This is a genomic window from Rhodothermus profundi, from assembly GCF_900142415.1.
Classification (GTDB): domain Bacteria; phylum Bacteroidota; class Rhodothermia; order Rhodothermales; family Rhodothermaceae; genus Rhodothermus; species Rhodothermus profundi.
On the sequence record NZ_FRAU01000008.1, the window covers coordinates 3,013 to 60,683 of the forward strand.

At 59.4% G+C, this 57,671-nt stretch carries 42 protein-coding genes and 1 CRISPR repeat array (1 of these 43 running past the window's edge); of the genes, 30 read left to right on the plus strand and 12 right to left on the minus strand.

Features of this window, described 5'->3' with window-relative positions; all coding sequences use genetic code 11:
• The first annotated feature begins 4 nt into the window (after positions 1-4).
• A CRISPR array of direct repeats spans positions 5-970; the repeat unit is 30 nt; unit sequence CTTTTAATCGCACCTATTTGGTATTGAAAG.
• Positions 971-1,591: 621 nt separating this feature from the next.
• Entirely contained in the window at positions 1,592-2,005 is a 414-nt protein-coding gene (locus BUA15_RS11065; RefSeq protein WP_072716059.1) for a peptidase associated/transthyretin-like domain-containing protein, read from the plus strand.
• Between the two features lie 529 nt (positions 2,006-2,534).
• Here BUA15_RS11065 and BUA15_RS11070 read toward each other — a convergent pair.
• From BUA15_RS11070 to argH, 4 genes are all read right to left on the minus strand, one after another.
• Positions 2,535-4,526, minus strand: coding sequence for a GWxTD domain-containing protein (locus BUA15_RS11070; protein WP_072716060.1), 1,992 nt, complete (start codon positions 4,524-4,526; stop codon positions 2,535-2,537).
• A 127-nt stretch (positions 4,527-4,653) separates the two neighbouring features.
• Entirely contained in the window at positions 4,654-6,330 is a 1,677-nt protein-coding gene (locus BUA15_RS11075; protein ID WP_072716061.1) for a RagB/SusD family nutrient uptake outer membrane protein, read from the minus strand.
• Between the two features lie 86 nt (positions 6,331-6,416).
• Positions 6,417-9,584 carry a SusC/RagA family TonB-linked outer membrane protein gene (locus BUA15_RS11080; RefSeq protein WP_084660585.1) on the minus strand — a complete coding sequence of 1,056 codons (3,168 nt, stop codon included), beginning with the start codon at positions 9,582-9,584 and terminating at the stop codon, positions 6,417-6,419.
• Between the two features lie 382 nt (positions 9,585-9,966).
• Positions 9,967-11,289: an argininosuccinate lyase gene (argH, locus tag BUA15_RS11085; RefSeq protein ID WP_072716063.1), complete on the minus strand. Its 1,323-nt coding sequence runs from the start codon at positions 11,287-11,289 to the stop codon at positions 9,967-9,969.
• A 141-nt stretch (positions 11,290-11,430) separates the two neighbouring features.
• On the opposite strand from argH, the gene BUA15_RS11090 reads away from it, so the two are divergent.
• Positions 11,431-13,350: a HAMP domain-containing methyl-accepting chemotaxis protein gene (locus tag BUA15_RS11090; protein WP_245772021.1), complete on the plus strand. Its 1,920-nt coding sequence runs from the start codon at positions 11,431-11,433 to the stop codon at positions 13,348-13,350.
• 133 nt (positions 13,351-13,483) lie between these two features.
• Here BUA15_RS11090 and BUA15_RS11095 read toward each other — a convergent pair whose 3' ends face one another.
• Complete coding sequence (locus BUA15_RS11095; RefSeq protein WP_072716065.1) at positions 13,484-14,584, minus strand: M20/M25/M40 family metallo-hydrolase; 1,101 nt, start codon at positions 14,582-14,584, stop codon at positions 13,484-13,486.
• Between the two features lie 76 nt (positions 14,585-14,660).
• Between BUA15_RS11095 and BUA15_RS11100 the strand changes: the two genes are divergently transcribed.
• From BUA15_RS11100 to BUA15_RS11115, 4 genes are all read left to right on the plus strand, one after another.
• On the plus strand, positions 14,661-15,728 hold the full coding sequence (locus tag BUA15_RS11100; protein ID WP_072716066.1) for an RluA family pseudouridine synthase: 1,068 nt from the start codon (positions 14,661-14,663) through the stop codon (positions 15,726-15,728).
• A 68-nt stretch (positions 15,729-15,796) separates the two neighbouring features.
• Positions 15,797-16,360 carry a PTS sugar transporter subunit IIA gene (locus BUA15_RS11105; RefSeq protein WP_084660586.1) on the plus strand — a complete coding sequence of 188 codons (564 nt, stop codon included), beginning with the start codon at positions 15,797-15,799 and terminating at the stop codon, positions 16,358-16,360.
• Positions 16,357-17,667, plus strand: coding sequence for a histidine--tRNA ligase (hisS, locus tag BUA15_RS11110; protein ID WP_072716067.1), 1,311 nt, complete (start codon positions 16,357-16,359; stop codon positions 17,665-17,667). The genes BUA15_RS11105 and hisS overlap by 4 nt, the downstream gene beginning before the upstream one ends.
• Positions 17,668-17,682: 15 nt before the next feature.
• Positions 17,683-18,603, plus strand: coding sequence for a prolipoprotein diacylglyceryl transferase (locus BUA15_RS11115; RefSeq protein ID WP_072716068.1), 921 nt, complete (start codon positions 17,683-17,685; stop codon positions 18,601-18,603).
• Here the strand turns inward: BUA15_RS11115 and BUA15_RS11120 are convergent.
• A complete protein-coding gene (locus tag BUA15_RS11120; protein WP_072716069.1) occupies positions 18,600-19,232 on the minus strand; it encodes a 2OG-Fe(II) oxygenase in 633 nt (210 codons plus the stop codon). The two genes, BUA15_RS11115 and BUA15_RS11120, sit on opposite strands and share 4 nt — an antisense overlap.
• Positions 19,233-19,365: 133 nt before the next feature.
• On the opposite strand from BUA15_RS11120, the gene BUA15_RS11125 reads away from it, so the two are divergent.
• Positions 19,366-20,304: a calcium/sodium antiporter gene (locus tag BUA15_RS11125; protein ID WP_072716070.1), complete on the plus strand. Its 939-nt coding sequence runs from the start codon at positions 19,366-19,368 to the stop codon at positions 20,302-20,304.
• A gap of 303 nt (positions 20,305-20,607) precedes the next feature.
• Here the strand turns inward: BUA15_RS11125 and BUA15_RS11130 are convergent, their stop codons facing one another.
• Positions 20,608-21,273 (minus strand): RNA polymerase sigma factor, encoded by a 666-nt coding sequence (locus BUA15_RS11130; protein WP_072716071.1) that lies wholly within the window; start codon positions 21,271-21,273, stop codon positions 20,608-20,610.
• Between the two features lie 248 nt (positions 21,274-21,521).
• Here BUA15_RS11130 and BUA15_RS11135 point away from each other — a divergent pair, with 248 nt between their 5' ends.
• From BUA15_RS11135 to BUA15_RS11145, 3 genes are all read left to right on the plus strand, one after another.
• Positions 21,522-22,511: an isoaspartyl peptidase/L-asparaginase family protein gene (locus BUA15_RS11135; RefSeq protein WP_272482046.1), complete on the plus strand. Its 990-nt coding sequence runs from the start codon at positions 21,522-21,524 to the stop codon at positions 22,509-22,511.
• Positions 22,512-22,626: 115 nt separating this feature from the next.
• A complete protein-coding gene (locus BUA15_RS11140) occupies positions 22,627-23,142 on the plus strand; it encodes a hypothetical protein (RefSeq protein ID WP_072716072.1) in 516 nt (171 codons plus the stop codon).
• Positions 23,143-23,256: 114 nt separating this feature from the next.
• Entirely contained in the window at positions 23,257-23,820 is a 564-nt protein-coding gene (locus BUA15_RS11145; RefSeq protein ID WP_072716073.1) for a superoxide dismutase family protein, read from the plus strand.
• A gap of 163 nt (positions 23,821-23,983) precedes the next feature.
• Here the strand turns inward: BUA15_RS11145 and mdh are convergent, their stop codons facing one another.
• On the minus strand, positions 23,984-24,922 hold the full coding sequence (mdh, locus tag BUA15_RS11150; RefSeq protein WP_072716074.1) for a malate dehydrogenase: 939 nt from the start codon (positions 24,920-24,922) through the stop codon (positions 23,984-23,986).
• 129 nt (positions 24,923-25,051) lie between these two features.
• Between mdh and BUA15_RS11155 the strand changes: the two genes are divergently transcribed.
• The 11 genes from BUA15_RS11155 to BUA15_RS11205 all read left to right on the plus strand — a co-directional run bounded on the left by BUA15_RS11155 (position 25,052) and on the right by BUA15_RS11205 (position 40,887).
• Positions 25,052-26,032, plus strand: a complete 981-nt coding sequence (locus BUA15_RS11155) for an NAD(P)H-quinone oxidoreductase (protein ID WP_072716075.1) — start codon at positions 25,052-25,054, stop codon at positions 26,030-26,032.
• A 95-nt stretch (positions 26,033-26,127) separates the two neighbouring features.
• Complete coding sequence (locus BUA15_RS11160) at positions 26,128-27,684, plus strand: FAD-dependent oxidoreductase (protein ID WP_072716076.1); 1,557 nt, start codon at positions 26,128-26,130, stop codon at positions 27,682-27,684.
• Between the two features lie 133 nt (positions 27,685-27,817).
• A complete protein-coding gene (locus BUA15_RS11165) occupies positions 27,818-31,045 on the plus strand; it encodes a SusC/RagA family TonB-linked outer membrane protein (protein WP_218587580.1) in 3,228 nt (1,075 codons plus the stop codon).
• Positions 31,046-31,062: 17 nt separating this feature from the next.
• The gene (locus tag BUA15_RS11170) at positions 31,063-32,379 is read left to right on the plus strand and encodes a RagB/SusD family nutrient uptake outer membrane protein (RefSeq protein ID WP_072716078.1); all 1,317 of its coding nucleotides are present in this window, start codon (positions 31,063-31,065) and stop codon (positions 32,377-32,379) included.
• A 102-nt stretch (positions 32,380-32,481) separates the two neighbouring features.
• Complete coding sequence (locus BUA15_RS11175) at positions 32,482-32,943, plus strand: hypothetical protein (protein ID WP_072716079.1); 462 nt, start codon at positions 32,482-32,484, stop codon at positions 32,941-32,943.
• 66 nt (positions 32,944-33,009) lie between these two features.
• Entirely contained in the window at positions 33,010-34,371 is a 1,362-nt protein-coding gene (rsmB, locus tag BUA15_RS11180; protein WP_072716080.1) for a 16S rRNA (cytosine(967)-C(5))-methyltransferase RsmB, read from the plus strand.
• Positions 34,372-34,374: 3 nt separating this feature from the next.
• Positions 34,375-34,926 carry a hypothetical protein gene (locus tag BUA15_RS11185; RefSeq protein WP_245772022.1) on the plus strand — a complete coding sequence of 184 codons (552 nt, stop codon included), beginning with the start codon at positions 34,375-34,377 and terminating at the stop codon, positions 34,924-34,926.
• A gap of 100 nt (positions 34,927-35,026) precedes the next feature.
• Complete coding sequence (locus tag BUA15_RS11190; RefSeq protein WP_072716081.1) at positions 35,027-35,656, plus strand: superoxide dismutase; 630 nt, start codon at positions 35,027-35,029, stop codon at positions 35,654-35,656.
• A gap of 64 nt (positions 35,657-35,720) precedes the next feature.
• Positions 35,721-36,350 carry a 4'-phosphopantetheinyl transferase family protein gene (locus BUA15_RS11195; RefSeq protein ID WP_245772023.1) on the plus strand — a complete coding sequence of 210 codons (630 nt, stop codon included), beginning with the start codon at positions 35,721-35,723 and terminating at the stop codon, positions 36,348-36,350.
• Between the two features lie 76 nt (positions 36,351-36,426).
• Entirely contained in the window at positions 36,427-37,323 is an 897-nt protein-coding gene (locus BUA15_RS11200) for a 1,4-dihydroxy-2-naphthoyl-CoA synthase (RefSeq protein ID WP_072716082.1), read from the plus strand.
• A gap of 111 nt (positions 37,324-37,434) precedes the next feature.
• Complete coding sequence (locus tag BUA15_RS11205; RefSeq protein ID WP_072716148.1) at positions 37,435-40,887, plus strand: methylmalonyl-CoA mutase family protein; 3,453 nt, start codon at positions 37,435-37,437, stop codon at positions 40,885-40,887.
• A gap of 23 nt (positions 40,888-40,910) precedes the next feature.
• On the opposite strand, the gene purE is transcribed toward BUA15_RS11205, so the two are convergent.
• The 3 genes from purE to BUA15_RS11220 form a co-directional block, all read right to left on the minus strand.
• Positions 40,911-41,420 carry a 5-(carboxyamino)imidazole ribonucleotide mutase gene (gene purE / locus BUA15_RS11210; RefSeq protein ID WP_072716083.1) on the minus strand — a complete coding sequence of 170 codons (510 nt, stop codon included), beginning with the start codon at positions 41,418-41,420 and terminating at the stop codon, positions 40,911-40,913.
• A 17-nt stretch (positions 41,421-41,437) separates the two neighbouring features.
• Positions 41,438-42,625, minus strand: coding sequence for a 5-(carboxyamino)imidazole ribonucleotide synthase (gene purK, locus BUA15_RS11215; RefSeq protein WP_245772024.1), 1,188 nt, complete (start codon positions 42,623-42,625; stop codon positions 41,438-41,440).
• A gap of 212 nt (positions 42,626-42,837) precedes the next feature.
• Positions 42,838-44,505: a dipeptidyl-peptidase 3 family protein gene (locus BUA15_RS11220; protein WP_072716085.1), complete on the minus strand. Its 1,668-nt coding sequence runs from the start codon at positions 44,503-44,505 to the stop codon at positions 42,838-42,840.
• A 292-nt stretch (positions 44,506-44,797) separates the two neighbouring features.
• Here BUA15_RS11220 and BUA15_RS11225 point away from each other — a divergent pair, with 292 nt between their 5' ends.
• Together BUA15_RS11225 and BUA15_RS11230 are read left to right on the plus strand one after the other, a co-directional pair.
• Entirely contained in the window at positions 44,798-46,318 is a 1,521-nt protein-coding gene (locus BUA15_RS11225; protein WP_178139416.1) for a hypothetical protein, read from the plus strand.
• Positions 46,319-46,320: 2 nt separating this feature from the next.
• Entirely contained in the window at positions 46,321-46,830 is a 510-nt protein-coding gene (locus BUA15_RS11230; RefSeq protein WP_072716087.1) for a hypothetical protein, read from the plus strand.
• A gap of 9 nt (positions 46,831-46,839) precedes the next feature.
• Here BUA15_RS11230 and BUA15_RS11235 read toward each other — a convergent pair whose 3' ends face one another.
• Complete coding sequence (locus tag BUA15_RS11235; RefSeq protein WP_072716088.1) at positions 46,840-48,027, minus strand: carbohydrate porin; 1,188 nt, start codon at positions 48,025-48,027, stop codon at positions 46,840-46,842.
• Positions 48,028-48,536: 509 nt separating this feature from the next.
• Here BUA15_RS11235 and BUA15_RS11240 point away from each other — a divergent pair.
• From BUA15_RS11240 to BUA15_RS11270, 7 genes are all read left to right on the plus strand, one after another.
• On the plus strand, positions 48,537-49,463 hold the full coding sequence (locus BUA15_RS11240; protein WP_072716089.1) for an ATP-binding cassette domain-containing protein: 927 nt from the start codon (positions 48,537-48,539) through the stop codon (positions 49,461-49,463).
• A 13-nt stretch (positions 49,464-49,476) separates the two neighbouring features.
• Positions 49,477-50,184: an ABC transporter permease gene (locus tag BUA15_RS11245; protein WP_072716090.1), complete on the plus strand. Its 708-nt coding sequence runs from the start codon at positions 49,477-49,479 to the stop codon at positions 50,182-50,184.
• Positions 50,185-50,187: 3 nt separating this feature from the next.
• The gene (locus tag BUA15_RS11250) at positions 50,188-51,717 is read left to right on the plus strand and encodes a GldG family protein (protein ID WP_072716091.1); all 1,530 of its coding nucleotides are present in this window, start codon (positions 50,188-50,190) and stop codon (positions 51,715-51,717) included.
• A gap of 19 nt (positions 51,718-51,736) precedes the next feature.
• Positions 51,737-52,654: a DUF4340 domain-containing protein gene (locus tag BUA15_RS11255; protein WP_072716092.1), complete on the plus strand. Its 918-nt coding sequence runs from the start codon at positions 51,737-51,739 to the stop codon at positions 52,652-52,654.
• Between the two features lie 87 nt (positions 52,655-52,741).
• Positions 52,742-55,342, plus strand: a complete 2,601-nt coding sequence (locus BUA15_RS11260) for an amylo-alpha-1,6-glucosidase (RefSeq protein WP_072716093.1) — start codon at positions 52,742-52,744, stop codon at positions 55,340-55,342.
• Between the two features lie 164 nt (positions 55,343-55,506).
• Positions 55,507-55,959, plus strand: coding sequence for a TonB-dependent receptor plug domain-containing protein (locus BUA15_RS11265; protein ID WP_072716094.1), 453 nt, complete (start codon positions 55,507-55,509; stop codon positions 55,957-55,959).
• Positions 55,960-56,163: 204 nt separating this feature from the next.
• Positions 56,164-57,671: the 5' end (the start) of a SusC/RagA family TonB-linked outer membrane protein gene (locus BUA15_RS11270; protein WP_072716095.1), read on the plus strand. It continues 1,552 nt past the right edge of the window; 1,508 of the gene's 3,060 nt are visible here — the first part of the coding sequence; it begins with the start codon at positions 56,164-56,166; its stop codon lies beyond the right edge, outside the window.

The window sequence follows — 57,671 nt, forward strand, 5'->3', positions numbered from 1 at the left end:
TGAACTTTTAATCGCACCTATTTGGTATTGAAAGATGGCTAATGCGCGAACCAGCGACACAGCGCACCTGCCTTTTAATCGCACCTATTTGGTATTGAAAGCCTTCGTGCCAATTCACGTTCTTTTCACCACTTCGCAACTTTTAATCGCACCTATTTGGTATTGAAAGACGTGAATTCTGGCTGAACGATAATAGGCGCTACGGCTTTTAATCGCACCTATTTGGTATTGAAAGCCTTCGTGCCAATTCACGTTCTTTTCACCACTTCGCAACTTTTAATCGCACCTATTTGGTATTGAAAGACGTGAATTCTGGCTGAACGATAATAGGCGCTACGGCTTTTAATCGCACCTATTTGGTATTGAAAGCTTTTCAAAATCCGCCAAAATGTCTACAAGTTTATAGACTTTTAATCGCACCTATTTGGTATTGAAAGGATGGGCTTCCAGTCGCGGCCGTAAAGGACGGTGCCCTTTTAATCGCACCTATTTGGTATTGAAAGCCACGGGCGGAAAATCGGCGAAGAAATCGAATACGACTTTTAATCGCACCTATTTGGTATTGAAAGTGCGCCCAGGCTGCGCACGCGTCTCTGTGTGCCTTCCTTTTAATCGCACCTATTTGGTATTGAAAGGAGGGCGTCTCATCGCTTAATCGTAATATTGCGATGAACTTTTAATCGCACCTATTTGGTATTGAAAGGATTGCGTGCGGCGGCAGACTTAAAACCGGAAAACGACTTTTAATCGCACCTATTTGGTATTGAAAGAGACAAAGCGCATGGTGGTAGGCGCTTTGAGCTCGGGGCTTTTAATCGCACCTATTTGGTATTGAAACAGGCTGCTGCCTCGAAGATTGCCTCGATGTGTTTTTCTTTTAATCGCACCTATTTGGTATTGAAACGGGGATGTTCCGGCTTATGGTCGCGTAAGTGGCGATCTTTTAATCGCACCTATTTGGTATTGAAAGGCGTGACGGACGATGTGAAGCGCTTGAGGAACACGAGTTTTTTGGTATTGAAACGAGCTCATGCATGAAGGGCGATAGTCCGTTGCACAGGGTTTAATCGCACTTATTTGGTGCCGAAATTTGTAGAACCTTAACAGGGAGGTGCACGCTGTAACAGTTCTCGTAAAAACGACTAAAACTCAGGCCGTACAGCCCATACACTGTAACTGCTTCTGCCACCGCCTGCTGCGAAGCCTCCTCCAGACAATTACCGCTCCCTGAAAATCCAGCAGTACGTCCGGACAAGAAATCAAACGGACTCTCAAACAGGTGGGCCAGCAGTTGCTCGGCTGGTCCCAAGAGATCAACCCCACTATACTTCCCTGACCACTTCGCATTCTTGCAGTGTAATGCAACGAATCAACCCGCCTGATATCTTTAATAATGAGGCCAGCAGTACTAAGGCTAACGGGCGACCACAATCCAGATCAAACCGACTGCTTTAAAATGAAGCCGGCTAAAGACCAGTGTGTTCTGCGCGTCTCTGGACCGGTTATCCTCCAGTAATTTTGTTGAAACATGTATGCTACCCGGGGGTTTTTGCCTGTAAACAGGGGTAAAGCAACGTACTAATTCAGGGCTATGAAGCGCTTCTGGGGATGGATGCTGGCCGCTGCCCTCCTGATAGCCGGGTGCGACTTTCTGGGACTGGGCTCTAAAACCATTGAGGTAGATGGCCAGGTGCTGGAGCTCCGCTCAGGGGAGCCAATCCCGGATATCGCGGTGGGCATCTATGGCCGCAATGGGTGCGTAAGGCTGGGCGATCCGACCTGTAGCACGCGATTGGAGCTCACGTTTACCGACCAGGAAGGGCGCTTCAAACTCCGACATGAACCTACCGGTGAATTCACGTTTCTGTTTGTCTTTGTCAATCCCGATGATATGCGCAATTTCGAGTATAGCCAGGAAGTAGAGCTCTTAGAAGAAGGGAAGCGGATTCGGCGCACGTATCTGCTGGCCAAACGAGATACCAGCAGCACAGGCGGACAGGAATAGTCCAGAAAACAAATAGCCCGGGCAGATTAAAAAAGGGAAAATCTGCATAAGTCGGAAGGTTAGCTCATCAACCATCTTGATCAGCCGCTCCGCTCTCAGGCCCTAGCCGGAGGCCTGAGGCAGGGGAGGAGCCGTCGGGGACCAGCTCTCGTAGTCGGAATAACCGGCAAAAAAGCGCAGAGCAATAGCAGCAGGATGACGGACAGGTACCTCGCCGGTCGGTATTCAACAGCAAAGCGGCACTTTTGAGCATGCAGTAGAGACGTCGAGGGAGGGCGTAATCAGCGGAAGCGTAACGGTGGTCGGGTAAGCAACAGACCACCTTTGCCAAAGAAGGAAAGTCCCGGGAATGAGTCTATGGTGCGGTGGCAAGGTCTGCACGCGGTCAAATTTACGTCAATCCCCAGAAAGTCTGACTTCGGCGCGGAAGGGGAAACCTCTGAGAGGCTGAAGAAATAACCCGACTGCCCGCCGCGGAACGTTTCGTACCTGACCTTTCTCCGAGGGAAAGGATGCTCGGCCAGACACTTCAAGAAATAAGATTAAAGCTGATCTCCCGCGCCACCTGCTGACCGCTCTGCTGGTCCGTAACCGTTACGCGCACCCGAATATGCCCGCGCTCTGGTATCTGTTGTAGATCAACTTCAATGTATTCCTGCGCCGTCCGACTCTGGCCAGTGTATTCCGTACGGGCGGCCACTACCGTTTCGTCACGCCCGCCTTTTTCGCGGATGACGGCATACTCCACCGTGTAATGGGTACGGTCGTCCGGGCCAAATTGCAGATGATAGACTTCAAACCGAAGGCCCAGTTTAGTCTCAGAGGTTATGGCCAGGAAAGGATAGCGAACGAGGCTGTCCGGGTTTTCCGGAAAAACGCCTCGCAGCACGGGCACCAGATCACTCATCTCGAGCTGGGCCGGGTCGGCACTCAGCGCCTGCAGGGTGTCTATCCGGAAAGTGCCCATCTTGAAGCGCGGCCCTAACTGGTACTGGCCATCGCCCAGCGGCTCGGTGGCGTACACGTCCCACTGTAGGGCCACGTGGAAGATGGGAGCAGCTCCCTGCAGAGTAACCGTCTGGATGGAGAGGGTGGGATCGGTAGAAGAAAGGGTATAGCGTTGCCGCTGAAAGTCGCCCAGCTGATAATCAGCCGTGCGCGTCATGGCATACAGGTCGATCAGATAATGCCCACTGTCCGCATAGCCCTGCTCCCGCAAGATGCGACGCCCCTGACTGCCCGGCGATACCGCCACGGGATTATGCCCCCAGAAAACTTCGATCCGCGTTTTGCCAGTGGTCTGGTCCAGAAAACGAGCCACGCGGGCTTCTACGGGCATGTTCTCCACGTTGTCATAGGCAGCTGCCGAGAAAACAGCCGGGGCGATCCGGTCACGCTGAGCCGCTGAAATCTGCTCCTGCCGCTTGAAATGCATGCGGCGCATCATGACAAAGTTATCCGGATTGGCCCGGCCCGTAATGCCCGTGATCATGTTATCTACTTCAATGCTCTGCTTGACAAAGTCGGGATGCAGCAGGGCCAGTTGTCCGTAAATGATCTGCCAGGTCTCCAGCAGGGCTGCCCAGCGATACTGGAAATAGGAGGAGTGGAGCAGGCTCTGGGGAACCAGGTCCGACGGCAGGCCAATCTGGTAGTAGCCGTCTTTCTCTACAAACAGGTAGTAAAGGAGCGGGTCGATGTGGCGGTACGACCAGAACTCATTGGGATTTAGATCCAGGCCGCTGCGATAGGGGGACATGGTGCTCTTATTAATCCCCCGGTCCTGCATGTGAATCTTCGAAGTGAACTTCGGCGGGCCAAGCCGCACGTACACAATGCCACGGTCGTCCAGACGCGAACGCCGACGATTGGTGGCATAGTGCTTTTCAGCATAAATAACACGCTGGAGATGCTCAATCAGGCGTTCGTTCTGGGGCGTTGAGATAACGGGATCCTGAGCCTGCCACCAGACCACCAGCTTTTCGCCCATGCCCGAGACGGCCGGCTTACGTCGGTCGGGACGGACCTGGTCGCGCAACGAAGGGGGTAAGAGAAATTCCATCTGGGCAACATGGCGGTCGACTACTTTGCGCGCTTCTGCATTCAGCGTAGGTGTGTCAAGGCTTCGCAGCAGTTCCAGGTAGGCCCATGAAGCCCGCAAGTACTGGGTCTCATAATCTTCTTCAAAGACGGTATGAATGTACGCGTCGGCCGCCAGCGGATCAAAGCGATTGCTACGATGCAGAGCACTCAGTCCCTGACTCCATACTGCAAGCGCTTCATCTTCGCGATCGGCTTTCTTGAGGGCAAGGCCCAGCCAATATGCCACAGAGTAGCCCTGATCATCTACATAGGCCGGATCCTGGCGAAAGACGCGGTACAGAAGCGGAACAGCTTGTTGGTATCGTCCCTTTCGCGCCAGCGAAGTGCCCTGCACGTAAAGCGCCTCCAGTGAATCCGTCTGCGCCTGGGTCGGGGAGGGTAGCATCAGCAACCCGATCAGTACCAGCGACCAGCCCATTGCCCGTTCGTTTCTTCCAGGTTAGGGATTTTTGAAGTTGAACCGAAGGATCGAATGTTGGGTCCCGATGCCAGATAAGAAAAGGGGGGCCCGAGGCCCCCCTTTTCTATAAAAGATGATGGTGTGATTACTGCGTGTCGACCATCGACAGGAATTCCTGCACCGAGACCGGGCGCCCGAACGTGTTCAAGTGTTCACGCAGGGCGTTCACCCATTCGGTCAGGAGCTCGCGGTCGTTGTTCCAGTCGGGCGCCTTCTTCATTTCGCCAGCCGCGCCACCGAAGGTGTAAATCGGCTGCTGCAGCACTTCCAACTCAGCACCGGGCACCGGGAAGTGGCGCAGCGTTCCCGGCTTGTGCTGGAAGATGCCCGGCTTGGACGGATCGTTGTCGTAGTGCGCCGGTCCCGGATAGTCGAAACGGCGCCGGTCGCAGAAGCCGATGCCTGCGGCCGTCCAGCCGATTTCGATGCGGCGCTCATACATGAGCGCTTCCAGCAGCTCCTGATCCGACTCGCTGCCCGTCAGCGCGGGAAGCCCACCGTTGTTCACACGGGTCTTGTTGATCAACTGCGCCGCACGGGCCTTGTCGCCACCTGTCCGGATCAGGGCTTCGGCGATCATCAGGTCATTTTCCGTCTCGGTGGCGTAGCGCATGGGCCCGAGGAAGTCCAGGTGGCCTTCCCGAATGTGGCGCCAGCGGCTGAAGTGGTAAGTACCACGGTTAGCGCGGAAGGGCGAGCCGGATTCATAGACGAAGTACGCCGTGGCGCCTCCTTTGCTGGGAATACGCGCGTCGGCAGGAGATACCTCATCCAGCCGAGCCTCAAAGGGCGCCGGCGTCCGATCCTGCAACGGCGTAGCCAGCCACTGCTGGAGGGCAGGCAGCAGGTTGGGGTCCATGCCCAGCAGCTCGAGGTCTGCCTGCGACCAGCCCGGACGCTGCATGTACGCCTTGATCAGGTCCCACCACTGGTCCTGGTCACCCTGGGGCGCGAAGTCCCAGCCCGAGATGCCCTGCTCGGCATGAGCCAGCACGGCATTCCAGTCGGTCTGGGCATTCTCCTGCGGCGTGCGGGCCGACAGCATCATGGTCCGGGCCACCATCGTGTGGGCCAACTGGGCGACCTTTTCCCCGTCCAGATCAAGGCCATTGAAATAGTTGTCCGGGAAGGGGACGGCCATGTTCTGGGCAAGCTGTGCCGCCTCTAGAAGCGCAGCAATCGCTGCCGCCGCGACATCTTTATAATTGGAGTTTGCAGGAAACTCCAGGGTCGCCACATCCGTGTTTTCGTCCACGATGAAGGCCCGGTCGTAGAACAGCGACAGCGAGCTCAAGCAGAGGCCCTGCAGCAGCTTGGCCGCCGTCCGCACCATCTGTGTTTCTTCCGGGCTGTTGATAATTAGCCCCTCGTCCAGCCGCCGCAGCACGTCGTTGGCGATGGAAAGGGCTGAATACAACCGCTGCCAGGGCCTCAGGTGCGTGGAGGCATACCGATAGGTGGAGTTATTGTTGAGCGCTACCCGGGGCTCCGAGGACAGGTCCTTCATGGAGAAGTTACCCCAGGAGGAAGTCGTCTGGTCAGCCATCGTAATCAGGGCCGGTCCCATGCCCGGGTAGCCCTGGTTGGCCTGCCACCACGTCAGGAAGCCACCGGCCAGGATGTTTTTGACGTCCTCCGGGGTGGCCAGCACGCGCTCAGCGTCTGGCTCGTTCAGGTTCTGCACGCTCAGATCCGCACAGCCCCAGAGGAAGGCGGTGAGCACCGGCACCGCCAGAATCCAGCGCAATCTCTGCTTAATCATATCGCTTCAACCGTTTTGATTCTCAAGGTTGTTTGCCTGGAAGGTGAACAGGGTACCGGGCAGGCCGCCCGGTACCCTGGCTTCCATCAGAATACCAACTGGACGGTGAACGTGAAGGAGCGGAACAGCGGATAGCCGTAGCTGTCACCACCGAACACGGTCGGGTCAGCCGTACCGTTTACATCGACATTACGGGCCGATTCCGGATCGTATCCCTTGTAGCCCGTAAAGGTCAGCAGGTTACGGCCGGTTACGCCCACCCGGAGCTGCTGCAGCGACGGCATAAAGGCCGCCAGCGCCCGCCGGCCCAGCGTGTAGGTGAGCGACACTTCCCGCAGTTTCACAAAGCCACCGTCCTCGACGAAGTAGTTGTTCGTGGCGTTGACGTTGTAGAGCGTAGCGTAGTAGCCCCACGGCTTCTTGACCTTCTTGCCCCGCTGATCCACATCGCCCCCGCGGAGCTCACGCAGCACCCACTGCCGCGTATTGTTGTAGACGTCGCCACCCTTCTGCCACTGCACCAGCGCATACAGGTTGAAGTTCTTGTAGCGCAGGTTGGTGGCGAAGCCCATGTTGAAGTCGGGGTTGGAGTCCCCGATCTTGCGCAGGACCGGGTTCCCGGAGGCCGGATCCAGCACCTTGATGGGCTTTTCGTCCGGCGTGCCGTAGGCGCTCTTCAGCACCACAAACCCATCTTCGTTGACCATGAAGTCGTCCAGCGACATGCCCGCATAGGGTGTGGCCGCACCTGGATCGAGCATGGGAGCGATGTCGTCCAGGCTGCGGGCAAAGTACTCGCCGTAGATAATGCCGAAGGTTTCGTTCGGTGCGATGTAGTAGAACCCGGTGCGGTAGGGGGGTACGAACAGCTCGGTGATCTTCTGGCGCGTGCGGTCGAAGGTGATGTCCAGCGTCCAGCTGAAGTCGTCCCGCTGGGCCAGGATCGTGTTAAGCTGCATCTCGAAGGTGTTGCCTTCGAGCGTACCGGCATTGCGCCACTGGAAGCGATAGCCGGTAGCAGCCGGCAGCGGGACCAGCAGGATCTGGTCTTCGGTCTTGTTCAGCGCATAGCTGGCCTGGAAGGAGTACCGATCCAGGAAGTCGATGTTGACGCCGTATTCGATGGCCGTCGACTTAGCCGGCCGGAGGAGCCGGTTCCCCAGCGTGTTCTTCACCGGGTTGCCCGAGACGATCGAGAAGGTCTCGTACTGAGCCGAGAATCCCGGCCGCAATCCGGCTGTACCGATCGAAGCCCGCAGGCGGAATTCGTTGATGCCCGGCACGTTGAAGAACGGCTCTTCGCCCAGGCGCCAGGCCACCGAGGCGCGGTAGTAGGTGGCCCAGCGGGCATCCGGCCCGAAGAGCGAGGACCCGTCGCGCCGGATCATCACGTCCCCGATGTAGCGATCCTTGAAGTCGAAGGTCAGGATCGCGAAGTAGTTTTCCGAGCGGATGTCGGCAATGTAGGAGTCGATCGTCTTGTCACCGACCGTCGCGCCCAGGTCTTCCACGCCGCTGACGGCAAACTCACGGCCCGTGACGCTGAACTGCTCGGTGCGTTCATCCTCGTACAGGTAGCTCAATTTGAGTTTTGTATTCAGGTCGCCGAAGCTGTACGAGAGCAGGGCCGTGAGGCTGGTGTTGATGGCGCGATTGTCCTGGTTGAAACGATACAACCGCCCTTTGAAGTCCGCCGGGTTGTCGCTCAGGTAGCCCCGCGGGAAGAGGTCTTTCCAGTAAGTCTGCTGCCGGTCCAGGCCGACAAGCCCTTCCAGCATGAGCCAGCGGAACGGCCGCCAGTTCGTCTTGAAGCTGGCCAACTGGCGCACGACCCGGCGCTTCCGGTCGCGGTTAGCCAGCTCATAGAGCGGGTTCAGCTCCAGCGACAGGCCATAGACCCAGGCTGCATCCCAGTTGTATTTCGAGCCGTCCTCTTCATTGGGCGCTTCCAGGTTCACGTTCGGCGGCATGAACAGCAGCCCGTAGAAGGGCGAACCCGGGCCTTCCACCACGTCGTCCCGCTCCGACTGGCCGTACATCATGCTCGCCGAGAAGTCCAGGTTGTTCAGCACCCGGTGGTCCAGGTTGATGCGGAAGTTCTGACGCGTGTAGCCCGTTACTTCCCGCAGAATCCCTCCTTCGCGCGTGTTGCTGAAGGAGGCCATGAAGTTGGTCTTCTGCGTATTCTGGGCCACCGAGATGTAGTTGTTGAAGGTCGGATTCGAAGTGAAGAAGTCCCGCTGCGGGTCGCTAATGTTGCAGTAGAGCTCTTCCGTAATGGTACCATCGGGCTGCTTGACCGGCTGCTCAATGCACGGCCAGGGGTTGTCCGCAATCCCATCCGGATCCAGCACCGGGTTGTCGCCCGGCGACAGCGGATTGCCATCCTGATCGACGAAGCGCAGCTTTCCGTTGACTTCGGCCACCAGATAGGGGTGGCTTTCGGCCATGTCGATGAAACGATAGGGCGACGAGATCCCGAAGTCGTTCCGGATGGTCACCTGCGTGCGGCCCGCCGCTACGTTCGTGCCGCGCTTGGTGAAGATGCGGATAACCCCGTTAGCGGCGCGGGAACCCCAGATGGAGGCTGCGGCCGCATCTTTGATCACTTCAATCGACTCGATGTCGTCGGCATTCAGGTCGGCCAGCGAACCCTCCATAATGACGCCGTCCACAATGATAAGCGGCTCCTGATCGCCTCGAATGGCCGTCGCACTCCGCAGTCGAATCGATGGATCTCGCCCGGGCTCACCCGTAGGCCGCACTACAACCGCGGCGGCCACCTTGGCCTGCAGCGCCGTGCCCGGATCGGGGGCAATCACCTGCTGCAGCTTCTCGGTGTCGACGCGGTCAACGGTGAAAGACAGCTTCTTACGAGGCGTTTCGGCAGCCACACCGGTGACCACCACCTCTTCGAGGCGCAGCAGGTCGGGCTCCAGCGTGAAGTCGAAGGTATGGCGCCCTGGCGTCAGCTCAAACTGCTGCTCTGCCGGCTTGTACCCCACGAAGCGAGCTACCAGCGTGACGGTCTGCCCCCGCACCAGATCGGCCGGTACGGTAAACGAATAATTTCCATCGATATCGGTAGCGCTTCCGATTGTCAGCTCCGTAATTGAGACGTTAGCGCCAGGAAGTGGCTCGCCTCTTTCGTCGGTGACTCTGCCCTGAATGATGGCTTCCTGCGCCCAGACAACACCAGGCAGCAGAAATCCTGTCAGAGCAAGGGTCAGCAAACGTTGAAACCACCTTCTCATAGGTCTCCGCGGTTTGCATGAAGGTTATTTTTATAGAACAGAAAAATTTTAGGGATGCTGTAACGGTTTTGTCAAGCCTACGTAGAAAAAAGGATTGGTTTTTCAGGGGCGTGCGCACAAAAAAGAACGCCAATGGTCAAAGGAAGGGGCTGTGTGGTCATATCAAGGGATTGAACTGTTGCAACAACCAATTGTAACCGCTTAACGCGCATGCAACCTCAAAAGAACTAACGGTTTGTTCGTAGCGGATAACCAGCTCAAAAAAGGCCTTCCGGAACGAACAGCGCGTAAGCGCTCTGCCAGCGGGACATTGTGCGTGGGTTCTGCGCAGGCTACGGTTAATAAGGCAATCTCTTTTCAAAAATGGAGGTAGCTATATCATTCAGGTGTCGGACTGCTCTGAGCGTTCCAGCCACGATCGAAACGTCTGAAGCTGTTGCCGCAGGAGATCCGGTCGTCCGCGTCCCGGATAGCCGTCCACATGGTACGCTTTTAAGACCGTCTGGGGGTCCGGATGGGGGAGCTGGTCAAGAGCGGCTGCTGCCTGCCGGTAGGCTTCGCGAAAGGGGACCCCATCGGCTACGCGCCGCAGCGCCTCAGCAGTTGCCAGCAAAGACGGCGTGCAGGCCGCCTGCATCCGGTCGCGCCGAAAGCGCAGGCCGGGCAGGAGTTGCACCATGGCCATGAGCAGGTCATGGGCGCTTAGCATGCAGCGTATCGTCGCTTCTTTGGTAAGCTGCAGGTCGCGGTGGTAGCCCGAAGGAAGATTGGCCGGAAGCGTTAGCAGCACGTTCAGCTCGGCCAGCAACCGGTGATACCCTGCACGCACCAGCTCCAGCACATCCGGATTTTGCTTCTGGGGCATGATGCTGCTCCCGGTGCAGAATTCCGGGGGAAGCTCCACAAAGCCGAACTCTTGGGTGTTGAACAGCACCAGGTCCGATGCCATGCGGTTGAGCGTAGCGCTCACCTGCACGAGCGCGTGAACGGCATGGAGTTCCAGTTTGCCGCGCGAGAGCTGAACGGCCGTCACGTGAAGCTGCACCGTGCGAAAGCCCAGCCGCTGGGCTACTTCTTCACGGGGCAGAGACAGGAACGGGACGCCGTAACCGGCCGCACTGCCCAGCGGCGAGACGTTTACCTGCTCGAAGGCATGCTGCAGGGCCGCCAGATCGCTCAGCAGCAGTTCGGCATAGCCCAGGGCCCAGAGGCCTGCGGTCGAGGGCATGGCCTGCTGCAAATGGGTGTAGCCTGGCATCAGGGCGTCGTTGTACCGGGCGCCCAGCTCGCAGAGTTGTTCGATCAGGCGGGCTACCTGGCGGCCTGCTTTGCGCAGCCCATCCTTTAAAAACAGACGAAGGGCCGCCAGGACCTGATCGTTGCGCGAGCGGCCGGTATGGATCTTCTTGCCCACATCCCCCAGGCGCTTGGTCAGGAAGGTTTCAATAACCGTGTGGGCATCTTCGTCTTCCGGGCGCACGACGACCCGGCCCGCCTGCACTTCAGCTTGCAACGCATCCAGAGCTTCCGAAATGGCCTGGAATTCTTCGTCCGACAGAATTCCAGTTCGGACAAGCCCGGCAGCATGGGCACGGGTTCCCTCAATATCATAGGGCAGCAGCAGCGTATCCCAGCGGTAGTCTTCGCCTACGGTAAAGCGCTGCACCCATGCCGCAACGTCCTGGCCTTTATCCCAGAGCACCATAGCTACAAGGTTTGTAGGAGAGAAGTAAAAAATACAATCAAGTGCAGCCTCTTGCCGCTTTTCGCCTAAAAAGGAGAGGGTTTTTGCCGATTCTTACCGCGCAGATGTTTGCCTCACCTTCCAATCTGGCAGCTTATGGATATGTGGACCCGATTGAAGCAGACCTCCATTCAGACGAGGGTAATCCTGGCCTTACTGGTTCCTCAGCTACTGGCTGTGGTAGCGGCCCTTTTTGTCTGGAATGGTATACGAGCGCTGCACGAGATAGTCGCCAGGAATTTCCACGCCCAGAAGGTGCTGCACAGGGCCCAGGTGCTGGCCGTAGACCGGGCCATGATGGAGCGCAACATGCTGATGTACGTGCTCACCGGTGAGGAGGCGTTTCGACAGGCGTATCAGGAGCGATGGGAGGCGTTGCGACAGGCCTTAAACGAGCTGCAGCAGATGGTTCCAGATGATCCGGAGCAAGTTGCGCGGCTGCAACAGTTGGCCGCAGTGGTGCAGCAATGGGAGCAGACGGCAAGCAGCCTGCTGACGCGTCGCGCTGAAATGGCCGGTCGGTTGCGCATGGGCCGCCTGGCTGCCGAAGTGGCCGCGCATCAGGCCCAGCAACAGACCCTGCAGCGCCAGATGGACACCCTCCTGCAGGAATTTCTGGAGGCAGAGCAGGCGCGGAATGCGGCGCGGCTGGCCGATATGAAACGCCGGGAAATATGGCTATTTATTGAGGTGCTGATTGCGCTGCTGGCGGTATCCATGGGAATTGGGCTGGCCTTTCAGGTGATTCGACGGTCGGTAGTTCGCCCGATTCAGGAGCTGGAGGCAGTTGCGCATCGCATTACCGATGGAGACCTGGAGGCGACAGCTCCTGTGCATACGGATGATGAGCTTGGCAGGCTGGCTCAGGCGTTTAACCAGATGGTAATGAGCCTGCGCCGCTCGCTTGAAGCACTCCGTGAGGAAAAGGTCCGGGTCGAGCAGAAAGTGCGGGAGGCGGTGGCCGAGATTGAAGCGCAGCAGCATGATCTGGCCGAAAGCGTTGAGCGCATGCTGGCGCAGATGGAGCGCTTTGCTGCGGGGGATCTGACCGTGCAACTCAACGCTGAGCGCGACGATGAAATCGGGCGGCTGTATGAAGGCTTCAACCGCGCCGTGGCCAACATCCGGCAGATGCTGGTGCGCGTCACCGAGGCCATTGCAACGGTAGCAAGTTCGGCGGCGCAGATCAGCGCTTCTGTGGAGGAACTGGCGGCCTCGTCGCAAGAGCAGGCGGCGCAGGCTAATGAGGTTACCGGGGCGATTGAAGAAATGATGCGCACCATTGTTGACAGCGCACGTAATGCCAGCGAAACGGCTGAGTTTACGCGGACCAATGGGGAGCGGGCACGCCAGGGCGAACAGGTGGTGCGCGAAACGGTCGAAAAGATTCGTCAGATCGCCCGCGTGGTGGACGAGTCGGCTCAGACAGTGGAGCGCCTGGGAGCTTCCAGCGAACGCATTGGCGAAATTGTGCAGGTGATTAACGAAATTGCGGAGCAGACGAATCTGCTGGCGCTTAATGCAGCCATTGAGGCAGCGCGTGCTGGCGAGCATGGCCGTGGCTTCGCCGTGGTGGCCGACGAAGTGCGCAAGCTAGCCGAGCGTACGGCGCAGGCGACGACCGAAATTGCCCAGATGATCGAAGACATTCGTAGGGAGACGCGCGAGGCGGTAGCTGCTATCCAGCGCGGGCGACAGGAGATGGAGGAGGGCATCCAACTGGCAGATCAGACAGGGGAGGCGCTTACCCAGATCGTCGAAGGGGCGGCGTGCGTGCTGGAGCGTGTTTCCCAGATTGCGGCAGCGGGAGAAGAGCAGGCGGCCACCAGCGAGCAGATTAGCCGTAATGTCGAGCGGATTTCTATGTTGTCGCGCGAGTCGGCACAGGGCATTGAACAGATCGCGCGGGCGGCTGAAAGTCTGAGTCGCCTTACAGACGAGCTCAATCAGATGGTGCGGCGGTTTCGGTTAGAGCAAACAGGTAGTGTGCAAACCGATGAGGTGCCGGTGACTGTAGTTTAGAGGCGGGCGGAGTCTGCTGCGTCGTTGCTACCGAGCAGAGGGCGGCGTCGGTGAAAGCGATGGGGGCTTACGGTACCTTGTTTGAGGGATGCGCCGACATCCGGAAACCCATACTGATGGATGGAACAAGGGGTCATGCTGCAGAGGCCAGTGCGTAATAGTGGCGGATTATGCCCCGGTAGACCTCAACAGCACGCACGAGCTCTTCCAGCTCGATGTGCTCCCCGCCGGTATGGGAACGCTCGCTGGGTCCTGGGCCGAGCTTGACGGTGGGGATGTCGTGCAGAAAAATCCAGTCTGAAGCGGTGGGCGAGCCAAAAGGACGACTGCCCGGATGGGCGCGCAGGCAGGCCTGCACGATGCGGGCATCGACCGGCGTTGCCACGGGAATAAACCGGTCGCTGTGCACTTCAATTTCGGATTCTACCAGGCCGGCCAGGAGCTGCACGATTTCCGCGTGGGTATAGGCGGGCGTGGTGCGAATGTCGAGCGTGAAGGTGCAGTGTTCGGGCACCACATTGTGAGCGGTGCCCCCCTGAATTGTAGTAACGGTCAGGGTAGGAGCCCCCAGAAATGGATCGGCTCGTTCAAACCGGAGCTGGCTGAGACGTTCAATGTCGCGAGCAGCGCGCAGAATGGCATTGTCGCCCAGATGGGGACGGGCGGCGTGCGCGGTGCGGCCGCGAGCATGTAGCTTCAAAATCAGGAGTCCCTTTTGCGCCACGCAGGGTTGCAGCCGGGTCGGTTCGCCTACGATGGCGGCCTGAAGGGGGGGAAGGTGAGGGCGCAGAGCTTCCAGACCGTTGTATCCGCCGCCGGTTTCTTCACAGGCGGTCAGCGCAACAATGACCTGTCCGTTTGCAGGGCGCCAGCCCTCCCGCGCCAGCGAAAGCAAAGCCGTTGTCATGGCGGCACCGCTGGCCTTGGCATCGACCGTGCCCCGGCCGTAGAGCTTGCCGTCAACTTCGACCGGTTCAAAGGGATCGAAGGGATGATCGGCAGAGGGAGGCACTACGTCTAGGTGGGAATTCAGCAGCAGCCGATCTTCCCCGTCGCCGAGCCAGAAGTACACGTTGTTGTCCAGCCGACGGACCGGCAACCCTGCCTGGCGCACGTAGTGCTCAATGAAGTCGGCGATCTCGGCTTCCTGATGGCTCAGCGACGGAAAGCGGACGAGTGATTTGAGCAGCTCAACGACTTCGGTGGCGACCTTCTGCGTGATCGAACCTGACATGAGCCAATCCATTAAAAATGTGGTGCCGGAAAAATGAGCCGAGCTGCAGGTTTGTTTCCATAGAAATGTTGAAGTAATGACGTTGCAAGAAGTTTGCATTCGGCTTGAGGTACCGCCGGGGTATCGAGAAGGTGGGCGGCTGGATGCCTACCTGGCGCGTTTTCTGGCGCAGGCCTCGCGCACCAAGATTCAGCGAGGCATCCGGGAGGGGCGGGTAACGGTAAACGGCGTCGTGGTCCAGAAGCCTGCCTACACGGTGCAACCCGGTGATGTAATTACCCTGCGGATTCACAGGCCGCCGCCGGTGGAGATAGTGCCTGAGCCGATTCCGCTGGACATTGTTTATGAAGATCCTTACCTGATTGTGGTGAATAAGCAGGCGGGGCTGGTAGTGCATCCGGCGCGCGGAAACCGATCGGGCACGCTGGTCAACGCCCTGCTGCATCACATTGGCAGTGGGCCGGTGCGTTTTGACGAGGAGGAGGCGTTGCCCGAAGATGACGAGGTCGGCCTGTCGATGGTCAGCACAGGACCTACCGAGGCGCGCCTGGAAGCTCCGCGTCCTGGCATTGTGCATCGTCTGGACAAGGACACGACGGGACTTATGGTCGTGGCTAAAGACGACGTCACCCATACCGGGCTGGCTCGTCAGTTTGAGCGTCGGACAATTAGCCGCACCTACCTGGCGTTGCTCTGGGGCGTGCCTGATCCTCCGCAGGGGCGTATTGAGGCGCCAATCGGCCGCGACCCGCGCGACCGGCAGCGTATGGCGGTGGTGCCGGCTGAACGAGGAAAAGTCGCTATTACCCACTACGAAGTGGTCGAAGCCCTGCCGGCAGCCGCTCTGGTGCGTTTTCGGTTGGAGACAGGCCGCACCCATCAGATTCGGGTGCACGCCCGTCACCTTGGGCATCCGGTGCTGGGAGATCCTACCTATGGGGGACGTGCGATTCGGTACGGGCCGCGCACGCCTCGGCGCAGGGCGTTTTATGAGCGTCTATTTGCACGGTTGACGCGGCAAGCGCTGCATGCGCACACGCTGGGGTTTCGGCATCCACGTACCGGGGAGTGGCTGGCATTTGAAGCGCCGCTGCCCGACGACATGGCCTGGGCCCTGGAGCAGTTGCGGCAGGATCCCGTGTAAGCGTGCAAAGAACAAGGCGTCCACTGCTTCGTTCTACGCCGTTCAGAAAGACTGAGAGTAAATTGACCATGATTGGCTTTCGTAAGCACCGGCGCGCGGGAGAAAAAGCAACGCCAGCGCCGGCCGATCCGCGACCCGAGCCTGCGATGCAGACGTCAACGTCGCAGTTGCACCAACTCCTGGCTCCCGAGACAATTCGGGTAGGATTGCCCGGACATACCAAAGAGGAGGTGCTGAACCGCCTGATTGATCTGCTGCGGGGGCATCCGGCCGTGCGCGACCTGGAGGCTGTCCGGCAGGCGGTGCTGGCGCGTGAGCGCATGATGTCCACAGGCGTTGGCAAAGGGCTGGGGCTGCCTCATGCCAAGACGCCGGCCGTGTCAGCGACGGTAGCGGCATTTGCCATTACAGCCGAGCCGGTCGAGTTTGACGCGATCGACCAGCAGCCGGTGCGGCTGCTTTTTTTGCTGGTTGGTCCTGAGGCGGCCAAGTCGCAGCACATCAAGCTGCTCAGCCGCATTTCGCGCCTGATGAACCGTGACGGCTTTCGGGCGCGTTTGCTGAAGGCGCACACGCCTGAGGAGGTCCTGCAACTCTTCGAAGAAGGAGAGTCGCAACTGGTGGATCAATGAGCCTGGAACCGACCCTTCAAAACATTCGGGGAACGTTCGACATTTTGCCGTATGACGGGCGCGGGGAGGGAGTGCACGAAGCGCCCAGTCGCGCCTGGCAGCATGTCGAGCAGGTGATCCGGACGGTACTGGAACGTTTCAATTTTCGGGAGATCCGCACGCCGATTCTGGAACCCACCGAGCTGATAGCCCGCGGCGTCGGTCAGTTGACCGACATTGTTACCAAAGAGATGTTTGCCTTTCAGCGGGGGGATACGCATTACGTGTTGCGTCCGGAGGTAACTGCGCCGGTCATGCGGGCTTATTTGCAGCATCGGTTGGATCAGCAGGGGAGTGTGCAGAAGCTCTATTACATTGGGCCGTGCTTCCGGGCTGAAAACCCCCAGAAAGGCCGCTATCGCCAGTTTCACCAGTTTGGCGTTGAACTGATCGGAACGGGAACGCCGGAGGCCGACGCCGAAGTGATCGCGGCTATGATGGCTGTTTACGAGGCATTTGGCCTGCGCAATCTGCGGCTGCGGATCAACACGCTGGGCGATGCCGAAAGCCGTCCGCGTTACCGGGAAGCGCTGCTGGCGTATTTGCGGCCCCTGGCTGATCAACTTTCGCCTACCAGCCGGCAGCGCCTGGCGTCGAATCCCCTGCGCATTCTCGATACCAAAGATGAGCGGGAGCGTCGCCTGCTGGAAGGGGCGCCCCGGCTTATTGACTTCGTAAATGAAAAGGGCCGCGCGCACTACGAAGCCGTGAAGGTGCACCTGGAGGCCATGGGCATTGCCTATGAGGAAGATCCGTACTTGGTGCGCGGGCTTGACTACTACACGCACACGACGTTTGAGCTGGAGAGCCCGGATCTGGGGGCGCAGCGGGCTCTGGCAGGCGGCGGACGCTATGATCTGCTGGCGGTCGATCTGGGCCACGCGACTCCGGTGCCGGCCGTGGGGTTTGCCGCGGGTATGGAGCGGCTTTTTATTGCCTTGCAGGCCCAGGGGTATCGCTTTCCGGAGGAGCCTCCGCTGGATGCGTACCTGGTCTCGCTCGGGGAGGCAGCGCTGCACTGGGCCCTGGTGCAGGCCCAGGTCTTGCGCAAGGCCGGACTGCGCGTCGATCTGGATCTGAAAGGGCGTTCCATGAAAGCGCAGATGCGGGAAGCCAACCGCCAGCGCGCCCGCTATGCTGTGATTGTGGGCGAGCGCGAACTGGAGCAAGGGCGGGCTGTTGTGCGAGACATGCAGTCCGGGCAGCAGCAGGAAGTAACGTTGGCAGAACTGGCAGATTTCCTGCAAGGAGCCGTGCGTGCGGTTTAATCCAGACAAGGCGTCATGTATCCACGATTGAGCGATCTGTTCAAAGATCTGTTCGGGATCGAACTACCGTTCCCCATCTATTCCTTTGGGGCCATGGTGGCCATAGCCGTGCTAACGGCCACCTGGCTAACCGCCCGCGAGCTGGACCGGCGCTACCGATCGGGCCAATTGCCGGGCGTGCGCGTGCGGGAGCGGGATAAACGGGGCCGCGTCCGTACGCGTCAGGTTAGTCCGGCCTCCCTGGTTGGCACCATGACGCTGGTTGCGGTCGGCTTTGGGTTTGTAGGGGCCAAGATCTTCCACATTCTGGAGAATCTGGATGATTTTGCGCTGGACCCGGTCGGCATGCTCTTTTCCACGGGTGGCTTTACCTTTTATGGAGGCCTCATTTTCGGGGCGTTCGGCGTAGCCTGGTATGCCCGCAAGAAAGGTATTGCTATTCCCGTGCTGGCCGACGCGGCAGCGCCTGGATTGATGCTGGCCTATGGGATCGGGCGCATTGGCTGCCATTTAGCCGGCGACGGCGACTGGGGCATTGCTGCTGATCTGGCGGCCAAACCGGACTGGCTTCCCATGTGGCTCTGGGCCGAAAGTTACCCGAGAGCGATCATTGGGCCGCCTCCAGCGCCTGTGTATCCGACCTCCCTGTACGAGTTTGCGATGGCGGCCGTGCTTTTTGGCGTGCTCTGGGCGCTTCGGAAGCACCCGTTTCGGCCAGGGTGGCTGTTCTCGCTTTACCTGGTGCTGAACGGACTTGAGCGGTTTTTGATTGAGCAGATCCGCGTGAACAATCGGTTCGACTTCCTGGGGCTTTCCGTAACGCAGGCCGAGGTGATTGCCGTGCTGCTCATGGTAGGCGGTCTGGTTGGCCTGATCTGGCACTGGCGTCGAGCCGAGCCAGCGTCTGTGCCTGCCCCCGAAGCACAGGCTGGTTAACGTAGCAGCGCCAGCGGATCAAAGCGGCGCAGCCAGCCCGTCAGACTGTAGCGCGTGCGGCGCGCCGGTAGCACTTCGTGCGGGATCGTATCGCTCCGGAAGCCGACAAGCAAGCCGCCTTTGGGAAGCACATCGATGCCCTGGTCCGGAGCATAGGGATCGGGGTAGAGGCGAAGCTGACCGCCATCTTCGGGGTGCCAGTGAGGGTTCAGGTATAGCACCAACGTAATCAGGCGTAAATGGCGTCCCCGGTGTTGATCGAGATGGCGGCGGTAAAAGCTACCCGGGGGATAGATAGCCAGGTGCGCCTCCGCATCGCGCAGGCTGAGAAAGAGCGTTTCGTTCAGGCGCTGGCGCAGCGTGTCAATTACCTGCCAGTAGGCGGTCTGGGCCGGAGTTGGACGCTCCGGATCCAGCCAGTAGATGCGGTCGCCCCGAATGTCGTGCCGGATTGCCTGAGCCGTACCGTGTCCGATAGCGGCCGGGCGAAACGCTCCGGCACGGTCCAGCGCCTGCGCTTCCTGATGCAGCGCCTGGATCTGGTCGGGAGTAAAAGCTTCCGTGGTGGTAGCCCAGCCGCGCTGGGCGAGGGTTTCGATGAACGGCTCAATCCAGGAGGCCATCTGCATCGAGGCGCTTGCGCGTCTCGGGCTGCTCCATCGTCAGGGGCTCCGAAAGGTTCCCGCTTTTTACAGGCTGTTCTAAAACTTTAGCTGCCGCTTTTCGTGGAATCGCGGCAAAAGATGACCAGCATAGAAAACCATGACGCCCGCATTAAGTCTGTTGCTACTGGTTGTTGGCGGTCTGTTACTGTACGTAGGGGCAGAGGGACTGATTCGGGGAAGTGTGGCGTTAGCGCTGCGGTTGGGACTGACGCCGCTTGTGATTGGACTCACCGTAGTATCGTTTGGCACGAGCAGCCCGGAGCTCGGGGTCAGCCTGCGGGCCGCGTTGAAAGGGAGCCCCGATCTTGCCGTGGGCAATGTGGTGGGCTCCAACATTGCAAATCTGGCCTTGATTCTGGGTGTAGCGGCTGCCATTCGGCCTATTCGCATTCAGCTTCAGTTGGTGCGTTTTGACGTGCCAGTTGCGATCGGGTGCACGTTATTGATGCTCTGGATGTTGCACGATCATCGCATTGGTCGGGTAGAAGGGGCGGTGCTTTTCGGGCTGCTGATTCTGTATCTCTGGGTCAGTTTCTGGATTGCTCGCCGGACCAATCAGACGGTTTCGCTGGACGTTCCCGCGCGTCCCTCGCGTAGCGTCTGGTTAGATTTATTGTTTACCGGGGGAGGACTGGCGCTGCTGCTGACCGGGGCCGATTTGTTTGTCGAGGCGGCCGTTGCGCTGGCGCGGGCGCTTCAGGTGAGCGAGGCCGTGATCGGACTGAGCGTAGTGGCGGTAGGAACGAGCCTGCCGGAGCTGGCGACTACGATTGTGGCCTCGATTCGCAAAGAAGCCGACCTGGCGGTGGGCAATGTGGTGGGCTCCAACATTTTCAATATTCTGGCCATTCTGGGGCTGACGGCCCTGGTGCACCCCATTCAGAGCAGTGGGCTGCGCAATCTGGATCTGGCGGTTATGACAGGGGTAACGCTGCTCATTCTGCCGCTTTTCTGGAGTCGATTTCGCATGATGCGCTGGGAGGGCGGCTTGCTTTTGATTATCTACGCGGCTTATCTCTATACGCTGGCTCCGTGAGCGCCTGCGCGGCGGTTTGGCTGGAGGCAACGACAAGTTGGAGCAGGCAGCATCGGTAGAGGGGCCGGGGTGCGTTTGCGTTTTTGCTGTTTGTCATAGATATTTGTATCGACAGGATTTCACCTGTATCATGATGCATTATGGCCTGGCTGAGCCGTCGTCGCCGTCGTGAGTTGTTACTGGCGCTGGGGATTTTGTTGGGGTTTGCGGCGTTGATGATTCTGATAGGAATTCTGGCCGGTTAAATAAAAAAGCGGCGTTCGTTGAAGAACGCCGCTTTTTTGTGCGGTTCTGTGGGAAGTTTTATACTTCCTCGGGGGCGTAGATGTCTTTCAGGAGCGCCTGCAGTTTGGTGCGTCCCCGGTTGATGCGGCTTTTAACCGTACCCATGGGCAGCCCGGTAATCTGGGCAATTTCTTCATAAGTGAGCTGCTGCACGTCCCGCAGCACGACTACTTCGCGGAAGTCCGGGGGAATGCTACGCAGGGCTTCCTGAATGTACTTGTCCTGGATAATGCTTTCTGCGTGTTTATCGGGCGCGAACGTTTCGTCGGGCAGCGCAATTTCGTATTCCTCGTCGTCACGGTTGACCGACTGGATGGAATAGACGCGCCGCCGCTTACGTTTCCGGTACTCCGAGCGTGCCAGGTTGCCGGCGATGGTGTACAGCCAGGTCGAGAATTTGGCAATGCGTTGATAGGAGTGCCGGTTGCGGTAGACGCGCAGGAAGGTTTCTTGCAGCAGGTCTTCGCAGCGACGGGCATCGCCCAGGAACCCGTAGAGGTAGTGCATCAACCGTTCGGAGTAGCGCTCTACCAGGATATTGAACGCTTCCACCGTGCCCGCCTGAAACTGCTCCATCAGGTCTTCGTCGCTCATCTGCTGAAGCAGCGCCAGGCGGTCCTGCTGTTCAGGCTCTTCCGAACGGGGGCGCTGGGTTTTTTTGACGATGCGTGTTCTATGCAGCACGGTTTCGTCTGGCTTGTTGGGTTTGGTTCAAAAATTTTACAGACTTACCAATATATATGATCCCAACAAAAAAGGATACGAAATTTTCGTTAAATAATAAAACTTCTGATTTTATCCTGCGGGCTCTGTAAGTTTACGCAACACAGCCTACAGGAATTGTAACGATGTGGCGGTTCGCTTCATATCTCACAGGGTTTTCGCAAAACCTGCGCATAAAAGCCATGAAAGGATTGCTGATTGCGTTGCTGATGGTAGGCGTGCCGGGCTGGTTGGGAAGCGCGACCCCGGCAGGTCTTACGGAGCGCGCAGATACGGTGCGGGTTGTGCTGGCCATTCATGGAGGCGCCGGCACAATTACCCGGGATCGCATGACGCCGGAGCGCGAGCAGCAGTATCGGGCAGCCCTTCGGGAGGCGTTGGAAGCCGGCTATCAGGTGCTGCAAAAAGGAGGGACCAGCCTAGATGCCGTCGTCGCCGCCATCCAGGTCTTAGAAGATTCCCCGTTGTTCAACGCAGGGCGGGGGGCTGTGTTGACCAGCGAGGGAACGGCAGAACTGGACGCTTCGATCATGGAAGGGCGCACGCGGCAGGCCGGTGCGGTGGCCGGCGTCAAGACGGTCAAGAATCCCATTGTGCTGGCGCGGCGCGTCATGGAAGCTTCGCCGCACGTGATGCTGGTCGGGCGCGGTGCTGAAACATTTGCGCAGGAGCAGGGACTGGAGCTGGTGCCCAACGAGTATTTTATTCTGCCCGCTCGACGTGAACAGTTGCGTCGCATGCAGCAGCGGGGCATGGGGGCTGTGCCTGAGTTGCAGGAGCATGCGTACGGCACGGTGGGTGCGGTAGCGCTGGACCGCTACGGCAATCTGGCGGCGGGTACGTCAACCGGGGGCATTATGGGGAAGCGATTTGGGCGTGTGGGGGATTCGCCCATTATCGGAGCAGGCACGTATGCGGACAATGCAGCGTGTGCTATCTCGGCCACCGGCCAGGGCGAGTACTTCATTCGCGCGGCGGTCGCGCATGAAATTGTGGCGCTCATGAAATATGCAGGGTTGACGGTGGAGCAAGCAGCCGCCGCGGTAATTCATGGTACGCTGACCCGCATGGGAGGTACCGGGGGCGTAATAGCACTGGACCGTAACGGACGGGTGGCCATGGTGTTCAACACGGAGGGAATGTACCGGGGCTACGTGGACGAACACGGCCACATCACCATTCAGATCTATCGCGACTAAACGGCCTGCCGTCCATTGCATTGGACACTGTCGGCTGTAAGCAAGCCAGGGGGCGCATCGGTGCGCCCCTTGCTGTTTGAAGCGCATGTCCCCCCAAACGATCCAGCAAATAGTCATGCGGACCTATCGCCTGTTTCTGGTTGCTGTTGCAGGAGCAATAGCACTGGCTGCCTGCGAAGGACCGGCCGGACCACCAGGGCCTCCAGGCAATGCAAACGTGATCTCGTTTACCTTTACGTTGAATCCGGAGGATCTCCGCTATAACGGTCCGGTGGCCTCGGTCGGGTATGATATACCCGAGATCACGCCCGATGTCGTGGCCGGTGGGGCGGTGTTGCTGTACTTCTATGAACAGGGCACCTGGACGGCACTGCCCTACGTCTTTGCATATGAGTCGCCGGAGCTTCCGGCGGTGGATTTTACCGTTACGCTGGGCTATGCCTTTGAGGTGGGGTTTCTAGAAGTCTTTTATGAGGCCTCAACGAGCGCGGTCAACCTGCGTGAACTGGCGCTGGTCCAGACGCCCCGGCAACTTAAGGTGGTCATCATTGATGGATTTGCGGCAGCAAAGGCCCCGATTGATTGGCGCAATTACAGTGCGGTGAAGGCCTATTTTGGACTGGAAGATTAACGGAGAGGGCTTGCTTATCCGCACGTCCAGCAGGCATCGGTGGAATTTCTGAGGGCGAATGCGTTTTTTTTACCGGTCGACCGTTCCCATTAAGGACCAACCGATAGAATAAGCATGCGCGCGTTTTCTTCAGGAAGCCTGTTGCTTTTGTTGCTCCTACTGGGAGCAGCCTGTCAGCAGCCGGCCTCGCCGCCTGCGGAAACGCCGGCGCTACCTGCCATTGCTCGGGCGGTTGCTGTGCTGCATCCGACCGAGGGTAGTCAGGTAGAAGGCGTGGTGTATTTCACGGAAACTGCCGAAGGCATTCGGATCGAAGCCACCGTATCGGGGCTGACGCCCGGGCGCCATGGCTTTCACATCCATGCCTGGGGGGATTGCAGTGCCCCGGATGCCACCTCCGCCGGTGGCCACTTCAATCCGACCGATCAGCCGCATGGGGGGCCCGATCAGGCGGCGCGGCATGTGGGAGACCTGGGCAACCTGGAAGCGGATGAGCAGGGAATGGCCCACTACAGCCGCGTGGATACCGTAGTGGCCTTTCACGGACCGCGGGCCATCATCGGCCGGGCCGTGATCGTGCATGCTGCGGAAGATGATCTGACCTCGCAGCCTACGGGTAATGCCGGGGGACGGTTGGCCTGCGGGGTCATAGGGGTGGCGGCTCCAGCCGGTGAGTAGCGACCAGTACGCGCCGCTGGTTTATGCAGCAGGTGGCGGGAAGTGCTGCTGGCGTTTTCCCGCCGAGAAATCAACAGGTGCGGCATTGGAAGGGGATAGGTAGGTGTATAAAAAAGGGGGCTGCCTGCCCGGCAGGCAGCCCCTTCGGGGGATCCAGACTATTTCAGCCAGCCGTTGCTTCGATGCGCTCCAGGTCCTCGATGCCTTTGCGCACGTGCTGAGCAGAAGCCTCCAGCAGTTTGCGTTCCTCCTCGTTCAGTTCCACTTCAATGATTTCTTCGACCCCGTTGCGTCCCAGCCGGACGGGCACGCCAATGAACAGGTCTTTCAGCCCATATTCGCCATTCACGTAGGCGGCGCAGGGGAGTACCCGCTTGGAGTCCTTCACAATGGCTTCGACCATTTCCGCGGCAGCAGCCCCGGGAGCATACCACGCGGATGTGCCCATGAGTTTGACAATTTCGCCGCCCCCGAACTTGGTGCGCTCGACAATGGCCTCAATCTTTTCTTTAGGCAGCAGTTGCGTGATCGGGACGCCACTGACGGTGGCATAGCGAGGCAGCGGAACCATGGAGTCGCCGTGGCCGCCCATCAGCAGCGCCTGAACGTCGCGCACCGACACGCCCAGTTCCAGGGCGATGAAGGTGCGGAATCGGGCCGTGTCCAGCACGCCAGCCATGCCCATTACGCGGTGGCTGGGAAAGCCGCTGGTCTTATAGGCCACGTAGGTCATTACATCGAGCGGATTGGAGACCACAATGAGGATGGCATTGGGGCTGCCCTTGACAAACTGCTCGGTAACCGAGCGTACAATCCTGGCATTGGTAGCCAGCAGGTCATCGCGGCTCATGCCAGGCTTGCGGGGCGATCCGGCCGTAATCACACAGATGTCGGAGCCTTCGGTGTCGCGGTAGTCATTCGTGCCGATAATGCGCGTGTCGTACCCGTGGATAGGAGCCGCTTCCTGCATGTCGAGCGCTTTACCCTGGGGCAGGCCCTCGACGATGTCGACGAGCACGATTTCATCGACCATGTCCTTGCGGGCCACGCATTCAGCTACGGTGGCGCCTACGTTCCCTGCACCGATAATCGTAACTTTCATGGCATCTCATTGGCTTTGGTGAGCGGAATTGCCATCTTTTTGCTAAAAATAGCACGGCAAGGCCGAAAAGAAAGGCATTGCTGTGTAAATTGCCGGCAAAGGCTGTGATAAGGTAGCTCAGCGAAGACCATGCGAGCCGTTCTGGTTAGGGCACCAGGTGGTCCGGAAAATCTCTACATTGGCGAATTTCCAACACCTGCGCCAGGTCCTGGTGAGCTGTTGGTGCGCGTATGCGCTACGTCACTTAACCGTGCCGATCTGTTGCAGCGGGCCGGAAAGTATCCACCACCTCCGGGCGCCAGCCCGATTCTGGGACTGGACGTGGCGGGTACGGTGGTGGCCCTGGGCCCGGGCGTAACGGGATGGCAGATGGGAGATCGGGTGTTTGGGCTGGTAGAAGGGGGCGGATATGCTGAGTATGCGGTGTTGCCGGCGGCGATGGCCATGCGGATTCCGGACAATCTGTCGTGTGAAGAAGCGGCGGCCATTCCAGAGGTATTTCTGACGGCCTATCAGGCGCTGTGCTGGCTGGGGCAGCTCCAGAAAAACGAGCATGTGCTGGTGCATGCAGGTGCCAGCGGGGTAGGAACCGCTGCGATTCAACTGGCGCGCCGCATAGGGGCACACGTGCACATCACTGCTTCGGCGCCCAAGCATAGCGTCTGCCAGGCGTTAGGTGCCGAAACGACCATCGATTACCGACGGGAGGACTTTGCCGAACGCGTGTTGCAGGCGACCGGAGGAAACGGCGTGCACGTGGTGCTGGATTTTGTAGGCGCTCCTTATTTAGCGGCCAACCTGCGGTGCCTGGCGCCTGATGGTCGGATCGTGTTGCTGGCAACCCTGGGCGGAAGCCGGGTTGCTTCGTTCGATTTGCGGCTGCTTTTTGCCAGGTGGGCTCATGTGATGGCGTCAACGCTACGCAACCGATCGCGCGACTACAAGGGACGGCTGACCCAGGAATTTGCCGAGCGCTTTCTGAGCGATTTTGCGGCCGGTCGGTTGCGGCCCGTTATTGATCGCATTTATGACTGGACGGAAGTAGTTGACGCGCACCGCCGCATGGAAGCCAATCAGAACGTGGGGAAAATCGTACTGCGCATTTCCTGACCAGAAGGACAACGCAGAAGGCTGGACGGCTGGCTGTGGGGGGGTTATCTTCTGGAAGATGCGTTGCAAAGCTTAGAAACAGCTACTTACCTGCTATGCCGGTGCATGTCGTAGCGCATGTCGAGGAGCTGGCCGACGGCCAGATGAAACAGGTAAATGTGGACGGGGTCGAGCTGTTACTGGTACGCCTGGACGGGCAATTCTATGCCCTGGGGGCGCGTTGCACGCACTACGGAGCTCCGTTAGCAACAGGCGTGTTGCATGGCGAGCGCATCATCTGTCCCTGGCATCATGCCTGTTTCCACGTGCGCACAGGGGCCCACCTGGAGCCTCCGGGAATGGACGCGCTGCCGACCTTTCCGGTGCGCGTTGAAGGGGCGCAGGTACTGGTCGAGTTGCCGGAGCAGGTGCCTGGGCGGCAAGAGCCAGCTCTGGGAGGGCGCAAGGCCCAGGATACGCGCACAGCCGTTGTGGTGGGTTCAGGGTGTGCGGGAGCCTACGCTGTCGAAGCCCTGCGGGCTCAGGGGTTTGGCGGACGTGTGGTGTGGATAGCCGGAAGCGAATTCCCACCGATTGACCGGCCCAATCTAAGCAAAGAATATCTGGCCGGTAAGGCGCCCGAGGCCTGGATGCCGTTGCGCGATGCGGCTTTTTATGAAACGGCCGGTATAGAGGTCGTGCAGGGGCGGTCGGTAGTGCGGCTGGACGCTGCGGCCCGGACGATTACGTTAGACGACGGCACCGTACTGTCCTATGATGCGGCGGTAGTGGCGCCTGGAGCGCAGCCCCGCCAGCTGGAAGTGCCCGGTGTCACCCTGGCCGGAATTTTCACGCTGCGCACCCTTGAAGACAGTCGTGCGATTCGGGCGGCAGCGCAGCAGGCGCGGCAGGCTGTGGTTGTAGGCGCCAGCTTTATTGGCATGGAGGTGGCGCAAAGTCTGCGGCATCTGGGGCTTGAGGTAACGGTCGTGGCCCCGGAGGCGGTGCCCTTTGAGCGCACGCTCGGGGTGGAGGTCGGACGCGTGTTGCAGGCGCTGCATGAGGAAAACGGCGTGACGTTCAAGCTGGGGCATACGGTGCAGGCGTTTGAGGGAACAGATCGCGTGCAGCGCGTGGTGCTTGACGATGGAAACGTGCTGGCAGCCGAACTGGTGGTGGTAGGTGTGGGCGTGCAGCCGGCAGCAGCGTTTGTGCAGGGTGTGCAGAAGGCTCCTGATAGCAGTATTCTGGTCGATGCGTATTTGCAGGCGGCGGATGGACTGTTTGTGGCGGGGGATGCTGCCCGATTTCCCGACTGGCGTACCGGTACGCCTATCCGGATTGAGCACTGGCGGGTGGCTGCGCAGCAGGGGCGGCTGGCTGGCATGAATGCGGCAGGGGCGCGACAGCCCTATCAAGGAATTCCCTTTTTCTGGACGCGTCAGTTTGGCGTGAGCCTGCAGTACCTGGGGTACGTAGAATCCTGGGATGAGGTGGTGCTTGAGGGCGATCCGGCTTCTCGCAAGTTTCTGGCATTTTATCTGCGCAACGATCAGGTATGGGCGGTGGCCGGGATGGGACGCGGGTATGAGCTGACCCGCCTGCACGGCCTGCTGCTGGACGATCCACTTCCTGATATCGAAAAAGTGCGCGCTTATCTGTCCAATACCTGAAATTGACGGTTCAGCCCAGATTTTTGACCAATCAGCGCAAAAAGGTGTTGAAGGAAAAATCAATTCTGTTTTAAAATTAGGCCAAATTGATTTCCCTTAAATGTACACCTTAACCAACTACTGGGGAGCGATTATGCGCATCGGATGCGTGCTGTTACTGGCGTTGCTGGTGCCTGGTAGCGTGCTGGCTCAGGGCACAATTCAAGGGCGCGTGGTGGATGCAGAGACGCAGGATCCCATTCCAGGCGCCAACGTCGTGATTCGTGAGCTGCTACGTGGAGCCGCGACAGACATTGACGGCAACTATACCATTGAGCGTGTTCCGGCGGGGACCTATACGCTGGAAGTCAGCTTCATTGGGTATCGAACCGAGACCCGGCAGGTAACGGTCGAAGAAGGGGCTACGGTCACGGTAAACTTTGCGCTGCAGCAGACGGCCCTGAACCTGCAGGAAGTGGTCGTTACCGGCGCGGGTGGCCCGGTTGAAGTGAAGCGCTTGGGGAATACGATTGCGACCATTAATGCGGCCGAGCTGGAGCTGGCGCCGGTGCAGAATCTTTCGGAAATGCTGATGGCGCGTGAACCTTCGGTGGCCGTGCTGCCATCGGGCGGCCTTACGGGCGAAGGGGCGCGCATTCGCATTCGTGGTTCGGCGTCGCTTTCGCAGAGCAATGAGCCGATCGTGTATATCGACGGCATTCGCATCAATCGTGGGGGCGGTTTTGGTAGCGGTTTCGTAGGCACCGGCGGGGGCGGTTCGCCTTCGCGGCTGGACGATCTGGACCCGGAGGCCATCGAGCGGATCGAAATACTGAAAGGAGCAGCGGCAGCTACGCTCTATGGCACGGAGGCCTCGAACGGCGTGATTCAGATCTTCACCAAGCGAGGAGCCGTAGGGCCCCCGCGGTTCAACTTCCGCATTGAGCAGGGTGCTTCGTGGTATCCGCATATCTATCCGCCCAATACGGGCTTTGCCTGGAACCAGGCGATTGCCGATACCATGTCGAAGTATCTGGGGCGTACGGTGCGGCCCTTCGAGTTGGTGCAGGAGAACTTTATCCATGAGCTGTTTGAGACCGGGTATCATCAGTCCTACTCGGCTTCCGTTTCGGGCGGAACCCCAGGCGTTACCTATTTCCTGAATCTGCGCTGGGCGAGCGAAGATGGGCCGTTCGGTGGAAAGACAGGGCGGCGTTATCCGCCGGGTGTGCGTACCCTTTCCGCCGACATTAACCGGATCGGTCAGGCAACCGCAACGATTAACATTTTCCCCAGCGATAAGCTGCGGATCGGGGTAACGACGGGGCTGACGCGGCGGCATTACGAGACGCCTAACAACAATAACAACATTTTTGCGGCCTTTACGCTGGCTATGTTCAGCAAGCCCGAGCTGGTTCGCTTCAACAACCAGACGGGCTCGCCGGCCTTCATGACCGTCAACGAAGGGTTGCAGCAGATTTACTCGCAGGACGTTGACCGCTTCTTCGGCAGCCTGAACTTGAACTATCGTCCCTCTCGGCCGCTGATGTTCGACGCCACCTTTGGCGTGGACGTGGTCAACCAGCTCAGCCGGGAGGTCTTCCCCTTCGGGTGGAATATCGACAAGTTTAGCCGCTACAATCCGGAAGGCGTGCGGCGCATTAGTGACCTGAACTCGCTCGACATTACGGCCGACATCAAGCTAACCCATCGCACGCGTCTGACCTCGTCGCTGGAGTCGGTCTTCATTCTGGGAACGCAGGGATTCATTACGCGGCGTATTGAAGAGTCGGCCGAAGGGCGTCGCTTCCCTGGTCCAGGTATTGACGTGACCGGCGGGGCTGCCGAGCAGTCGGTGTTTGAGTCGTTCCTGGAAGTGGTCAACCTGGGGATTTTTGCGCAGGAGCAGATCGGGTTCAACGACTATCTGTTCCTGACCATTGGCGGCCGCCTGGACGCAAACAGTGCGTTCGGTTCGGAATTTGACGCGGTGTTTTATCCCAAGGCCTCGCTGAGCTTCATTCCCTCGGATGCTCCCTTCTGGCGCCCGCTAGGACCGATTTCCTCGATGCGGTTGCGTGCGGCTATCGGGCAGTCCGGGCTGCAGCCGGGTGCCTTTGACGCGCTGACCACTTATGTCCCGCTTGCTTCTGTCAGCGGACCGGGGATTGCTCCAGGAAACCTGGGGAATCCCAAGTTGAAGCCCGAGATCTCGACAGAATGGGAAGTGGGAGTGGAGCTCGGGTTGTGGCAGGACCGGCTTGCCGTGGACGCCACCTACTGGGATCGGGTGGTGAGCGATGCGCTGGTGGACAAGCAGTTCCCGGTAACGGGTGGCTTCCGGGCGCGTCAGCTTACCAACATCGGGGAGCTGAAGGCGCGAGGAGTTGAGCTGGGCCTGAAGGGCAATCTCTACAACAGTGAAAATCTATCCATCGACATTTTTGCCAGCGCGTCTTACCTGTGGGAGCAGGTCACCGACATGGGTGGGGCGCCGCCCATCAAAGTCGGGGGGGCATACCCGCGCTATCGTAACTTCCTGATTGAGGGGTATGCGCCAGGTGCCCACTTTGGTGCCAAGCTACTGCCGACTGGGCCGGATCGCCTGCCGGTGGACTTCAACGGCGATGGGCAGCCGGACACCCGGGATGAGGTGCTGGCCTATCTGGCCACGCTGCGTGCGGAAGATCTCATCAACCCGGCCAACGGACGGGTCAGCATGCCGCAATCCCTGGCGCTGGTCCTGCTGGCCGATGAGGACGGAGACGGCGACTTGCTGGATCACTACCTCGGCAAGCCCACGCCCGACTGGCAGGGGTCCTTTGGCGCGACCATCCGACTCTTCCGGAATTTCCGGATCTTTACAGCCTTTGAATTCAAGGCGGGCAACTACTACGTCAACAACCTGACGTTTGCCTTCCGCCAGGCCAACCCGGTCATTGGACGGAACCTGCCGTGGTCGGCAGAAGTGGTGCGGGATTATGCCACCGGTGGGGTAGATGCCAACGGCAATCCCAAGAACGATCCGCAGGTGCGGCTGCGGGCATTGGAACGCTGGCTGAACGAGCTGTTGGCCCTGGCGCCTTTCAGCGGCCTGAATGGTATCAAGCCAGCCGACTTTCTGCGCTGGCGTGAGCTCAGCCTGACCTATGAGGTGCCGCGTTCCCAGCTCCAGCGGCTGTGGGGCATCGACCGGCTGTCGTTCACGCTGGGCGTGCGTAACCTGGCGCTCTGGACGCGCTACGACGGACCGGATCCGGAAGTGAATGCGGTAGGACGTGGCAGCGGCAGCCAGCTTTCGCAGAACTATCTGGATGGCGTGGATGCCTTTGGCTTTGTGCTGCCGCGGCGGGTGACGTTTACGGTTCGGTTTGGATTCTAACCCATATGGAGAGTGCCATGCGGTACGATAAAGGTATCTGGACGGGGTTGTTGGCTTTCGGGCTGATGCTAGGGGTTGCCGGCTGTAACCTGCTGGACGTCAACAACCCGAATAACTTGGTGGAAGAAGATTTGAACAATCCCGCAGCCATCATCCCCATGGTCAATGGGGTGGAGGCTGCGGTGACGCGGGCGGTCTATGCAATGATGGCCCCCTATTCTACCGCTACAGATGAGCTGGTATGGGTCGGATCGCGGGATGCCTGGCAGCAGCTCGACTTTGGCAACATTGATGACCCGTATAATGAGTTCACTGATGCTGCCTTCCCCTATGTGGCAGAAGCGCGGTGGTGGGCAGACGAGGTGATCAAACGTCTGGAGAGCTTCCAGGAGGAAGGGGCGCTAACAGATAGACGGGCGTTGGCTCGAGCCTATCTTTATGGCGCGATCATTTATGTGGTCATTGGGGATATGTTTGATGATTTTGCGTTCTCCAACCGGCAAGAGCCAGCGCCGCCGATAGGCCGGGAGAACCTGGATCAGGTTTATGCAACGGCCATCGGTTACCTGGACAAGGCCATTGCCGTTGCTGAGGCCCTGAACGATGATAATTTGCGGGGCCAGTTGCTCATGTTCCGGGCACGAACGAAATATAGCCGGGCGCTTCGCGCCCTCATCTTCCCGGGAAATGTGCAGGTGAATGCGTTGGTGAATGATCCTGGAGCGGTTGCTGATGCGCAGGCGGCGTTGGCCCTGGTGAGTCCAAACGAGCGTGTGTTGCTGGATCTGGATCCCAGTGCACCGGATGTGGTAGTGGCGGGAATTGGCTGGCAGGTCAACAGCCGATTGGAAATGCGTTTCGGAGATACCTATATTCAGCCGACGCCAGATAATAAACGGACAGAGGCGGTTATTTTCAAAGACCTGATTGATGATGTAGTGCATCCTTATGTGGAGCAGGAGATCATGGCATTTCATTCGTCCGAAAACTATACGGATATTACGGTTGCCTCGGAACGGGAAATGCATTTGATCTTGGCAGAGGCGGAGCTTGCGGCGGGTAATGTCAATGCCTTTGCGGCCCATATCAACGCGCTGCGCACGCGCGATGGGCTTTCGCCTTACGATCCAGCGACGTCAGGAGTTGAACCCATCGAGATGTTGCGCCATAGCCGCCAGGCGTACCTGTTCCTCCAGGGAAGACGCCTGGCTGATCACTACCGCTTCGATGATCCGGCGCCCGAATGGCGGCCCGATGGAACCGCCATGCGTCAGCCGGGGACCTTCTTCCCGATTACTGCGATTGAGCGCCGCGCTAATCCCTACATTGACTGAACCAGGGCGGCGTGCGTGAGTGTAAGCGGAGGTGGGAGGTGCCGAAGACGACCTTCGGCACCTCCTTTTTTCCCTTTTTAGCCAACAGACCGCAAGCTGGCGATGCGTAGATGGGGTAACTGGCTCGGGGTTGTGGGCAGTCTCGGGTGCCTGTTGCTGCTGGGCGCCTGTGATTTGCTCAGGGGGCAGGATGCGCCAGAGCGAGCCCGACTTCGCATTGAAGGTGCCTCCGACAGTACGCTAATTCTGGTAACATCTACAAATTTCCTTTTGCAACGAACGGCCATTCTGGATGAAGCAGGAATTGCCCGCCGAGATACGTTGCTGGTCTACTTTTTAGAAGCCGACACCTTACAGATTCAACTGCCTTACAATCAGGAATATGACATTCGGTTGCGGGAGCGGTTTTTTGTGCGGCTGCGCCCGGGTGCGGCGGGCGTCCGCATGCGCGTCTGGATTGATGATCAGCTCCGGTATGATACCAGACCAGAGGAAACCATTCCTTTGTTACAGTTTGTTTATTTCCGCGTAAAAGGAACACCTCCCTACAACGAGTTCTTCTAATAGTAAGCGCTACTATTCCGCATACCCATAATCCACATACGTCCGTGCCTTTGGGGTCGTAGGCCTATGCCCAGAGCTCGCGCTTCTCGCAAACGCCTTGATCCGGCCCGCCGGGAGGCGGTGCGTCTGCTCCAACGCATTGAAACGGATCAGGCCTATGTCAATCGGCTCATCTCGGCCGGGCTGACCGATGAGCTGGAGCCAGAAGCCGGGCGGCGAGCAACCGAGTATGTTGCGGGCATCACCCGCTGGCGCCGCTGGCTCGACTTTTTGCTAGCTCAGGCTTATCGCGGACGCTATGACAAAATGGAGCCCCGACTGCGGTACGTTCTGTATCTGGGGCTCTATGAGTTGCTTTTTACCGATACGCCGCCTTACGCGGCCCTGCACGAAGCCGTCGAACTGGCGCGGCGGCTTGTGCGGCCGCAGGCCGGGGCTGTGGTGAATGCTGTCCTGCGCACATTGCTGCGCCAGCGCGACTTTCTGCCACAGCCGCAAACAGGCGATACCGCCGAAGATCTGGCCATCCGGTATTCTCATCCAACCTGGATGGTGCAGCACTGGCTGGCGCGGTATGGACCTGCCGAGACCGAAGCCCTTTTGCGCTACAATAACGAGCGTCCCTGGTTTGGCGTGCGCGTGCGCACGGATCGCATCGCCCGCCATGTGGTGCTGCATCGCCTGGCCGACCGAGGCGTTGAAGCCGAACCTTCCCCCGTGCTGGACGACTTTATTCGCGTGCGGCGATTGGGCCCTATTCTGGAAGATCGACTGATTGAGAAAGGATTGTTGGCGGTCCAGGACGAAAGCGCTGGCCTGGTCGTACGGCTGCTGGATCCCCATCCAGAAGAGACAATCGTCGATGCCTGCGCAGCACCGGGGGGCAAAACCACGTACATTGCCACCCGAATGCGTGATCACGGCCGCGTGCTGGCCTTCGACGTGCACGCCCGGCGCGTGGAACTCATCCGAAAAGCGGCCTTGCAACAGGGGCTGACGAGCATCGTCGCAGAAGCCGTCGATCTGCGGGAGGTCCCCACGCGGTATCCTGACCTGCAGGCAGACCGCGTGCTGCTGGACGTCCCCTGCACCGGACTGGGCGTGCTGGCGAAACGGGCTGATCTGCGATGGCATCGCCAGCCGGAAGACCTGAGCGAACTGGTTCAGTTGCAGGATGAGTTGCTGGAAGCAGCTGCCCGTCTGGTGCGTCCGGGAGGCGTGCTTGTCTACAGCACCTGCACCATTGAACCGGAGGAGAATGAGGAGCGCATCCGGGCGTTTCTGGCACGCCATCCAAACTTCACCGTAGAACGAGCGGATGCCTGGGTGCCTGCCGCTATGGTTACCGCTGAAGGATTCTTTGCCACGTGGCCGCCGCGCGACCAGATGGATGGCGCCTTTGCGGCACGACTGCGTCGAACAAGCTGAGTGATGGTGGAGGAGCTGATTCGCGAACTGATTCCCCATGCCCCCCAGTGGGGATTGTTTGTGGCACCGCACATTCCGGAAGATCGGCTGCGGGGGGCACTGGCCGATTATGCGCAGGAAGTGCACCCGCACGAAGTACTGGCGCTGTACGATGCCACCCTGATGGGGACCGGCCGAGATGGCGCCGTTTTTTTGCACGACCGGTTTGTCTTTCAAAATCTGGATCTGGAGCCGGCCCAGACCGTCCGCTACGAAGATCTCGTAGGTGTTGAACTGAAGCGACGGTGGCTCGGCGGACGCCGCATTGTACTGCAGGTCAACCGGGGACGCGCCACATTTACGCTTACGCTGGACTTTTCCGGCAAGCCTAAAGCGGCGCCCTACGTGGCGCGCTTTCTGCAAGAAGCCATGCTGCGGGCGCCATTTCCCCGGGAAACGTCATCAACGCAGACTGATCTACCGGCCGTGCAGGCCGCCCTGCAGCGGTTGCGACAGGAAGGAAAGCTGAGCGCGCGCGACTACGAACGATTGCTGGAAGTGTTACGATCTGGTTAACCCGGAAAACTTTCCTCTTATCTTTCCCGTTAGAACCATTCCCGTGGGAGGAACGCCTGCGGCGATCCAACACACCCCAAAACCAACTCAAGGAGACGCTATGGCTTTCACGCTGCCCCCATTGCCCTATGCCTATGATGCCCTTGAGCCGTACATTGATGCCCGCACCATGGAAATCCATTACACCAAGCATCATCAGGGCTATGTAGATAAGCTGAACAAAGCGCTCGAGGGCCATCCGGAACTGCAGAACAAGTCGATTGAAGACTTGCTGCGCGGCATCAACGAAATTCCAGAGGCTATTCGCACGGCCGTTCGCAACAACGGTGGTGGGCATGCCAACCATAGCCTGTTCTGGACCATCATGAAGCCCAATGGGGGGGGAGAACCTACCGGCGAACTGGCCGAGGCGATCAGGTCTACCTTTGGTTCTTTTGAGGCTTTCAAAGAGAAGTTCTCGGCTGAGGCTGCCGGACGTTTCGGCAGCGGTTGGGCCTGGCTGGTTGTAGATGAAAACGGTAAGCTTCAGGTCTATTCGACGCCCAACCAGGACAGCCCCTACATGCAGGGCCATACGCCGATTCTGGGGCTGGACGTCTGGGAGCATGCCTACTACCTGAAATACCAGAACCGCCGCGCTGAGTACATCCAGAACTGGTGGAACGTGGTCAACTGGGAGCAGGTAGCCCAGTACTACAAGGAGGCGCTGGCAAAAGTCGCGGCGGCCTGAACTGTAGCACAGGCTGGAACGTGAAAGGCAGGGCCACGAGCTCTGCCTTTTTTGTTACCGGTACATGATGGAACTGCCAGAGACCATCAGTTGGAACTGGTTGCGCTACGACTCCGCCCGGGAAGCGGTATGGCAGACGTGGCTGTCGGCAGCAGAACGCCAGCGACTGGACGCATTCCGCCAGGCGCAGCGCCGGCGCGCCTTTTTGCTGGGGCGAGCAGCCGCCCGGCAGCTTCTGGCCACGCGCCTGGGCATTCCGCCGGACCGCGTGCCGCTGGTGGCGCAGCCGGACGAGCCACCGCAGGTGCCCGGCACCGGACTGTTCGTGTCGATTGCACATGCCGAAGACATGGCGCTGGCTGCAGCCGCTCCGCATCCGGTTGGCGTCGATCTGGAGCGCCTCAGACCGCGGCCGCCAGAGCTCTGCCGCTACGTGCTGCATCCCGAAGAGTACCCGGTGCTCCAGCAGTTTAAGACCGATCCAGGACAGGCGATTGTCTGGTGCTGGGCATTCAAGGAAGCGGTGCTAAAAGGGATGGGGGTCGGGCTGCGCTGCTCTCCGAAACGCTTGCGCCTCGTATTGGAGACTCCGACGCAGGGACGAATGCGCCTGGAAGATGGCACCTGTTGGCGCGTGCAGGCGGCAGAGCGTGAGGGCTACGTCTGGGCGTTCGCCTGGCCAGAAAACTCATAGCGCATGCCGGCTGTTTGCATCCTATATTGGCCAACCATCCTCTGGGAAGTTGTTTCACCAAAACGCAGATAATCCCATGGTTTCAGCTATCTTCGATCCGGATCGCTGGGTGGAAGTCCCGGGATTTCAGTTCGAGGACATCACGTATCATCGGGCCAAGGACCAGGGCACGGTACGCATCGCCTTCAACCGGCCCGAAGTGCTCAATGCATTCCGGCCCAGAACCGTCGATGAACTCTACCAGGCGCTGGATCATGCACGCCAAACGCCCGATGTGGGTGTGATTCTGCTAACAGGGAACGGTCCTTCCAAAAAACATGGCAAATGGGCCTTTTCGGCAGGAGGGGACCAGCGCGTGCGGGGACCGTCGGGCTACCAATACGAGGCAGGAGACGACACGCCGGCCGCTAAGGCGCACATGGGACGGCTGCACATTCTGGAAGTGCAGCGGCTCATTCGCTTTATGCCCAAGGTGGTGATTGCTGTCGTGCCGGGCTGGGCTGTGGGGGGAGGACATAGCCTGCACGTTGTGTGCGACCTGACGATTGCCAGCCGAGAGCATGCGCTGTTCAAGCAGACCGATCCCGACGTGGCCAGCTTCGACGGAGGGTTTGGCTCGGCCTATCTCGCCCGCATGGTGGGACAAAAGCGAGCCCGGGAGATCTTCTTTCTGGGGCGCACCTATACGGCAGAAGAAGCGTATCAGATGGGTATGGTCAATGCTGTGGTGCCGCACGAAAAGCTCGAAGAGGTCGCACTGGAATGGGCGGCTGAAATTAATCGAAAGAGCCCCACCGCCATTCGCATGCTCAAGTACGCCTTTAACCTGATTGATGACGGACTCATCGGGCAGCAGTTGTTTGCCGGCGAGGCCACGCGACTGGCCTACATGACCGAAGAAGCCCGGGAAGGACGCGACGCGTTCCTGGAAAAGCGGCGACCCGACTATTCATCCTTTCCCTGGTACTATTAACCAGGTTCTTGCAGGCTTCCCTGCGAGCCGAAAATTCCTGGCCGGCCGAACCTTTACGGCCGGTTTTTTGTTTTCTAAAGCTGAAAGCGCTTGCGAAAACCTGAGATGGCCATGGAAACGCGTGTCTATAAACCCAAGCACCGCATCCGCTTTGTAACGGCAGCCAGTCTTTTCGACGGGCACGACGCCGCCATTAATCTGATTCGCCGCCTGTTGCAGGCCAGCGGCGCGGAAGTGATTCACCTGGGCCACAACCGATCGGTGCTGGAGATCGTGGAGACGGCCATTCAGGAAGATGTGCAGGGCATCGCCGTCTCAAGCTACCAGGGCGGGCACATGGAGTTTTTCAAGTACATGATCGACCTGCTGCGGGAGCGGGGAGCCGCGCACATTAAAGTTTTTGGCGGTGGCGGTGGCGTGATCGTGCCAGAGGAGATCCGGGAGCTGGAGGCCTACGGGGTCTGCAAAATTTTTTCGCCGGAGGACGGGCTGCGCATGGGCTTGCAGGGCATGGTCAACTACATGCTGGAGCAGTGTGACTTTCCAACCGTGCGCCAGCTCGAAGAAGAGGAACTGGAGCGGGTGCGGCAGCGGGACAAGCAAGCGCTGGCCCGGGTGCTGACGGCCATCGAGGCGCGGCTGCTTGAGCAGGTGCCGGCGCATCTGGTGCCAGAACCTGCAGGAGGCGATGGCTTCCCGGATGCGGAAGTGCGCACGGCGCCGGTGGTGGGCATCACCGGCACTGGTGGCGCAGGAAAATCGACGCTAACCGACGAGCTAATTCGGCGATTTCTGAATGACTTTGAGGATATTCACATTGCGGTGCTCTCGGTCGATCCGACCCGGCGGCGCACTGGCGGCGCACTGCTGGGCGACCGCATTCGTATGAATGCGCTCTATGGGGAGCACGGCGACCGGGTCTACATGCGCTCTTTTGCCACGCGCCAGGCACATCGGTCTATTTCAGAGTCGCTTCAGGAGGCTATTGCGGTATGCCGGGCGGCCGGATTCGACCTGATTTTTGTCGAAACGGCCGGTATCGGCCAGAGTGACACGGAAATTGTCGACCTGGCCGATGTAACGCTCTATGTGATGACCCAGGACTATGGCGCCCCGACCCAGCTCGAAAAGATCGGCATGCTCGACCTGGCCGATCTGATTGTGCTGAACAAGTTTGAAAAACGAGGCAGCCAGGATGCCCTGCGGGACATCCGCAAACAGGTGCAGCGCAACCGGGGCGCCTTCGACCAGCCTCCCGAGGCCATGCCCGTTTTTCCCACCATGGCTTCGCACTTCAATGATCCGGGCACGACGCGGCTTTACCTGGCGCTGCTGGATCTGCTCAACGAACGGTTTCATTTCGGACGAACCTCGCGTCTGTTCAGGTCGGAAGATCTTCCTGAAGTCGATCCAGAAAGGCAGGCCATTATTCCCCCGAAGCGCGAACGCTACCTGGGCGAGATTGTCGAGACCTGTCGCAACTACCGGAAGTGGGTCGAGGAACAGGTAACCTATGCCCGCAAGTGGGGCGAAGCGGTGGGCGCGCGACGCCAGGTAGAACGCTGGGCGCCTGAGGATCAGGAGCGCCTGCTGGAACGACTGGATCAGATGATCCGCCACTGGTGGGACAAGTTGGACGCGCGCTGCAAGCGCATCCTGGAAGAATGGGACGCCACAGCCGAGCGCTATCGCCAGGAGACGTTCACCTACAAAGTGCGGGACCGGGAGATTCGCACGCCGCTCTACCACACATCGCTTGCCGGCACCCGGGTGCCGCGCGTGGCGCTGCCGCGCTATGAAGACCCCGGAGAACGGTTGCGATTTGCGCTCCTAGAGAATCTGCCGGGCTACTTTCCGTACACCGCCGGCGTTTATCCGTTCAAGCGCACCGAGGAAGAACCTACGCGCATGTTCGCCGGCGAAGGAACGCCCGAACGCACCAATCGTCGTTTCCACTACATCTCGGAGGGCATGGCAGCCAAGCGGCTCTCGACCGCTTTCGACTCGGTGACGCTCTACGGCCGCGATCCAGATGAACGTCCGGACATCTACGGCAAGATCGGCAATGCGGGCGTGTCGATCTGCACGCTCGACGACATGAAGAAGCTCTACTCGGGCTTCAACCTGTGCGATCCGAAGACGAGCGTGTCGATGACCATCAACGGGCCGGCGCCCATGATTCTGGCTATGTTCCTGAATACGGCCATCGACCAGCAGGTGGAGTACTACCTGCGGGAGATCGGGCGCTGGGAAGAGGTGGCCCGCGTCATTGCCGAGCGTCTGGGAGACGACCGGCCACGCTACGTGCCGTTCGGGCCACAGGGACGGGTCGACAGCCTGCCTCCTACGCATGACGGCACCGGACTGGGCCTGCTGGGAACAAGCGGCGCCGAACTGGTCGAATGGGGCCTGCTGGACCGCGAAACCTATGAAAATATCAAGGCCCGGGCGCTCTCCGTTGTGCGCGGCACCGTGCAGGCCGACATCCTCAAGGAAGACCAGGCGCAGAACACCTGCATCTTTTCCACCGAGTTTGCGCTGCGCCTGATGGGAGACGTGCAGCAGTATTTCATTGACCACAAAGTCCGCAATTTTTACTCCGTCTCGATCTCCGGGTACCACATCGCCGAAGCAGGGGCCAATCCGATCACGCAACTGGCCTTTACGCTGGCCAATGGTTTCACGTACGTGGAGTACTACCTGAGCCGGGGCATGCACATCGACGACTTTGCGCCCAACCTGTCGTTCTTCTTCTCAAATGGCATGGATCCAGAGTACAGCGTGATCGGGCGCGTGGCCCGGCGCATCTGGGCCGTGGTGATGCGGGACAAATACGGCGCTAACGAACGCAGCCAGAAACTCAAATACCACATCCAGACCTCCGGGCGCAGCCTGCACGCCAAAGAAATTGCCTTCAATGACATCCGCACGACGTTGCAGGCGCTGATGGCCATCTACGACAACTGTAACTCGCTGCACACCAACGCCTACGACGAGGCCATTACGACTCCGACTGAAGAGAGCGTCCGGCGTGCTATTGCAATCCAGTTGATCATCAACAAAGAGTTAGGGCTGGCCAAAAACGAAAATCCCCTGCAGGGCAGCTTCATTATCGAGGAACTGACCGATCTGGTTGAAGAAGCCGTGCTTCGAGAGTTTGAGCGCATCGACCGCCGAGGGGGGGTGCTGGGCGCCATGGAATCGATGTACCAGCGGGGCAAAATTCAAGAAGAATCGTTGCTCTACGAGCGCAAAAAGCATAGCGGCGAGCTTCCCATCATCGGCGTCAATACGTTTCTGCCCAAGAACGGCGAGTCGCACGATGCGCCGACGGCGCTCATGCGCTCGCATGAAGAGGAAAAGCGGCACCAACTTGAGAACCTGCGCGCTTTTCAGCGGCGGAATGCCCACCGGGCGCCCCATATGCTGGAGCGGCTGCAGCAGGTCGCGCGTCGCGGGGAGAACGTGTTTGCCGAGTTAATGGAGACGGTGCGCTACTGTTCGCTGGGGCAGATCACGCAGGCGCTGTTTGAAGTAGGGGGCGAGTACCGTCGGAATATGTAGCCAGAGCCTGGACGCTGGGTGCGCTAAGAGGCAAAGCGCGTTTGCACCCGAGCGTCCATTTGCTCGACTTTTTCTACCAGTTGTTGCTTATAGTCCAGCATACGCTGGAGTAGAGTTGCATCACTCGAGGCCAGGATCTGCACGGCCAGCAGGCCAGCGTTGCGCGCCTGCCCGATCGCCACAGTAGCCACCGGCACGCCCCCCGGCATCTGTACAATAGAGAGGAGCGAATCAAGACCTTGAAGGTGACGGGTCGGAACGGGCACGCCAATAACCGGTAACGGTGTAGCAGCGGCAATCATACCGGGGAGATGGGCAGCGCCGCCTGCGCCGGCAATAATCACTTTAAGCCCTCGCGTGTGGGCCGTGCGGGCATATTCCAGCATCCGGTGGGGGGTGCGGTGGGCTGAAAGTACCCGGATCTCGTAAGGCACTTCAAAGGCGTCGAGCACGTGGGCTGCTTCTTCCATGACGGGCAGATCGGATTCACTGCCCATAGCAATACCGACCAGCGGCGTAGCGGCGGCAGGCATGACGGTTGCAGGTTGGTTTACAGGTAGCGAGCAATCAGGTCGGCGGCTGTTTCAGCGCGGCGGCGCACGTCTTCCGGATCGGTTCCAGTAGCGGTAACGTGGCCCATTTTACGTCCGGGTCGCACCTGCGTTTTCCCATACAGGTGCACGGCCACGCCTGGAATGCGCAGCGCCTCCGGCAGCCCGCGGAGCTCAATGCTGTTGCTGCTGCGTCGTCCCAGAATGTTGACCATGACGGCTACAGGTTCTCGCAGCTCAGGCGATCCCAGCGGCCAGTCGAGCACAGCCCGTACATGGTTCTCAAATTGAGAGGTATAGCACCCTTCGATGGTGTAGTGCCCCGTGTTATGCGGGCGCGGCGCTAATTCATTGATCAAAATGCGCCCATCGGCCAGTTCAAACAGTTCTACCGCGGTAATCCCGATGCCCCCAACAGTTTCAACAGCAGCCCGTGCTACGCGCCGGGCTTCCTCTGCGACGGCGGGGTCAATGGCAGCCGGGGCCTGCACCAGGTAGCAGCGGTGGTCTTGCTGCCGGGTATAGACTACCGGGTAGATCACTTCTTCTCCGCCGGGACTCCGAGCCACCAGCACGGCCAGTTCTCGAACGAATGGAACCCAGGCCTCGACAAGCAGGCCATCTTCCTGGGCTAACCGGGCCCATCCGGTCTGCAACGCCTCCGGCGAGCGAGCGGTGAAGTTGCCGTAGCCGTCGTAAGAGCCGCGGTAGCGTTTCAGCACGACCGGATAGCCAAACCGCTCCGCGGCAGCCTGAGCTTCCTCCAGCGTTGCGCAGCAGGCAAACGCAGGGAGTGGCAGTCCGGCTTCGGCCAGCACGCGCTTTTGCTGCCCTTTATCTCGAATGATTTGAAGGGTTTCCGCACGAGGCCAGAGCGTGGTGCCTTCAGGCAGTACCGGTTCCAGCACGTCAGCCGGCGCCCATTCACTCTCGACCGTTACTACCGTGCAGCCTTCGGCAAAGCGGCGCAGCACGTCGGGGTCCTGCCAGTTTCCAACGACCACTTCGCCCAGGCCTTCGGCCGAGCCAGTAGGCTGGGGGACCAGAAACCGCACCTGAAGGCCCATCCGAAGGGCAGCCATCGCCGTCATGCGGCCAAGCTGTCCCCCGCCCAGAATGCCAATAACCGGAATATTTGGGGTTCGAACCACCGACATCCCGATGAGCTTGCGGCGTTTTTCGTACATGCGCCCCAAAATACAGGGAATCGCCGAACGAGACAATGGAAGCTCTGCAAAGGATCTCCTAAACTCTCGAATTGACAGCAGGCGTGTTAAGCAAGGCCCATTTTCCGGGAAGCAGACGCAGGGTGGCCTCTCCGCGGGTCGGTAGACGTAGGATAGCAGGTCCGCTTGCTTGCAGCTCCCTGAAACTTAAGCGGCCCGGCGCACTGGGCGACTTACTGCAGACCGAGCACTTCTGGTCCCTGGATGAACACGATGTCCACCGGAATGCCGGCCTGCTGAATGCGGGCCAGGTCGGCGCGGAGCGTGTCGTCTATCTGGCCATAGCGTGCGATGAAATCGGCCGTGGCCGCATAGTCGCCGTCGCCCTGCAGGCGAAGGATTTGCTCTGACAGCGCATTTACGGCCGTTTCCATGCGTTCCGGAACGATGCGATAGGTGCCGGTGGCCGGATCTCGGGTAAAGGCTCCTTGCTCTTTGAAAAAGTTAAACCGAATCAGATTGGCCCGGCCGTGCGCGCTGGCAGCACCGAAGCGGATGGAGCGAAAGATGCCTGCCAGGAAGGTAACGTAATGGTCCATCGGGTCCGCTTCCCACTCGTTTTGTTCGATCAGCCAGGTGACCATGTACAGGCCCAGCACGTCGGCCTTGCCTTCCTCCATGGTTGTGTACAGGTCACGCAGCGCTTCCCGGACAGTCCCGCGGCCCGTGATTGTGTGCTTAATGCCCAGTCCGTGGGCCACTTCGTGGAACATTGTATTGCCAAAGAAGGCATCGAAGGTAACGTGCGGTCGCTGATCTTCGGCAATCAGGATGTCGGCAATGGGGAGGAGGATCTTCTCAAACTTGGCACGCATCACGTTTTTGAGTTGCAGGCGGCGCGTGCCTTTTTCGAGCTGTACGCGCTCGTCGTTGGGCAGGTTGACTGCAATGGTTTTGGCGCCGGCGTTTGCGTCCCCTGCGTAATAGAGGGCATCGTAGGCGCCCAGGTCGGAGTCGGTACCCGGCTGTTCCTGTTTGTACGCTTCCGGTACGGGGAGGGCTGCCTGCAGCGCAGGCAGTAGTGTGGTGTAGCGGTTGAGGCGCTGGCTCCAGGTGGGGTCTTTGAGCAGCACAAAGGCTTCGGCCGCTGCCTTGTAGCCGAAGAGTTGATCTTCATAGGTTTCAATAGGGCCAATAATCACGTCGATGGTGTTTGTTTTCATGTCGAGCCAGGCGCGGTCACTTTCGTAGTAGTCGTCGGTCAGAAGCGCTTCAGCCCGAAGGGTGAGGTAGCGGCGAAGCCCTTCATCTTCGGCCAGCTCGGCTGCCTGGCGAAGTAGTGCGGCGGCCCGCTGGACGTGTGAGGCAAAGAATTTGTGGTACGGAATGGCAACAAGCCGCCCCCGGGCGTCTCGCCGGACCATGGTGTAAAGGCTGCGAAGTGCCGGGTTGTGGGCCGCGGCTGCTTCAAATTCTTCGGGCGTCATGTCGGCCGGGTAAAAGTTAGCGCCAGGCGGTTTAGGACCTGTGCCTTCAAGAAAAGGCCGGTTGCCCTCCAGCCGATCCCAGGGGCCATAGTTTATCTCCACAAAACGTCGAAGACCAGGATCTTCGATGGTGGCCAGCAAAGAGTCCAGGTTGCCGTAAGCCTGTACCTTGAAGATAGCGTCCATCTCACGTGCTGCTTCAATGAGCAGACGGAGGATTTGGCGTTGATTGTCTGACAGTCCGCTCAGATCCGCTTCAAGCCGAAAAGGAGCATATTTGCGGAGCAGGGTCTGGGCTTCCGGCGAGGCGCCGGGTACGACCAGCAGCGCGTCGTGGGTTGTTTCCGGCATGGTTTCCGGGGGTTCACAGGCGATAAGGAAACTGCATATTCCGAGTAAGAGGCACCAGCGCATGGCAGCATATCAACAGGTGGCAAAACAGGGTAAAAGAAGATGCGGGATACCCGGCATACTTGCAAGAGGACGCAGCCTTAAAAGAAGCTGAGCAAGACGGGCGTTTATGAGTTATCGTTAAAAGACTTAACAACTTGACTGTAAAACGAATGCCCATTACATTTCTCACAGATGCCGTTCTGTGCCCGTAGAGGAGGCCCATCAGTTCAGAGATGGTGTCGATTTCCGGGTGCGGCTGTTTGCCAGGAGCCTTCCAACCGCATAGAAACGCTGGGAGCAAATGCATCAGGGCTTGCGCTGGCAGATCCTGTGTCTGGTCTGGTTGCTGGGGGGGTGCATGCAGTCGGTGTATGGACCGCGTCTGTTTCCGGCAGAAGAGCCCCCACCCCAGGCCTCTGATACTCCGTTAAAGGTACACCTGTACAACGGCGGTGTCATAGTACTGGAGCACTGGGAGCAGCGGGGATCGATGCTGGTGGGGACAGGCATCCGCTACGATGTGCACCGGCAGCCTGAAGGAGCGCTGCAGGAGCATCACATCCCTGTAGATTCCATTGCTCTGCTGGAAATGCATGTGCGGGAAGGGAGTCGGCCCATCGGCGTGGCTGGACTGGCCGTCTGGAGCGTGCTGTACGGAGCCCTTACGGTGAGCTGTGTGATTAATCCGAAAGCCTGTTTTGGCTCGTGTCCTACTTTTTACGTAGAGACTCCGACAGGGGAAATACTGGTTGCGGAAGGGTTTTCGTCCAGCATTGCCCGGGCGCTGGAGGCGCGCGATGTGGACGCTCTGTTTACGGCACAGACACGCGGCGGAGTCTTCACGCTGACGATGCGGAACGAGGCGTTGGAAACCCACGCTGTTCGGCGGTTGCGTCTGCTGGCCGTGCCTCGTCCCTCCGGGCGCCGCGTGCTGGCCGGAGCAGACGGACGGTTTTATCCAGCCCGTACGCTGCTGCCGCTGGTGCGCTGCCAGGCTCCAGAGGGCGATTGCCGCCGCATGCTGATTGCCCTGGACGGCAGTGAGCGCCGTTCTCCGGCCGATGCGCATAATCTGGCGGCTCGCGAAGTGCTCGAGCTAACGTTTCCGCCGGCGCAGGGACGTCTGGCACTGGTACTGGGCATTCGCCAGTCCTTACTGACCACGTTCCTGCTGTATGAGACCATGGGATTCCTGGGCCGTCGTTTTGGCGAGGTGCTGGCGGCCTTGGAGCGCATGGGACCGGTGGCAGCCCGGCAGCAGTTTCAGCGTGTAACCCAACTGGTGGGCACCCTGGAAATAACCGTCTGGGATGGACAGCGATGGGTAGACGTGGGAACGCACCGGGAGGCTGGTCCACTGGCGACCGACGTGGTAGCCTATCCCTTTGACCACCAGCGCGACGACTCGGTGCGCATTCGGTTGCGTGCGGCCAGAGGAGCCTGGCGGTTGGACTGGGTTGGCGTGGCTCTGCTGGATCGTCCGGTCGAGGCGCAGGCGTTTGAACCGGCGATAGTCCACGTTAAGGGCATGCCGGATACCACAGCCCTTGCCCTGTTGCGAGACCCCGACCGCTATCTGGTCACCTATCCAGGTGCCCTTTATCAGATCACCTTTACGCTGCCTGCAGCTCCGGAAGGATGGGAGCTCTTTCTGGAGAGCCAGGGCTACTACTATGAATGGATGCGGGCTGCATGGTGGCAGGATGAAGACTCGCTGCAGGCTGCTCTGATGCTCTACCAGCCCGAACAGGCGCTCCGATTACTGGCACCACGCTATAAACAGGTAGAGGCCGAACTGGAACGCACATTCTGGAACAGTCGCTTTCGACGATAGCCATGCCACGCTGGTTTTTCTGGATCCTCTGGACCGGCCTTGTGCTGGAACCAGGAGCCGTGAGGGGACAGGCGCCGCAGCGTAACGCCCCGCGCGGGTACAGTATCCGACTTTATGTGGAGCAGGGGCAACAGCTTAAGGGGGAGCTGCTGGCCGTTACGCAGGACACCCTCTGGTTGCTGACCGATGCAGAAATTCGGCCGCTGCGTCTGGAGAGCATCTCTCAGGTGCAGGTGCGTTATCCAGGCATTCGCCGCAGCCATCTGATGCGCTGGAGTGTGATTGGAGGAGGAGTGACCGGCATTGCCCTTACGGGCGCATGCATGAGCGTATCGGAGGGGTGTGTCGGCGTGTTTGCGCTCAGCATGGGCCTGTGGCTTGTCGCAGGTGGCGTCGCAGCGCTGTTTACCCATCCTCCGCATCTATGGGTGGTGCCGGATTCTCAAGCGCTGGTTCCTTATGCCCGGTTTCCGCAGGGGCTCCCGCCCTCCATGCGCCCGTCCGGTCATTAGCGGAAAAAGTTACGGGTGCCACCGCAGGCGCAGTCCTCCGATCAGCACGCTGCCGGCGCGGGTGTCGGGGTGCTGTACCCATTGCAGGTCGAGTTGAAGCTGCACGGTAGCGCTGAGCGCCAGCAGGTAGGTGCCTTCCAGGATCCATTCTGTATGATGCACGCGGCTGCCAGGCTGCCGCCGGAGGCGACGATAGGCCCTGCTGTTGTGGGCTGCGGCAAGGGCCAGGCCCATGCGGTCGTTCGGACGCCCCGGAAGCCACCCCTGGCCGCTGAAGCCGCCGCCGGTATAAGCGCCAAATCGATTCACCTGCGGATGGGCGAAGCCGATGCGCAGAAATGCCCAGAGCGTTCGCGTCCCTGCTGTGTATAGGCGAGATTCCGCCAGCAGATAGCCCCCCCAGTTGCCCCGTTGCCAGCGGTCTGCATAAAGCCATTGAAAACGAGCAGTGTAATACCAGAAGCCCAGGGCCAGTTTGCGATGGTAGGCAGGCTCATGCAGGCGGCTGACCCATCGAATCGGCGACCAGTCGGCCAGACGCTTCAGGGCATATAACTGCGTACCTATTTCGGCTACCCCCAGCAGCCCATCGTTGCGTCCAAAAACGATAGAGGTACCTGTCTGATGGTGCGTGTGGCCGGGGGCCCCGTCCAGCAGGACAAGCTGCAAGTAACCGGCTTTGCGAGACGTAAGGGGGAACCCGAGACGAACGCGGAGCCCTACCGTGGTAACAGGAAAAATGGAAGGTCCCTGCGGCCGGCTATTGGCCAGTTCTGGTCCGATTCCAAAAGAGCTGTTCAGAAAGAGCTCGGCTGCTTGCAGCACGTCGAATTCACTGTTCAGGTCATAAAGGCCAATCAGCAGAGAAAGCCGGTCGTTAGCTGTTACGTGCTCAATAAACGCTTCATAGAGCCGCCAGGAGGTGGGTGCTTCAATGTTGCTAACGCTCTGCGCGACGCCGATGCGCTCGCTAAGGGTACGCCCCTGGTTGCCCAGGCCGTAAAAGAAAAGCGTCGTTCGCGAGGTAAGCCGAAGCGTCAGGGTTACGTCGATGTTGTCCATCCACACCGGCCGGGTTGAAGCGCCGACCAGTGGGCTCATCAGGTCCACCGTATAAGTCACGGACAGTTTGGACGGGAACTGGCTGGTGTCGGCAGTTAGCAGCCAGCCGCCCAGCCCCAGCACCAGCGCTAGCATCCAGACGATTTAAGTTTTTAGGTATGACTAAAAAACACCTTCCAAGATACGGAACGGGGTTACATGGCGCAAGAGGGGCGTTCGGTGATGAGGCAGGATTTGCAAGGATGATTGCACGCTATGTACCTGAGGATACTTCAGGGAGTGCGTGAAGTCTTGGCTGTTTGCTTGCTCGGGTTGCGCCGGGCAGGCAAAATCACCTTTGGCGCTGTGGGGGGCCGGGTTGATCGGAGGGGACTGTCTGGATCTGGAATGCGGGGGATGCTTTACGCGGGTTATCTTTATTGGCGCTCTGATTAAGCTGGTACGTCTGCTGCAGCCCCGGAAGCATACATGAGGCAGCCTGCTTATGCCATTGCAAAGAATTGGTGAGACGTTGGCAGTCGTGTACTAAACGATTAGCTGTTTCGTTTGTATTTTTCTGATAGGGCCGTAGGATTGTGCGGTCTGGTTTGCTTTTCTGGCGAAGAAAGTCCCACCACGACCGAGTAAACACCGGCACGCGTGTCATGATTGAGGTACGCGAGCTGACAAAGCGCTATGGGTCGGAGGTGGCGGTTGATCGCATCTCCTTTACGGTGCGGTCAGGTGAAGTGCTGGGGTTTCTCGGGCCCAACGGGGCCGGGAAGACCACCACAATGAAAGTGATTACCTGTTACCTGCCTCCGACCGAAGGTACTGTCCTGGTGGACGGGCTGGACGTGCGGCAGGATAGCCTGGCGATTCGGCAAAAGATCGGGTATTTGCCAGAGAACACGCCCCTTTACCCCGACATGGTTACCTACGATTATCTGGAGTTTATGGCGGCCATGCGGGGGCTGGATGGGGCGATGCGTCGGCGTCGCCTGGCCGAAGTGATTGAGGTGTGTGGGCTGGGAGACGTGCTCACCAAGCGCATTGATGCCCTCTCGAAGGGATATCGCCAGCGCGTGGGGCTGGCGCAGGCCATGGTGCATGATCCCCCGATTTTGATTCTGGACGAGCCCACCTCTGGCCTGGATCCCAATCAGATTGTTGAGATTCGGAGCCTGATTAAGACGCTCGGGCGTGAAAAAACGGTCATTCTCTCGACGCACATCCTGCCCGAGGTGCAGGCTTCGTGCGACCGGGTGCTCATTATCCATCGGGGACGTATTGTAGCCGATGGTACGCCTGAGGAGCTACAGTCGGCCCATGGGGGGCAGCGCATCCTGTTCGGGGTGCAGGCGCCGGAGGCGGAGGTGCGCGCAGCGCTGGAGCGGGTCGATGGCGTGCAGATAGAGGAGGCCCGGATGGACAGCGACGGTACTGTACTCCTGCGATTGCGCACCGACGGCCGGCAAGACCTGCGTCCAGAGTTGTTCCGGTTGGCTGTTGAACGGGGCTGGACGCTTACTGAGCTGCATCGGGAGCGGGTGGATCTGGAGGAAGTGTTCCGCCAGCTTACCATGAACTAAACGGGTGGCAACGATGCGGGAGATCTGGATTCTCACGCGACGCGAACTGCGGGCGTTTTTTGACAGTCCTTCTGCCTATATCGTACTGAGCGTGTTTCTGTTGATTACGGGGTGGTTCTTTGGCAACAGCCTGTTTGTAGAAAACGTGGCTTCGTTGCGCTCGGTTTTTGACCTGGCGCCCGTGCTGTTCATGTTCTTTATTCCGGCGCTCACGATGGGCACCTTCGCCGAGGAGCGCCGGGCCGGTACCATTGAGCTGTTGCTGACGCTCCCTGTGCGCGATGGGCAGGTGATCGTTGCCAAACTGCTCTCTGTGGTCACGGTATTGCTGGTGGCGTTGGCCCTGACCGGGATCTACGTGCTAACGCTGGCTGTGCTGGGCGACCCCGACAACGGGGCAACGCTCGGAGGGTATCTCGGGCTGGCGCTGCTGGGCCTGTCTTGCAGCGCTCTGGGACTGCTGGCCTCCAGCCTGACGCGCAACCAGATTGTGGCCTTTATTCTGGGATTTGCGATGATTTTTGGGCTGTATCTGCTGGACAAGGTCACCATCTTTGTGCCGGGCTGGCTGGCTCCGATTCTGGAATATCTGAGCATTGATTTTCACTACCGCAACTTGATGCGGGGCGTTATTGATTCGCGCGACGTGCTCTACTACCTGTCGCTAACCGTGTTTGCCGGTTTGCTGACTGCGTACCACCTGGCACGACGTCCGGAGTGAGCCATGCAACGGAATTGGACCACACGCACGACGCTGCTGCTGGCGGGGCTAATTCTGGTTGTACTCAACCTGATCGGCCTGAACGTTTTCTTCCGTCTCGATCTGACGGACGACCGGGTCTATTCGCTCTCCGAGGCTTCCATTGAAACGGTTCGCAATCTGGACGACCCGGTTACCGTACGGGTATTCTTTACGGCTGATTTGCCTGCTCCGTACAGCAGTTACCGGCGGTTTTTGCGGGATAAGTTGGACGAGTACCGCGCCTACGGAGGCAACAAGTTTCAGTATGAATTCCTGGACCCGGGAGCCGACGAGTCGTTGCAGCAGGAGGTCGCCCGCTACAACATTCCACCGGTGCAGGTGCAGGTGATTGAGGATGACAATCTGCAGATTAAAAATGCCTACATGGGGCTGGTCATTGAATATGGGGGCGAGCGGGAAACGATTCCGGTGATTGAGGACCTCTCGACGTTGGAGTATGACCTGACCAGCGCCATCCGAAAGCTCACGCGCGAGCGGCTTCCCGTGGTGGGATTGTTGACCGGGCACGGAGAGACCGGACGGGCGGCAATGGAGACGTTCTGGCGGGGATTGGAACGCAACTATGACGTGCGGACCGTTACGGTAAAGGGAGACAGCACGCTGGATCCGCGGCCGGATGTACTCTTCATCATTGCGCCGACTGATACGTTTCCAGAACCCCACCTGCAGGTGCTGGATCGGTATCTGATGGAAGGGGGGCGCATTGCGGTGCTGCTAAACCGGATCAATGCAAACTTGCAGTTTGGCTTTGCCAGTGAGCAGGAGACCCGACTGGAGGAGCTGCTGGCGCATTACGGGGCCGTTGTGCGGCCTGACCTGGTGATGGACCGGCAGAGCTCGGTGGTCACGATGCAGCGGACGGTCGGCTTTTTCCGGGTGGCGCAAATGATTGAATATCCCTTTTTCCCGATAGCGACGCGTTTCAATCTGGACCATCCCATGGTCAGCCGCTTGCGTGAGGTCTTCTTCTACTACGTCAGCTCCATCGATACGAGCGCAGCGCTGCCAGCAGGGGTTACGCGGATTCCGCTGGTGTACTCTTCGCCCCAGAGCGCGACGCAGCAGGGCTTCTTTACTATCCAGCCAGCCATGCTGCCGGCCACCGAGAACCTTCAGGATGGCCCCTATGTGCTGGCCGTAGCCCTGCACGGAACGTTCCCGAGCGCTTACGACACTACGCGGGTCGGAAAGCCGGCCCGACTGGTGGTCGTAGGAGATGGCGATCTGGTTAACGAGCAGCGCTACGGAGGACAGATTCCACCGGGCAACCTGGCTTTTGCCCTGAACATCGCAGACTGGCTCGGGCAGGATGAGGCGCTGCTTACCATTCGTACCAAGTCGATTGCACCCCGCGCCTTAGAGCCGGTCAGCGAAAGCCTGCGGCCTTTTATCAAGTATGCCAACATTCTGGGGCCGGTGGTGCTGGTGGTGCTCTTCGGACTGATTCGCTGGCGCATCCGGCGCCAGCGTCAGATCCTGCTGACCACCTGAAACCATTCCGGATAGGGCCATGCAGCGGAAAAATCCTGTGCTGATCCTGTCGGTTGTGCTGGTGGTCCTGCTGGTGCTGGCCTGGGCCACCGGTGCCTTCAAACGGAATCCATCGACCATTGACGTGCCGGAATGGAAGCTTCGGGCAGAGCGGATCACGCGCATTCGGTTGACGTGGCCAGGTAAAGAACCGCTGGTGCTGGAACGGAGCGGCGCAAACTGGCAACTGACGGCGCCGATTCACTATCCAGCCGATTCCTCCTTTGTGCGCCGTTTTGTGGAGAATCTGGCGAAGCTGGAGCTGGAGAGCGTTGTCTCGACTAATCCAGCCCGCTATGGTAACTATGGCGTTGCCGATTCAAACGCCGTCCTGGTGGTATCCTATCAGCAGGATGGGGACTCCCTTCGCCTGTTCTGGGGTAAGGCAGGGCCAGACTTCCAGACGCGCTATGTGCGGCTGGGAGATGATGCCCGTGTCTTTCTGGCTCGTACCAACCTGACGGTGCCTGAAGACCTGAGCCGCTGGCGTAATAAGATTGTGCTGAACGTGCCTGCCGCGCAGCTTGAAGCATTGGCGTTAAAACGCGAAGGAAAGACCTATGAAGTGCGGCGCGGAGAGGCCGGGTGGGAGCTGGTAGAAAATGGCCAGACCACCCGGGCCGATTCGATTGCGGTTGTGCGCTGGGCCAGCCAGTTTGATCCCCTGCGGGCAAATGGCTTCTTTGATGATCTGTCGGCCGATTCGGTTCGACAGGCACCGGATTATGTGCTGACGCTCCGCTTACCCGGGGGCGTGCAGCAGGTTCTTTACTTCAAAGAGCATAACAACGGATGGGCGCTGGTGCGCGGAGATGATGATACGGTGTTTCGCCTTTATGCCTACCGGCGCACGCAGCTCCTGCCCGAAGTTACTTCGCTGCGCGCAAGGTCCACCTGAGGGCCGAGGACTTGACCATGAGGCCCGTCCGGTGCTTTCTTGCCGGACGGGCTTTTTTAATAGACAACCAAGTGTTGAGCTGTTATTATGCGCAAACAATGGTTCATGCTCGGGGTGCTGAGCATCTGGAGTCTGGGGACAATGGTCGGGCAGGCTCAAGAGCCCGCACTGGTGCCTCGATTTGAACGCCCGGTGGGGCGCCTGGTGTTGGCGCGGCCAACGCAGGCCGGTGCTTTTCTGGACGTGGTAGGTCGCCGGGCTGCGCTGCTGGGCTACGAGCACCGGCCATTTGAGGTCTGGGTCTATCCGCTAAAGATTCTGGATGATCTCCGGCTGGAATTTCAGATTGCCGACTATCCGGTGCCGCTGAGCGGTGAGGAGACGTTGGCCTACATTGAGGTGCGTCCGGAGGCGACCGTGCTCACCTACAGCCATGCGGCGTTTACGGTGCGCCAGATTCTTTACGCACCGGTTCACGAGCCGGGCATTGTGATGCTCTTTGACGTGCAGGCCGTGCGGCCGCTGACGATTCGCGTGGCCTTTCGGCCGGATTTGCGGCTCATGTGGCCGGCGGGGCTGATGACTGGTTATCTCGGGTGGCATGAGGAGGCGCATGTTTACACCATTACCGAAGAGACCCGACGTTTTGCCGGCGTGATTGGCTCTCCGCTGGCTCAGGACATTTCGGTGCAGCCTTACCAGGAAGAGCCAAAGGATCTGCCTAACCGTTTTGAACTGGTTGTAACGCCTGAACTCGCTGCGCATTACTACATCCCCGTAATTATTACGGGGAGCATTGAAGGCATAGATGGGGCTATTGCGGCTTATCGGCGCCTGCTCAGCCAGGCGGAGAGCTATTACCGCCAGAATGTGGCCCATTACGAGCGATTGCTTGACGAAGCCTTGCAGATTGAAACCCCGGATCCAAGGCTGAACGCCGCCTACGCCTGGGCACTGGTAGGTATTGATAAAGGGCTGGCCACCAATCCGTATCTGGGTACCGGGCTGGTAGCCGGATTCCGGACGGCAGGCAATAGCGAGCGGCCTGGTTTTGCCTGGTTTTTTGGGCGCGATGCACTCTGGACCGTACTGGCCACCACGGCGGTCGGCCATTTTGAAACGACGCGCACAGCGCTGGACTTTCTGCGCCAGTTTCAGCGGGAAGATGGCAAAATTCCCCACGAAATTTCTCAGAGCGCAGCGCTAATCGATTGGTTTGAGGCGTATCCGTATCCCTGGGCCTCAGCGGATGCAACACCGCTTTTCATCATCGCGCATGCCGACTACTGGCAGACCAGTGGTGATCTGGACTACATTCGCCAGCACTGGACGTCGCTTGTAAGGGCTTACCGCTTTACAGCAGGTACTGATACCGACGGAAACGATCTGGTAGAAAATACGGGCGTGGGGCACGGCTGGGTGGAAGGAGGACAGCTCTATCCTCCGCATGAGGAACTGTACCAGCAGGGGGTGTGGCTGGCTGCGCTGGAGGGAATGGAGGCAATGGCGCAGGCGCTGGGGGAGACGGAGCTGGCGGCCGAGGTGCGTCAGCGGGCGCTTGCGGTGCGAGCGGCGATTGAGCGCACCTACTGGCTGGAAGACGAGGGATACTATGCCTTTGCTACCTGGAAGCCGGCAGGAGCGACAGCGCTGGAGTTGCTCAGAGAAAACACGGTACTGCAGGCAGTCCCCCTCTGGTGGCGGTTGCTCAGCCCGGAGCGAGCACGTCGCGCCCTGGAGCACATAGGAAGCGCTTATCTGGCTACAGACTGGGGCACCCGCATTCTCTCCAGCGCCAGCCGTCGGTATGATCCCCTTTCTTACCATCATGGATCGGTCTGGCCCCTGTTTACGGGATGGGCATCAATGGCGGCCTATCGGTATGAAAAGCCGCATATTGGCTACCAGGCCCTGATGGCCAATGTCCTGCTGACGTATCAGGGAGCACTGGGGTACGTGACGGAGCTGCTCTCAGGGGCCTTTAATCGGGATTTTGGGCGGTCGTCGCACCATCAGGTCTGGTCTGAAGCCATGGTGGTAACGCCGCTGGTGCGGGGGTTACTGGGGCTTGAGGTGCAAGAGGGCGGTCGTGTGTTGCGCGTTGCGCCGCAGCTACCCGCTGTATGGGACTCGGTGCAGTTGCGACATGTGCCGGTAGGGCAGGATCGGTATGCGCTGACCTTCCGGCGCACCAGCGATGCCTTTGAGGTTCAGCTTGTGCCGGAAGGCGAGGCGGCGCCGATTTCGCTGGACCTGGCCCCTGCCTTTCCCCGGGACGCCCGGGTAGAGGCGGTAACGGTAAACGATCGGCCGGCGGTGTTTGAGGTGCGGGAAGAAGGAGACTGGCAGCGCGTGCGCATCCGCGTGCCGGTGGGAGAGGCGACCACGATCCGGTATCGCATGCAGCCCGGAACGGATGTGTATGTGGCGCCGGAGCCATTGGTGCCGGGCATGGACAACCAGGGACTGCGCGTGCTGCAGGTACGTGCCGACGCAGATGCGTTGCAACTGGTGCTGGAAGGACGCGCGGGCCGAACGTATACGCTGCAGGTCCGCACGCCGCGGCAGTTGCAGGCTGTCGAAGGTGTGCAGCTTAAACCAGAAGGCAATGGGTACCGCGTGCAGGTGCATTTTGCGGGCCAGACGAATGCTTATGTGCGCCGCACCCTTCGACTTCCCTTCCAGTAAAGGGCTGCGGCAGCAGCCGTCATAAGAGACGGCTTTCCCCGGGCAGCCTCCGGAGATGCCAGGAAAGGAGGCGTCAGAGGTTGCCAGAGCAATCCTTTTGATTTTTGGTGCGGATGTCTTTACTTTTCAATAACAAGTATGTGCAATCTATCCGCCAGAGCGTCATGGTACAGCGTGCCTGGAAGGGCAGCGGCTGGCTGGTGGTAGGCTTGCTGCTCATCGGATGCGCCGGCAGTCGGTCGGTGAGCCATACCGAAGCGCCTGCTGAAATGGCTACGTCTGCGCAAGGCTCAGAAGGACAGGTAGTCGTGGCTGTGCAGACGCAAGAGACGGGCGAGGAAGCGCAGGTAGCGGTATCCTTGCCGGGGCGGGTGACAGCGGTGCATGTTGTGGAAGGGCCGTCCGGTAGCTGGACGGTCTACGTGCAGGGGCAGCAAGTTGAAGCGGCCGAGCCCCTGTACATCCTGGATGGGGTGCCGACCACGTCAGAGGTGCTGCATCGGCTCGACCCGCAGCTCATTGAGCGCATTGAGGTCCTGAAGGGAGAGGAAGCGGTTGCAGCCTACGGTAGGCGCGGCGCTCACGGGGTGATTCGCATAACGACCCGGCAGGATTGAGCAGGGAAGGAGGAATGAGCCAATGAATTGATGAAATTTTTTTAAAGGTTGCAAGTGCGTTACATTTGAACCGGTTTAGCTGGCCGGTGTCCCTTGAGAAGGGGATTGCATTTCGTGGGAAAAGCTTGGAGATTTTGACTGAAAGCGTTCCCACAGAATGTGAAAATACCCGCTTTATCCAACCAACTGGAGCTACAGGTTGCTATGAGAACGTTGCTTCCACGGAGCCTCTGGCTGGGGATTTTGCTTGGATTCTGGAGTGTAAGCGTTGCCATCGGGCAGCCCCGGACCGTGACCGGGACCGTGACCGACGCTTCCACCGGCGAGCCATTGCCCGGCGTTAACATCGTGGTGCTGGGCACCATGACCGGTACGACCACCGATGTAGAAGGACGCTACCAGATTGAAGTGCCCGGTCCTGAGGCGGTGCTTGTCTTCTCGTTTGTAGGGTACGAGCAGGTGCAGGAAGTGGTGGGAGACCGTGCGGTGATCAACGTGCGCATGCAGCCCACCGTTGAAGTGCTTGAAGAAATCGTGGTGGTGGGCTACGGGGTGCAGCGGCGCGAAGACGTAACCGGATCGGTGGCCACCATTAACGCGGATGATGTGAACCAGGGGAACTACATTTCGCCAGACCAACTGCTGCAGGGACGCGTAGCGGGGCTGACGATCTTCGCAAACAACGGGGAGCCAGGTGCCGGCCTGAACATCCGTCTGCGTGGTGGCACTTCGATCAGCGCTAGTAACGAGCCGCTGATTGTAATCGACGGGGTGCCCATCGACAACGTGCCGCTCATGCCGCAAGGGGCGGGCATCAACGGCGCGCCACCGCCTCCGCGCAATCCGCTGAGCCTGATTAATCCGAACGACATCGAGTCGATCACGGTGCTGAAAGATGCGGCGGCCACGGCTATTTACGGGTCACGTGGGGCCAATGGCGTTATTCTGATCGAGACGAAAAAAGGCCGTCAGGGCCAGTTGCAGGTAGACTATGACGCGTACATCACGGCGGCCTCACCCTACAAGAAAATGGATGTGCTCAACGGCGAGGAATATCGCCGGTTCGTGGAAGAACAGATTCAGGCGGGTAATCTACCTCCCAGCGCCCGGGATGTGCTCGGGAATGCCAATACCGACTGGGAAGAGGCCGTCATGCGCACGGCCATCACCCAGTTCCACAACCTTGCCTTTTCGGGTGGAACCAGCCAGACGCGCTACCGGGCTTCCGTCAGCTACCTGAACCAGCAGGGGCAGGTGATCGATTCTGGACTGGAGCGGCTGACCGGTCGCCTCAATGCCGATCATCAGGCCTTTGATGGACGACTGCGGCTGCAGCTCAACCTGACGGGATCCTTCCAGTACGATGACCTGCTGCCCTATAACCAGACGGCCGGATTTGAGGGCGGCGTGCTCTCGAACGTGTTCCAGATGAACCCGACGTATCCGATTTATTCGGAAACCAACCTGGACGGCACGCCGGCCACCGATGGTTACTTTGAGATTGCAGACGGCCGCACCTCGGTGCGCAACCCGGTGGCGATGGCCGAACAGGTCGAAGATATTGCCAAAACCACGCGCGCTCTGGGGAACATTGCAGCCGAGCTGGACCTGCTTCCGGGACTGACAGCCAAGGTGAACTTCGGGGCCGACCGGGCTCAGTCCAGCCGACGGCAATACTTCCCCCAGCAGAGCCCGGTAGGCAGTGAGTTTGG

Coding starts and splice junctions, on each gene's coding strand:
- mdh (WP_072716074.1), bottom strand. CDS start 24,922: ATGAAAGTTACGATTATCGGTGCAGGGAACGTAGGCGCCACCGTAGCT.
- BUA15_RS11140 (WP_072716072.1), top strand. CDS start 22,627: ATGCGGACCTATCGCCTGTTTCTGGTTGCTGTTGCAGGAGCAATAGCA.
- BUA15_RS11205 (WP_072716148.1), top strand. CDS start 37,435: ATGGAAACGCGTGTCTATAAACCCAAGCACCGCATCCGCTTTGTAACG.
- BUA15_RS11175 (WP_072716079.1), top strand. CDS start 32,482: ATGCGTAGATGGGGTAACTGGCTCGGGGTTGTGGGCAGTCTCGGGTGC.
- purK (WP_245772024.1), bottom strand. CDS start 42,625: ATGTACGAAAAACGCCGCAAGCTCATCGGGATGTCGGTGGTTCGAACC.
- BUA15_RS11105 (WP_084660586.1), top strand. CDS start 15,797: ATGATTGGCTTTCGTAAGCACCGGCGCGCGGGAGAAAAAGCAACGCCA.
- BUA15_RS11170 (WP_072716078.1), top strand. CDS start 31,063: ATGCGGTACGATAAAGGTATCTGGACGGGGTTGTTGGCTTTCGGGCTG.
- BUA15_RS11120 (WP_072716069.1), bottom strand. CDS start 19,232: ATGCAGATGGCCTCCTGGATTGAGCCGTTCATCGAAACCCTCGCCCAG.
- BUA15_RS11185 (WP_245772022.1), top strand. CDS start 34,375: ATGGTGGAGGAGCTGATTCGCGAACTGATTCCCCATGCCCCCCAGTGG.
- BUA15_RS11165 (WP_218587580.1), top strand. CDS start 27,818: ATGCGCATCGGATGCGTGCTGTTACTGGCGTTGCTGGTGCCTGGTAGC.
- hisS (WP_072716067.1), top strand. CDS start 16,357: ATGAGCCTGGAACCGACCCTTCAAAACATTCGGGGAACGTTCGACATT.
- BUA15_RS11065 (WP_072716059.1), top strand. CDS start 1,592: ATGAAGCGCTTCTGGGGATGGATGCTGGCCGCTGCCCTCCTGATAGCC.
- BUA15_RS11230 (WP_072716087.1), top strand. CDS start 46,321: ATGCCACGCTGGTTTTTCTGGATCCTCTGGACCGGCCTTGTGCTGGAA.
- BUA15_RS11080 (WP_084660585.1), bottom strand. CDS start 9,584: ATGAGAAGGTGGTTTCAACGTTTGCTGACCCTTGCTCTGACAGGATTT.
- rsmB (WP_072716080.1), top strand. CDS start 33,010: ATGCCCAGAGCTCGCGCTTCTCGCAAACGCCTTGATCCGGCCCGCCGG.
- BUA15_RS11260 (WP_072716093.1), top strand. CDS start 52,742: ATGCGCAAACAATGGTTCATGCTCGGGGTGCTGAGCATCTGGAGTCTG.
- BUA15_RS11155 (WP_072716075.1), top strand. CDS start 25,052: ATGCGAGCCGTTCTGGTTAGGGCACCAGGTGGTCCGGAAAATCTCTAC.
- BUA15_RS11135 (WP_272482046.1), top strand. CDS start 21,522: ATGGTAGGCGTGCCGGGCTGGTTGGGAAGCGCGACCCCGGCAGGTCTT.
- BUA15_RS11190 (WP_072716081.1), top strand. CDS start 35,027: ATGGCTTTCACGCTGCCCCCATTGCCCTATGCCTATGATGCCCTTGAG.
- BUA15_RS11100 (WP_072716066.1), top strand. CDS start 14,661: ATGACGTTGCAAGAAGTTTGCATTCGGCTTGAGGTACCGCCGGGGTAT.
- BUA15_RS11220 (WP_072716085.1), bottom strand. CDS start 44,505: ATGCGCTGGTGCCTCTTACTCGGAATATGCAGTTTCCTTATCGCCTGT.
- BUA15_RS11095 (WP_072716065.1), bottom strand. CDS start 14,584: ATGTCAGGTTCGATCACGCAGAAGGTCGCCACCGAAGTCGTTGAGCTG.
- BUA15_RS11250 (WP_072716091.1), top strand. CDS start 50,188: ATGCAACGGAATTGGACCACACGCACGACGCTGCTGCTGGCGGGGCTA.
- BUA15_RS11200 (WP_072716082.1), top strand. CDS start 36,427: ATGGTTTCAGCTATCTTCGATCCGGATCGCTGGGTGGAAGTCCCGGGA.
- BUA15_RS11245 (WP_072716090.1), top strand. CDS start 49,477: ATGCGGGAGATCTGGATTCTCACGCGACGCGAACTGCGGGCGTTTTTT.
- BUA15_RS11115 (WP_072716068.1), top strand. CDS start 17,683: ATGTATCCACGATTGAGCGATCTGTTCAAAGATCTGTTCGGGATCGAA.
- BUA15_RS11090 (WP_245772021.1), top strand. CDS start 11,431: ATGTGGACCCGATTGAAGCAGACCTCCATTCAGACGAGGGTAATCCTG.
- BUA15_RS11070 (WP_072716060.1), bottom strand. CDS start 4,526: ATGGGCTGGTCGCTGGTACTGATCGGGTTGCTGATGCTACCCTCCCCG.
- BUA15_RS11160 (WP_072716076.1), top strand. CDS start 26,128: ATGCCGGTGCATGTCGTAGCGCATGTCGAGGAGCTGGCCGACGGCCAG.
- BUA15_RS11145 (WP_072716073.1), top strand. CDS start 23,257: ATGCGCGCGTTTTCTTCAGGAAGCCTGTTGCTTTTGTTGCTCCTACTG.
- BUA15_RS11240 (WP_072716089.1), top strand. CDS start 48,537: ATGATTGAGGTACGCGAGCTGACAAAGCGCTATGGGTCGGAGGTGGCG.
- BUA15_RS11265 (WP_072716094.1), top strand. CDS start 55,507: ATGGTACAGCGTGCCTGGAAGGGCAGCGGCTGGCTGGTGGTAGGCTTG.
- argH (WP_072716063.1), bottom strand. CDS start 11,289: ATGGTGCTCTGGGATAAAGGCCAGGACGTTGCGGCATGGGTGCAGCGC.
- BUA15_RS11255 (WP_072716092.1), top strand. CDS start 51,737: ATGCAGCGGAAAAATCCTGTGCTGATCCTGTCGGTTGTGCTGGTGGTC.
- BUA15_RS11075 (WP_072716061.1), bottom strand. CDS start 6,330: ATGATTAAGCAGAGATTGCGCTGGATTCTGGCGGTGCCGGTGCTCACC.
- BUA15_RS11125 (WP_072716070.1), top strand. CDS start 19,366: ATGACGCCCGCATTAAGTCTGTTGCTACTGGTTGTTGGCGGTCTGTTA.
- BUA15_RS11235 (WP_072716088.1), bottom strand. CDS start 48,027: ATGCTAGCGCTGGTGCTGGGGCTGGGCGGCTGGCTGCTAACTGCCGAC.
- BUA15_RS11195 (WP_245772023.1), top strand. CDS start 35,721: ATGATGGAACTGCCAGAGACCATCAGTTGGAACTGGTTGCGCTACGAC.
- purE (WP_072716083.1), bottom strand. CDS start 41,420: ATGCCTGCCGCCGCTACGCCGCTGGTCGGTATTGCTATGGGCAGTGAA.